The organism is Thermaerobacter composti, from assembly GCF_033582035.1.
In the GTDB taxonomy this organism is placed as follows: Bacteria; Bacillota; Sulfobacillia; order Thermaerobacterales; family Thermaerobacteraceae; genus Thermaerobacter; species Thermaerobacter composti.
The window spans coordinates 2,710,562-2,768,232 of record NZ_CP132508.1 but is presented as its reverse complement, the minus strand read 5'-3'; the positions used below and the strand labels follow the sequence as shown (position 1 = coordinate 2,768,232).

At 75.3% G+C, this 57,671-nt stretch carries 46 protein-coding genes (2 of these 46 running past the window's edge); 39 read left to right on the top strand and 7 right to left on the bottom strand.

Features of this window, described 5'->3' with window-relative positions; all coding sequences use genetic code 11:
- The 18 genes from Q5761_RS11210 to Q5761_RS11125 all read left to right on the top strand — a co-directional run.
- A protein-coding gene (locus tag Q5761_RS11210; protein ID WP_318750649.1) for a hypothetical protein crosses the window boundary here: on the top strand, nucleotides 1–651 show its 3' portion. 291 nt of this gene lie to the left of the window's left edge; only the last 651 of its 942 coding nucleotides appear in the window; the start codon falls outside the window, past its left edge; it ends in the stop codon at nucleotides 649–651.
- 87 nt (nucleotides 652–738) lie between these two features.
- Nucleotides 739–1,071 (top strand): YabP/YqfC family sporulation protein, encoded by a 333-nt coding sequence (locus Q5761_RS11205; protein WP_135224434.1) that lies wholly within the window; start codon nucleotides 739–741, stop codon nucleotides 1,069–1,071.
- On the top strand, nucleotides 1,068–2,381 hold the full coding sequence (gene yqfD / locus Q5761_RS11200) for a sporulation protein YqfD (RefSeq protein ID WP_135224433.1): 1,314 nt from the start codon (nucleotides 1,068–1,070) through the stop codon (nucleotides 2,379–2,381). The genes Q5761_RS11205 and yqfD overlap by 4 nt, the downstream gene beginning before the upstream one ends.
- Before the next feature lie 37 nt (nucleotides 2,382–2,418).
- Nucleotides 2,419–3,585, top strand: a complete 1,167-nt coding sequence (locus Q5761_RS11195) for a PhoH family protein (RefSeq protein WP_243123656.1) — start codon at nucleotides 2,419–2,421, stop codon at nucleotides 3,583–3,585.
- Nucleotides 3,586–3,729: 144 nt separating this feature from the next.
- Nucleotides 3,730–6,306, top strand: a complete 2,577-nt coding sequence (locus Q5761_RS11190; protein WP_318750648.1) for an HDIG domain-containing metalloprotein — start codon at nucleotides 3,730–3,732, stop codon at nucleotides 6,304–6,306.
- Nucleotides 6,300–6,815 carry an rRNA maturation RNase YbeY gene (gene ybeY / locus Q5761_RS11185; RefSeq protein WP_318750647.1) on the top strand — a complete coding sequence of 172 codons (516 nt, stop codon included), beginning with the start codon at nucleotides 6,300–6,302 and terminating at the stop codon, nucleotides 6,813–6,815. Before Q5761_RS11190 ends, ybeY begins: the two co-directional genes overlap by 7 nt.
- The gene (locus tag Q5761_RS11180) at nucleotides 6,812–7,450 is read left to right on the top strand and encodes a diacylglycerol kinase family protein (protein WP_318750646.1); all 639 of its coding nucleotides are present in this window, start codon (nucleotides 6,812–6,814) and stop codon (nucleotides 7,448–7,450) included. Before ybeY ends, Q5761_RS11180 begins: the two co-directional genes overlap by 4 nt.
- Nucleotides 7,451–7,764: 314 nt before the next feature.
- Nucleotides 7,765–8,754: a DUF3048 domain-containing protein gene (locus Q5761_RS11175; protein WP_305791209.1), complete on the top strand. Its 990-nt coding sequence runs from the start codon at nucleotides 7,765–7,767 to the stop codon at nucleotides 8,752–8,754.
- A 110-nt stretch (nucleotides 8,755–8,864) separates the two neighbouring features.
- Nucleotides 8,865–9,857, top strand: coding sequence for a GTPase Era (era, locus tag Q5761_RS11170; protein WP_318750645.1), 993 nt, complete (start codon nucleotides 8,865–8,867; stop codon nucleotides 9,855–9,857).
- Nucleotides 9,858–9,948: 91 nt separating this feature from the next.
- The gene (mgtE, locus tag Q5761_RS11165; protein WP_243123652.1) at nucleotides 9,949–11,430 is read left to right on the top strand and encodes a magnesium transporter; all 1,482 of its coding nucleotides are present in this window, start codon (nucleotides 9,949–9,951) and stop codon (nucleotides 11,428–11,430) included.
- A 46-nt stretch (nucleotides 11,431–11,476) separates the two neighbouring features.
- Nucleotides 11,477–12,316 carry a DNA repair protein RecO gene (gene recO, locus Q5761_RS11160; protein ID WP_318750644.1) on the top strand — a complete coding sequence of 280 codons (840 nt, stop codon included), beginning with the start codon at nucleotides 11,477–11,479 and terminating at the stop codon, nucleotides 12,314–12,316.
- 142 nt (nucleotides 12,317–12,458) lie between these two features.
- Entirely contained in the window at nucleotides 12,459–12,977 is a 519-nt protein-coding gene (locus Q5761_RS11155; RefSeq protein WP_243123650.1) for a DUF4342 domain-containing protein, read from the top strand.
- Between the two features lie 522 nt (nucleotides 12,978–13,499).
- A complete protein-coding gene (glyQ, locus tag Q5761_RS11150) occupies nucleotides 13,500–14,429 on the top strand; it encodes a glycine--tRNA ligase subunit alpha (RefSeq protein ID WP_318750643.1) in 930 nt (309 codons plus the stop codon).
- Between the two features lie 316 nt (nucleotides 14,430–14,745).
- The gene (gene glyS, locus Q5761_RS11145) at nucleotides 14,746–17,088 is read left to right on the top strand and encodes a glycine--tRNA ligase subunit beta (protein WP_318750642.1); all 2,343 of its coding nucleotides are present in this window, start codon (nucleotides 14,746–14,748) and stop codon (nucleotides 17,086–17,088) included.
- 328 nt (nucleotides 17,089–17,416) lie between these two features.
- Complete coding sequence (locus Q5761_RS11140) at nucleotides 17,417–18,247, top strand: pyruvate, water dikinase regulatory protein (RefSeq protein ID WP_135224422.1); 831 nt, start codon at nucleotides 17,417–17,419, stop codon at nucleotides 18,245–18,247.
- On the top strand, nucleotides 18,228–20,918 hold the full coding sequence (gene ppdK, locus Q5761_RS11135) for a pyruvate, phosphate dikinase (RefSeq protein ID WP_318750641.1): 2,691 nt from the start codon (nucleotides 18,228–18,230) through the stop codon (nucleotides 20,916–20,918). Before Q5761_RS11140 ends, ppdK begins: the two co-directional genes overlap by 20 nt.
- A gap of 207 nt (nucleotides 20,919–21,125) precedes the next feature.
- Entirely contained in the window at nucleotides 21,126–21,644 is a 519-nt protein-coding gene (locus Q5761_RS11130; protein WP_318750640.1) for a cation:proton antiporter regulatory subunit, read from the top strand.
- On the top strand, nucleotides 21,644–22,984 hold the full coding sequence (locus Q5761_RS11125) for a cation:proton antiporter (protein WP_318750639.1): 1,341 nt from the start codon (nucleotides 21,644–21,646) through the stop codon (nucleotides 22,982–22,984). The genes Q5761_RS11130 and Q5761_RS11125 overlap by 1 nt, the downstream gene beginning before the upstream one ends.
- A 98-nt stretch (nucleotides 22,985–23,082) precedes the next feature.
- On the opposite strand, the gene sugE is transcribed toward Q5761_RS11125, so the two are convergent.
- Together sugE and nhaA are read right to left on the bottom strand one after the other, a co-directional pair.
- Nucleotides 23,083–23,403, bottom strand: a complete 321-nt coding sequence (gene sugE / locus Q5761_RS11120) for a quaternary ammonium compound efflux SMR transporter SugE (protein WP_318750638.1) — start codon at nucleotides 23,401–23,403, stop codon at nucleotides 23,083–23,085.
- A 156-nt stretch (nucleotides 23,404–23,559) separates the two neighbouring features.
- Nucleotides 23,560–24,801: a Na+/H+ antiporter NhaA gene (gene nhaA, locus Q5761_RS11115; RefSeq protein ID WP_318750637.1), complete on the bottom strand. Its 1,242-nt coding sequence runs from the start codon at nucleotides 24,799–24,801 to the stop codon at nucleotides 23,560–23,562.
- A 380-nt stretch (nucleotides 24,802–25,181) separates the two neighbouring features.
- Between nhaA and Q5761_RS11110 the strand changes: the two genes are divergently transcribed.
- Nucleotides 25,182–25,505: a hypothetical protein gene (locus tag Q5761_RS11110; protein ID WP_318750636.1), complete on the top strand. Its 324-nt coding sequence runs from the start codon at nucleotides 25,182–25,184 to the stop codon at nucleotides 25,503–25,505.
- A 118-nt stretch (nucleotides 25,506–25,623) separates the two neighbouring features.
- Here Q5761_RS11110 and bshB1 read toward each other — a convergent pair whose 3' ends face one another.
- The gene (gene bshB1 / locus Q5761_RS11105; protein ID WP_243123646.1) at nucleotides 25,624–26,493 is read right to left on the bottom strand and encodes a bacillithiol biosynthesis deacetylase BshB1; all 870 of its coding nucleotides are present in this window, start codon (nucleotides 26,491–26,493) and stop codon (nucleotides 25,624–25,626) included.
- Nucleotides 26,494–26,783: 290 nt separating this feature from the next.
- Nucleotides 26,784–29,444 (bottom strand): glycoside hydrolase family 125 protein, encoded by a 2,661-nt coding sequence (locus Q5761_RS11100; RefSeq protein WP_318750635.1) that lies wholly within the window; start codon nucleotides 29,442–29,444, stop codon nucleotides 26,784–26,786.
- A gap of 313 nt (nucleotides 29,445–29,757) precedes the next feature.
- On the opposite strand from Q5761_RS11100, the gene Q5761_RS11095 reads away from it, so the two are divergent.
- Together Q5761_RS11095 and Q5761_RS11090 are read left to right on the top strand one after the other, a co-directional pair.
- Nucleotides 29,758–30,066 carry an EthD family reductase gene (locus tag Q5761_RS11095; RefSeq protein WP_318750634.1) on the top strand — a complete coding sequence of 103 codons (309 nt, stop codon included), beginning with the start codon at nucleotides 29,758–29,760 and terminating at the stop codon, nucleotides 30,064–30,066.
- 150 nt (nucleotides 30,067–30,216) lie between these two features.
- A complete protein-coding gene (locus Q5761_RS11090) occupies nucleotides 30,217–31,395 on the top strand; it encodes a magnesium transporter CorA family protein (RefSeq protein ID WP_135224414.1) in 1,179 nt (392 codons plus the stop codon).
- On the opposite strand, the gene ilvE is transcribed toward Q5761_RS11090, so the two are convergent.
- On the bottom strand, nucleotides 31,337–32,290 hold the full coding sequence (gene ilvE, locus Q5761_RS11085; RefSeq protein ID WP_243123643.1) for a branched-chain-amino-acid transaminase: 954 nt from the start codon (nucleotides 32,288–32,290) through the stop codon (nucleotides 31,337–31,339). The genes Q5761_RS11090 and ilvE overlap by 59 nt on opposite strands.
- A gap of 206 nt (nucleotides 32,291–32,496) precedes the next feature.
- Here ilvE and Q5761_RS11080 point away from each other — a divergent pair, with 206 nt between their 5' ends.
- From Q5761_RS11080 to rpoD, 16 genes are all read left to right on the top strand, one after another.
- Complete coding sequence (locus Q5761_RS11080) at nucleotides 32,497–33,804, top strand: histidine kinase (RefSeq protein ID WP_243123641.1); 1,308 nt, start codon at nucleotides 32,497–32,499, stop codon at nucleotides 33,802–33,804.
- Between the two features lie 47 nt (nucleotides 33,805–33,851).
- Nucleotides 33,852–34,955, top strand: a complete 1,104-nt coding sequence (locus Q5761_RS11075) for a LytR/AlgR family response regulator transcription factor (protein WP_243123640.1) — start codon at nucleotides 33,852–33,854, stop codon at nucleotides 34,953–34,955.
- Nucleotides 34,956–35,210: 255 nt separating this feature from the next.
- Entirely contained in the window at nucleotides 35,211–35,735 is a 525-nt protein-coding gene (locus Q5761_RS11070; RefSeq protein WP_167758835.1) for a DUF420 domain-containing protein, read from the top strand.
- Nucleotides 35,732–36,739: an ABC transporter ATP-binding protein gene (locus Q5761_RS11065; protein ID WP_135224412.1), complete on the top strand. Its 1,008-nt coding sequence runs from the start codon at nucleotides 35,732–35,734 to the stop codon at nucleotides 36,737–36,739. The genes Q5761_RS11070 and Q5761_RS11065 overlap by 4 nt, the downstream gene beginning before the upstream one ends.
- Nucleotides 36,740–36,790: 51 nt before the next feature.
- A complete protein-coding gene (locus tag Q5761_RS11060) occupies nucleotides 36,791–37,558 on the top strand; it encodes an ABC transporter permease (RefSeq protein ID WP_135224411.1) in 768 nt (255 codons plus the stop codon).
- Nucleotides 37,559–37,590: 32 nt separating this feature from the next.
- Nucleotides 37,591–38,712: a saccharopine dehydrogenase family protein gene (locus Q5761_RS11055; protein ID WP_135224410.1), complete on the top strand. Its 1,122-nt coding sequence runs from the start codon at nucleotides 37,591–37,593 to the stop codon at nucleotides 38,710–38,712.
- A gap of 181 nt (nucleotides 38,713–38,893) precedes the next feature.
- On the top strand, nucleotides 38,894–39,577 hold the full coding sequence (locus Q5761_RS11050) for a TetR/AcrR family transcriptional regulator (RefSeq protein WP_318750633.1): 684 nt from the start codon (nucleotides 38,894–38,896) through the stop codon (nucleotides 39,575–39,577).
- 249 nt (nucleotides 39,578–39,826) lie between these two features.
- A complete protein-coding gene (gene paaA, locus Q5761_RS11045) occupies nucleotides 39,827–40,822 on the top strand; it encodes a 1,2-phenylacetyl-CoA epoxidase subunit PaaA (RefSeq protein WP_318750632.1) in 996 nt (331 codons plus the stop codon).
- A 339-nt stretch (nucleotides 40,823–41,161) separates the two neighbouring features.
- Entirely contained in the window at nucleotides 41,162–41,713 is a 552-nt protein-coding gene (locus tag Q5761_RS11040) for a phenylacetic acid degradation protein PaaB (RefSeq protein WP_318750631.1), read from the top strand.
- Nucleotides 41,714–41,802: 89 nt separating this feature from the next.
- On the top strand, nucleotides 41,803–42,750 hold the full coding sequence (gene paaC, locus Q5761_RS11035; RefSeq protein ID WP_318750630.1) for a 1,2-phenylacetyl-CoA epoxidase subunit PaaC: 948 nt from the start codon (nucleotides 41,803–41,805) through the stop codon (nucleotides 42,748–42,750).
- Nucleotides 42,751–42,785: 35 nt separating this feature from the next.
- Nucleotides 42,786–43,412, top strand: coding sequence for a 1,2-phenylacetyl-CoA epoxidase subunit PaaD (paaD, locus tag Q5761_RS11030; protein WP_318750629.1), 627 nt, complete (start codon nucleotides 42,786–42,788; stop codon nucleotides 43,410–43,412).
- 615 nt (nucleotides 43,413–44,027) lie between these two features.
- Nucleotides 44,028–44,834 carry an enoyl-CoA hydratase/isomerase family protein gene (locus Q5761_RS11025; RefSeq protein WP_318750628.1) on the top strand — a complete coding sequence of 269 codons (807 nt, stop codon included), beginning with the start codon at nucleotides 44,028–44,030 and terminating at the stop codon, nucleotides 44,832–44,834.
- 181 nt (nucleotides 44,835–45,015) lie between these two features.
- Nucleotides 45,016–47,046 carry a 3-hydroxyacyl-CoA dehydrogenase NAD-binding domain-containing protein gene (locus tag Q5761_RS11020; protein ID WP_318750627.1) on the top strand — a complete coding sequence of 677 codons (2,031 nt, stop codon included), beginning with the start codon at nucleotides 45,016–45,018 and terminating at the stop codon, nucleotides 47,044–47,046.
- Nucleotides 47,047–47,373: 327 nt separating this feature from the next.
- Nucleotides 47,374–48,576 carry a thiolase family protein gene (locus Q5761_RS11015; RefSeq protein ID WP_135224405.1) on the top strand — a complete coding sequence of 401 codons (1,203 nt, stop codon included), beginning with the start codon at nucleotides 47,374–47,376 and terminating at the stop codon, nucleotides 48,574–48,576.
- A 147-nt stretch (nucleotides 48,577–48,723) separates the two neighbouring features.
- Nucleotides 48,724–50,706, top strand: coding sequence for a DNA primase (gene dnaG / locus Q5761_RS11010; protein ID WP_318750626.1), 1,983 nt, complete (start codon nucleotides 48,724–48,726; stop codon nucleotides 50,704–50,706).
- Nucleotides 50,707–50,837: 131 nt separating this feature from the next.
- On the top strand, nucleotides 50,838–52,139 hold the full coding sequence (gene rpoD / locus Q5761_RS11005; RefSeq protein WP_135224403.1) for an RNA polymerase sigma factor RpoD: 1,302 nt from the start codon (nucleotides 50,838–50,840) through the stop codon (nucleotides 52,137–52,139).
- A 141-nt stretch (nucleotides 52,140–52,280) separates the two neighbouring features.
- Here rpoD and Q5761_RS11000 read toward each other — a convergent pair whose 3' ends face one another.
- Nucleotides 52,281–52,745: a GNAT family N-acetyltransferase gene (locus Q5761_RS11000; protein ID WP_135224402.1), complete on the bottom strand. Its 465-nt coding sequence runs from the start codon at nucleotides 52,743–52,745 to the stop codon at nucleotides 52,281–52,283.
- A 437-nt stretch (nucleotides 52,746–53,182) separates the two neighbouring features.
- Here Q5761_RS11000 and Q5761_RS10995 point away from each other — a divergent pair, with 437 nt between their 5' ends.
- Together Q5761_RS10995 and Q5761_RS10990 are read left to right on the top strand one after the other, a co-directional pair.
- On the top strand, nucleotides 53,183–54,346 hold the full coding sequence (locus Q5761_RS10995) for a zinc-dependent alcohol dehydrogenase family protein (RefSeq protein ID WP_243123637.1): 1,164 nt from the start codon (nucleotides 53,183–53,185) through the stop codon (nucleotides 54,344–54,346).
- Nucleotides 54,347–54,531: 185 nt separating this feature from the next.
- Nucleotides 54,532–55,623 carry an MBL fold metallo-hydrolase gene (locus Q5761_RS10990; protein ID WP_167758834.1) on the top strand — a complete coding sequence of 364 codons (1,092 nt, stop codon included), beginning with the start codon at nucleotides 54,532–54,534 and terminating at the stop codon, nucleotides 55,621–55,623.
- A 163-nt stretch (nucleotides 55,624–55,786) separates the two neighbouring features.
- Here Q5761_RS10990 and Q5761_RS10985 read toward each other — a convergent pair whose 3' ends face one another.
- Nucleotides 55,787–57,671, bottom strand: the 3' portion of a protein-coding gene (locus Q5761_RS10985; RefSeq protein ID WP_135224400.1) for an aminotransferase class III-fold pyridoxal phosphate-dependent enzyme. It continues 1,028 nt past the right edge of the window; 1,885 of the gene's 2,913 nt are visible here — the last part of the coding sequence; the start codon falls outside the window, past its right edge — the gene reads right to left on this strand; the stop codon is at nucleotides 55,787–55,789.

Here is a 57,671-nt window from a genome sequence, read left to right as displayed (position 1 = left end):
GGCGGACGGGTGCCGGACGCCACGGCGCCCCCCGCTGCCCCGCGGGAGCGGCCGCCCGCCCGGCCGGGGCGGCCGCCGCGCCCCGCGCCCGAGCCCACCGCCGGTCCGTGGGGCGACCTCTGGGGCGAGCTGATGCGCCAGCTCGAGGAGCTCCTGGGGGACGGGATGGAAGGGGAGGCCGATGGCCGCGGCCGGCGTCCCCCGACGGCCCCGGGGGGCGGGCCGGAGGCACCCATGCCGAGGTCCCGGCGACAGCCCTTCGCCCCCGCCGAGGGCGCGCCGGGCGAGGAGGGCACGCCGGGCGTCGAGGGGCAACCCGGGCCCGATGAAACCGCAGGACCCCGGGGACGGCAGCGGCCGCGGCCGCCGCACCGGGCGCCGGCGGCGGGCGCGGCGTCGACGCCGGATGGCGGTCCCGCCGCCGGCTCCCCCGCCGGGGAGACGGCCGCCGTCCCCTCCCCCGCAGTTGAGGACGCCTTCCCCGGCGCCGCTGCGGCGGCGAGCCGCGTCCTCCTGCCCGTGGCGGCGCGGACCGCTCCCGACCAGCGCCGGGCGGCCCTGGTGGCCGGCTGGCTGTGGCTCGAGGTCCTGTCCCCACCCCGTGCCCTGCGCCCCTGGCATCCCGGGCCGGATCTTTTGCGGCGTCGCTGACCGCGCGGCCGCGGCGCCGCCATCATATCGCCCCGTGCGCCGCCGTAACCTTCAGCGGAGGCTTGTGCACGCAAAGGAGGCGGCGCCTTGGCGCGGGATGGGCGCAGGGGCGGCGAGGGTTGGCGTCGCTGGCTGGGCGGCGTGGAGGACGCCCTGGCCGAGGCCCTGGAACTGCCGCGGGATGCGGTGCGCAACCTGCCTCGCATCACCCTGCTGGGCCCGCTGGAAGTGGTGGTGGAGAACCATCGGGGCGTGCTGCGCTTCGACGCCGCCCACCTGCTGGTGGCGGTGCCCGGCGGCCGGCTGGAGGTCACGGGGGACCGCCTGGCCATCGGGCGCATCGACCGGGAGGAACTGCGGGTCCAGGGGCGCATCGACCAGGTCCGCTTCCTGCCCGGGCCGGCGGGTGAGGGACCTTGAACCGGGGGCTATGGCGCCTGCTGGCCGGGGCGGTGGAGATCGCCGTGGCGCCGTCGCCCCGGCGTCGCCCCGTCGCGCCCCCACAGGGGGTGCGACGGGGCCGCGGCGGCCGGGAGCCGGCGGTGGCGTCGCCCCTCCCGGAGACGGGGCCGGAGGCCCTGGTCAACCGGCTGGCCGCCGCCGGAGCGGTGCTGTGGCGGGTCCGCCGCGAGCCGGATGGCGGCCTCCGCGCCTGGATCGCCCTGGATCAGATCGGGACCCTGCGCGCCGTGGCGCGCCAGACCCGGTGCCGGGTGCGCTTCCGTCGCCGGGCGGGGTGGCCCTTCCTGTGGCGCCGAATGGCGCGCCGACGGGTCCTGCTGGCGGGCACCCTGGCGACCGCCCTGCTGGTCTACGTCCTGTCCGGGCGCATCTGGTTCATCGAGATCCGCGGGCTGGAGCACCTGTCCGAGGCCGCCGTGCGCCAGGAACTGGCGCGGGTCGGCCTGCGGCCCGGCGTGCCGAAGGCCGCCGTCGACCTGCGCCGCCTGGCCCAGCGGCTGCCCCTGGAGGTCCCCGGCATCGCGTGGGTGGGCATCACCCACTACGGCGTCAAGGTCGTGCTGGACGTGGTGGAGAAGGAGCCCGCACCCGCGGTGCCCGCCCACCGGCCGGCCCACGTGGTGGCCCGGCGGCCGGGCGTGATCGTCCAGGTCTTGGCGCTGCGCGGGGAGCCGCTGGTGCAGCCGGGGCAGGTGGTGAAGGCCGGGCAGATCCTGATCCGCGGGGAGTACGCGGCGCCACCGCCGCCGCGGGATGGGCGGTCCCCGGGGACGCCGCCACCCGCGGGCAAGCCCGTGGCCGCGCTGGGTCGCGTGTGGGCGCGCACCTGGTACAGCCAATACCGGGAGGTACCCCTGGAACGGACGCAGCCGGTGCGCACGGGCCGGGCGTGGCAGCAGGTGGTCCTGCGTATCGGGCCCTGGCGCGTGCCGGTATACTGGCAGCGGGGGCAGCCGGGCCGTTACGAGGTGGAACGGCGTCCCCTGCTGGCCTTGCCGGGGTGGAGGGATGGTCCGCCCCCCGTCGAACTGGTGAGGGAAGTCCGCCACGAGGTCGTGCTGGCGCGGCGGACGGTGACCGCAGAGCAGGCGGTCCGCAGCGTCGAACGGCAGGCGGTGGCCCAGGTGGCCGCCGCCCTCCCGCCAGGCGGCCGGGTGGTGGCGGTGGGCAGCGAAGTGGTCCAGCGGGGCGCCGGGTTCGTCGGCGTCCGCACCACAGTGGAAGCCATCGAGGACATCGGCGTGCAGCGCCCGTTCACGGTCCGGTGAGCGGTCACCGGGGACGCAAAGGAGGGCGATGGGGTCCTTGCCCGAAGCGCGGCAGCCCAACGGCACGGCGCCGCCGGCCGGCGAGGGCTATGTGGCGGTCATCGACCTGGCGGATCACGACGAGGCGCTTCAGCTGTTCGGGCGCGGCGACCAGCACCTGCGCCTGATCCAGGACAGCTTCCCGGTCCAGATCGTGTCGCGGGGCGACCACATCCGCGTCCGCGGCGAGCCGGACGAGGTGCGCCAGGTCGCCACGCTGTTCCAGGGCCTGCTGGAACAGGTGCGGCGCGGGGTGGCGCTGGGGCCGGAGGACGTCCGCTACGCGATCCAGCTGACCCGGGAGGGCCGGGCCGAGCGCATCGCCGAGGTGGCCGACGACGTCATCGTGACCACGGCGCGGGGCAAGCCGATCCGGCCCAAGACCCTGGGGCAGCGCCGCTACGTGGAGGCGATCCGCAAGAACGGCATCGTGTTCGGCATCGGGCCGGCCGGCACCGGCAAGACCTACCTGGCCATGGCGGTGGCCATCGCCAGCCTCAAGGCCCACCAGGTCGCCCGCATCATCCTCACCCGCCCAGCGGTGGAGGCCGGCGAGAAGCTGGGCTTCTTGCCCGGCGACCTGCAGGAGAAGGTCGACCCCTACCTGCGGCCCCTCTACGACGCGCTGTGGGACATGCTGGGGGTGGAGACCTTCCAGAAGTACATGAACCGGGGCCTGATCGAGGTGGCGCCGCTGGCGTACATGCGCGGCCGCACGCTGGACGACTCCTTCATCATCCTGGACGAGGCGCAGAACACCACGCCGGAGCAGATGAAGATGTTCCTGACCCGGCTCGGGTTCGGGTCGAAGGCGGTGGTGACGGGTGACGTCACCCAAGTCGACCTCCCCCGCGGTCGGCACTCGGGGCTGACCCACGTGCAGCACGTCTTGCGCGGGATCGAGGGCATCGAGTTCATCTACCTGACGGAACAGGATGTGGTGAGACACCCGCTGGTCCAGCGGATCATCCGGGCGTACGAGGCCTACGAGCGGCAGGAGCAGGGGGACGCCGTCGCCCGTGGCGACGGAGAGGTGGCGGCCGAGCCCGGGGCCGACCGGGCGGGGGATGCCCACGGGGGCGAGCCGGCCCGGCCCGGCAGCGGCGCGGAGCGGCGACCGAGGCGGGGCCTGGGATCGATCCGGGGCAACAGCCGGCGGCGGTAGCGGCGGTGCCCGCGGGCCGGTGACCGTGGCCCGGGCCCGCGGGAACTCCGCCGGGGCCGAGGGGGGGAACGGGGCATCGCCCCCGCGGCGGGGTCGGCGCGGCCCCGCCCGCCGCAACGCCGACCCGCACCGGGAGTGGACGCGATGGGTGGAGGATTTGCCGGCCTGGGCCACTGGCTCGACCGTCACCTGGGGGGACAGTGGCGTGAGCCCCAAGTGCGGCGCCTGATGTGGGGCGGCCTGTTCTTCCTGTGCTTCACCCTGCTGCTGGCCACGGCGGTGGCCCCCTCCCAGGTCCGCGTGCGACCCGGCCAGGCCGCACCCCGCGACCTGGTGGCGCCCAAGCAGCTGGTGGATCGGCCCACCACGGAACGCCTGCGCCAGGAGGCCGCGCAGGCCGTGCCCGACCAGTACCAGGAGGACGACGGCGCCGTCCGGCAGGTGCGCACCCAGGTCGAGGCGGCCTTCGCCGCGGTGGCGGAGGTCCGCCAGGCCATGGCGCGGCGCGCCCGCGAGGGGCAGGACGCCGGCGCCGAGGGGGGCACCGCGGGCGCGGCGCGATCCGCCGGGTCGGACGCCGCCGTGGGGCAGGGCGCCGGCGCAGGCGGGGGTGCCGACGGCGCGTCCCTGCCGCCCCCGGCGGCGGGCGACCGTCGCGAGCTGGAGCGCAGGCTGGGCTTCGCCCTGCCCGCCGAGGTGGCCGACGCCGTCCTCACGGTGGACGACGCCACCCTGGCCGCTATGCGGCGGGACCTGCTGGGCCTGCTGGAACGCCTGCTGGAGCAGGGCATCAAGGAGGACCAGCTGGCGGCCACGCGGCTGCGGCTGGGGGAGGAGATCGACGGCCTGGACTACCCCCGGCCGCTGCGGGACTTCCTGCGGCTGGTGGGGGGCCGGGCCCTGCGCCCGAACCTGATCTTCGACCGCGAGGGCACCGAGGAGGCCCGCCGCCGGGCGATGGAGCAGGTGGACCCGGTGATCATCGTGCCCGGCGAGGTCATCGTCGAGGCGGGCGAGAAGATCACGGAGGAGGACATGGTCCGCCTGCGGGACGCCGGCCTCCTGCAGGAGAGCCCGTGGAGCCTGGCCGGGATCTGGGCCGGGACGGCGCTGCTGGTCCTGCTCGGGATGGCGGCGGGCGGCTTCTACCTGGCCACCTTCGACCGCCGCGTCTACGAGGACGAGCCCCGCTTCGTCCTCTTCGGCCTGGTGCCGCTGATCACGCTGGTCTTCGCCCGGCTGCTGCAGCCGGTGTCACCCTACCTGATGCCCGTCGCCACCGGGCCGATGCTGCTGGCCGTGCTGCTCAACCCGCGTACGGCACTGGTGGCGGCGATGCTGCTGGCCGTGGCGGTGGGGGCGATGGCGGGAGACGGGTTGCGCTTCGGCACCGTCGCCTGGTTCGGCAGCGCGGCGGCCGCCTTCACCGTCTCGCGTCTCGGCCATCGCTCCGACTTCATCCGGGCCGGAGCCATCACCGCCGCGGTCAACGCCCTGGCGACCCTGGCCCTGGCCCTGATGTTCGGCAGCCCGCCCCTGGTCGACCTCGCGGTGTGGAAGCAGGTGGGCTGGGCCGCCTTCGGCGGGCTGCTGGCGGCCGTCCTCACCCTGGGCCTGCTGCCCTTCCTGGAGAGCTTCTTCGGCCTGGTGACGCCGGTGCGCCTGATCGAGCTGGCCAACCCCAACCAGCCCCTGCTGCGCCGGCTGCTGGTGGAGGCGCCGGGCACCTACCACCACAGCCTGATGGTGGCCAACCTGGCCGAGGCCGCCGTCGAAGAGGTGGGCGGCAACTCGCTGCTGGCCCGGGTGGGCGCCTACTACCACGACGTCGGCAAGGTGAAGCGGCCCTACTTCTTCATCGAGAACCAGTTCGGCGGCGAGAACCCCCACGACAAGCTCTCCCCGAACCTCAGCGCGTTGATCATCACCGCCCACGTCAAGGACGGCATCGAGCTAGCGCGCCAGCACGGCCTGCCGGAGGAGATCATCCGCTTCATCCGCGAGCACCACGGCACGACGCGGGTCGAGTACTTCCTGCGCCGGGCCCAGGAACGGGGCGAGCCCGAGGTCCTGGAGGGCAACTTCCGCTACGACGGGCCGCCGCCCACCACCCGGGAGACCGCCGTGGTCATGCTGGCCGACGCCGTCGAGGCGACGATCCGCTCGCTGGGGCACCTCACCCCCGGCCGCATCGAGCAGGTGGTGCGCAAGATCATCAAGGACCGCCTCAACGACGGCCAGCTCGACCGCGCCGATCTGACGCTGCGCGACCTGGACCGCATCGCCGACACCTTCGTGCGGGTGCTGACCGGCGTGTTCCACCACCGCATCGAGTACCCCGAGGCGGTGCTCAAGGAGATGGAGCGGTCCCGCCGCAAGGAGGCCGCCGCCAAGGAGGGCGCGGGCAAGGAGGGGGCCGCCAGGGAGGGCGGCGGGGCCGGCGCCGGCAAGGACGCCGGCCCGAAGGACGGCCAGGGGGAGCGCGGTGCCCGGCCGGGCCGGCCGGCCCGCGCCGGCCCGGCCGCTGAAGGCCCCGGCAGGGGCCCGGTCGACGGACGCGGCGGCGCGGGAACGGCGGCTGGGGCGGCGGAGGCGCCGCCGGCCATCCGGGCGGGCGGCGCGGGGGACGACGATCCCGGTGCCGCATCCGCCCCCGGGGAAGGAGGCGACGGACGCCCATGGCAGGGAGCCGGGAACGGCGAGGGCCGGGGCCCGTGCTGAGCATCGGGAACCGGCAGGAGCGCCTGGCGGTGCCCGGCCACTGGCAGACGCTCCTGCCCGGGCTGGTGCGGCGCCTCCTCGAGGCGGAGGGCCTCGCGCTCCCCGTGGAGGTCGGCCTGACCTTCGTCGACGACGCGGCCATCCGCCAGCTCAACCGGCGCTACCGCGGCAAGGATGCGCCGACGGACGTCCTCTCCTTTCCCCAGTTCGAACCCGCGGAGATCCAACGGCTCAAGGCCGGCGCCCGCGGGTCCGGGGGCGCCGGTGCCGGGGACGAACCGGCCCCCGAGCCCGAGCCCGTGCCCCTGGGCGACGTGGTGATCTCCCTGGAGCGGGCGGCGATCCAGGCCCAGGCGTACGGCCACTCGCTGGACCGGGAGGTGGGCTACCTGCTGGCCCACGGCGTCCTGCACCTCCTGGGCTACGACCATCCTGACGCGGAGGGCGAGCGGCTGATGCACCGGAAGGCGGAGGCGGCCCTGGCCGCGTGCGGCCTGAGCCGGCCATGAGGCGCCGGGGCCACGGATCCGCCGGCGGCACGGGCGAGGCGGCGCGCCCCGGTGCCGGCCGCACCGGCTCCCGCCCGCCCTCCCGCCCCGGACCCGGCCGCGCGGGCAGCCTGGCCGAGTCGTTCCGCTGCGCCTGGGCGGGCTTCCTCTGGATCTGGCGCACCGAGGCCAACATGCGCCTGCACCTCGCCGCCGCCACGCTGCTCTTCACGGCCGCCTGGTGGCTGGGCGCCACGCCGGAGGAGTGGGCGTTGCTGCTGCTGGCCGCGGGCCTGGTGGTGCTGCTGGAGTGGATCAACACGGCCATCGAGGGGGCGGTCGACCTGGCGACCGAGGGGTTCCGCCCCTTGGCCGGCCGGGTCAAGGACGTGGCGGCCGGCGCCGTCCTGGTGGCGGCGCTGCTGGCCACCGTCACCGGTCTGGTGGTGCTCGGCGCGGAGCTGCGCCGGCTACCGGGCCTCCTCCTGGTCCACGCCCGGGACCAGCCGTGGCGGCTCGGGCCCCTGCTGGTGGCCCTGTACCTCGTCATGAGTTCGCGCGCGGTGCGCCAGGCCGCCCGCCAGGGACCCGCCAGCGGGGACGAACCGGCCGGCGGCCGCGGTCCCCGGCCCCGCAACGAGGAGGGAGAAGGTTGACGACCCCGACCCCGGCGACCTCCCCACCCCCAGCGGTGACGCGGGGCGCTGGCCCCGGCCCCGCCCGGCGGCCCGGTCCCGCCCCGAGCTCCGGCCCGGGCGCCGGCCGGTCCCCGCGGCCTGCGGCCCTCACCCCATCCGTCGCGGACCCGACGTCCCGCCCCCGCAGCGCCCGGCGCCTGGTCGTCGCCGCGCTGCTGGCCGCGTCGGCGCTACTGGGGGCCTGCGGCCCCTTCCGCCCCGCGACGGCCCCGGCCCCAACGCCCGGGAGCGGCGCGCCCCCGGCGGAACCGCCGGCGCCCGCCCCGCCGCCGGTGAATCCGCTGACTGGCCTGCCGATGTCCCGCCCCGACCTGCTCCGACAGCGTCCCGTGCTGGTCAGCATCGACAACCATCCCGACGCGCGGCCCCAGGCGGGGCTGACCGCCGCCGACCTGGTCTACGAGGTGCCCGCCGAGGGCGGCATCACCCGGCTGCTGGCGCTGTTCGTCACCCAGCGCCCCGAGCGGGTCGGCCCCGTGCGCAGCTCGCGCCACTACTTCCTCGACCTCGCCCTGGAGTGGGACGCGATCTACGTGCACGCCGGCGGCAGTCCCCAGCACTACGCCCGCATCGTCCGCACCGGCCTCGACGACCTGGACGGGGTCCGGGCCGATCCCCGGGGCGGGGGGCGCCGGGTCTTCACCCGCGACGCGCGGCGGAAGATGCCCCATAATCTTTATGCGTCGCTGCCCGTCGCCCTGACGGCGGCGGAGGAGCGGGGCTGGGCGCTCACCGCGCCGCCCCGTCCGTCCCCCTTCGCATTCCGCAGCGCGGGCGAGGAGCCGACGGGCGAACGGGTGGACCGCTTGGTGATCCACTGGCCCGGGTGGCGCCGGGGCTGGGTTCGCTATCGTTGGACGGGCGCCGGTTACCTGCGGGAGACCGCCTTCGGCCCCCACGTGGCCGAGGAGACCGGCGACCCCCTGACGCCGGCCAACCTGCTGATCCAGCTGGTGCCCGCCCGGACCATCGCCGGCGACGCCGAGGGACGCCTGGAGGTCGAGCTCGCGGGGGAGGGCCGCCTGCTCATCGCCAGCGGCGGCCGGCTGCGGGAGGGCCGCTGGCAGAAGGCGAGCCCGACGGCGCCGACCCGGTGGCTGGAGGCCGACGGCCGGCCGGTCCGCCTGGCGTCGGGCCCAACCTGGGTGCACCTGGTGCCGGCGTCGGCCCGCATCGAGGCGTCGGGCCCGCCGTCGTCCCAGGGCTCGGGGGAGGAACCGGCGGAGGGGGCGGAGGGTCTCGAGGGGACCGGGGGGCGGTGACGGGGGCGCCGCCGGCCGGCCGGGGGACGGCAGGCCTCCGGACCGCGGGCGCGGCCGGGGCCGCGGCCTGCGGGTGCGCCGAAGGCGCGGAGGAGGGGAGGAGCGGTGCGATGACGGGGACCGGGCCGCATCCCGGCGGCGAGCCGGCACGATCCGGGGCGGAGGCCGGCGGACGGGCCGCCGGCGCCGCGGCGGGGGGCGGGGAGGGCGAGACGCCCTTCCGCTCGGGGTTCGTCGCCCTGATCGGCCGGCCCAACGTCGGCAAGTCGACGCTGCTCAACCAGCTGATCGGGCGCAAGATCGCCATCATGTCCGACAAGCCGCAGACCACCCGCACCCGCATCCTCGGGGTGCTGAACCGGCCCGGCGCCCAGCTGATCTTCGTCGACACGCCGGGCATCCACAAGCCCCAGCACCTGCTGGGCCAGCACATGGTGCGCATCGCCCGCCGCACCCTCCAGGAGGTGGAGGTGATCTGCTGGCTGGTGGAGGCGTCGGACCGGGAGCCCGGCCCCGGCGACCGCTACATCGCCGAGCAGCTGGCGGAGGTGGCGACGCCCAAGATCCTGGTGGTCAACAAGATCGACCAGGTGGCCCCGGGCGAGGTGTCGGCCATCGCGGAGCGCTTCCGCCAGCTGGGCGCCTTCGTCGCCGTCCACTGCATCTCCGCCCTCCAGGGCGTCGGCGTCCCGGAGCTGGTGGCGGCCATCGAGGGGCTGCTGCCCGAGGGGCCGCGGTTCTTCCCGGAGGACATGATCACCGACCAGCCCGAGGCCCAGATCATGGCGGAGCTGATCCGGGAGCAGATCCTCCACCTGACCCGGGAGGAGGTGCCCCACGCGGTGGCGGTGCAGATCGAGCGGGTCGAGCGCCGCCCCAACGGCGTGGTCTACGTCCCGGCGACGATCTACGTCGAGCGGGAGGGGCAGAAGCGCATCCTGATCGGGGAGCGGGGCCGCATGCTCAAGGAGATCGGGCGGCGGGCGCGGATGGAGATGGAGGCGCTGCTGGGCTCGAAGATCTACCTCGACCTGTGGGTCAAGGTCAAGCCGGACTGGCGCAACAAGCAGGGCGCGCTGAGCAACTTCGGCTGCCGGGACTGACGGGGCCGTCGCCGCGGGCAGGGCCTCGCGGTGCCGCGGCCCCGGGCCCCGGAGCGGGTCCGGGGGCCACCCGGGCCGAGGGGGTGGGACCATGGCCGGCGGGATGGAGAGGGAGCGCACCGGCGGGTCCCCGGGGCCCGTCGGCCCGGGGGCCGGTGGGGCCCGGGGGGACGAACCGGCCCCGGCCGGCTCCGGCTCCGAGGCCGCGCCCGCCCACGGCGCGGCAGCGGCCAAGGGATGGGAGGAGCAGCTAGCGCGGGCGGTGGCGGCCGGGGAAGCCGAGGCCGCGGTGCGCCTGGCCGCCGAGGTCCATCCCGCCGACCTGGCCGAGTTCGTCCTGAAGATGCCAGCCGAGGCTCGCTCCCGCCTGCTCGCGTGGCTTCCGCCCGAGCAGGCGGCCCAGGTGGTGGAGGAGCTACCCGCGGCCGTCCAGTCCGAGGTCCTGGCCGTCCTCGGTCGCCGCCGGGCGGGCGCCGTGCTGGAGGAGATGTCCAGCGACGAGGTGGCCGACCTGCTGGGCGAGCTGCCGCCGCAACGGGCCGTGGACCTGCTGGGCCTGCTGCAGGAGGACGAGGCCGCCGACGTGCGGTCGCTGCTTGCGTACCTGGACGACACCGCCGGCGGCCTCATGACCACCGAGTTCGTCGCCCTGCAGGACGACCTGACGGCCGCCGAGGCCATCGACGCCCTCCGCCGGCTGGCTCCCGACGCCGAGACCATCTACTACGTCTACGTGGTGGACCGCGAGGAGCGGCTGCAGGGGGTCCTCTCCCTGCGGGAGCTCATCGTGGCGCCGCCCGAGACGCCGATCCGCCAGATCATGCGCACCCGGGTGGTGACGGTGCCGCCCGACATGGACCAGGAAGAGGTGGCCCGGGTGGTGGCCAAGTACGACCTGCTGGCGGTGCCCGTGGTCGACGGCGCGGGCCGCATCCTCGGCATCGTCACCGTCGACGACGTGGTGGACGTCCTGGAGGAGGAGGCCAGCGAGGACATCTACCGCTTGACGGCCACCCCCCACGGCGTCGCGGCGGCGGGGAGCCCCTGGCTGCGGGCCCGGCTGCGGCTGCCCTGGCTGGTGGGCCTGCTCCTGGGCGAGCTGGTGGTGGCCAAGGTGATCCAGGGCTTCGAGGGGACGCTGGAGCGGGTGGCGCAGCTGGCCTACTTCATCCCCCTGCTGGCGGCGACCGCCGGCAACGTGGGCACCCAGTCGCTGGCCACGGCGGTGCGGGGCCTGGCCACCGGGGAGATCGCCCGCGGGCAGGCGCCGCGGGTGCTGCTGCGGGAGCTGCAGGTGGGGCTGCTGCTGGCCGTGGCCCTGGCGGCCACCAGCGCCGTGCTGGTCTACGCCGTGCTGGGCGACGGGCCGGTGGCCGTGACGGTGGGGGTGGCCATGGGCGTCAACACGCTGGTGGCGGCGGCCATCGGCGTGCTGGTGCCCCTGGCCCTCCACTGGCTCCGGGTGGACCCGGCGGTGGCGTCGGGACCCTTCGTCACCACCACCCTGGACGTGGTGGGGACGCTGGTGTACTTTCTGACCGCGACGTGGCTGCTGTTCCGGGCGGCGGGGTGAACCGGCGCCGGGCGGCAAGACCGAGGGGTGACCGGGAGGTCGGCCCGTGCCGCTGTACACCGTCGAGGGCGTCGTGCTGCGAACCCGGGAATACGGGGAGCGGGATCGCCTGGTCACGCTGCTGGACCGGGAGGGGGTGCGCCGCACCGTCCTGGCCAAGGGGGTGCGGCGTCCCAAGAGCTCCCTGGCCGCCGGGGTCCAGCCCTACACCCACAGCCGGTTCCTCCTCTGGAAGGGGCGCTCGCTGGACGGCGTCAGCCAGGTCCAGGTGCTGGAGGCGCTGACCGGGCTGCGGGCGAGCCTCGAGGCCCTGGCCGCCGCGGCCTACGTGGCCGAGCTGGCCGAGGCCTTCACCCAGGAGGGGGCCGCCAGCCCCGGCGTCTTCCCGGTGGTGCTGGCGGTCCTGCGCCGGCTGGACGCGGCGCCCGCCGACGGCCGTGTCCACGCCCTGTGGCTGCGCCACGCCGAGCTCAGGCTCCTGGACCTGGCCGGGTTGGGCATGCAGCTGGACGCCTGCCAGGGCTGCGGGCGACCGCTGGCGGCGGAAGCGGCCCCGACCGCGGCGGCGGGCGACCCGCGGCCGCTCCCCGGCGCGGGCCGCCCGGCGGCCTACAGCGCCGAGGCGGGGGGCGTCCTCTGTGAGCGATGCGCCCCGGAGCGCCCGGCGGCCCTCCCCCTGGACCCGGCCACCTGGCAGGTGCTGCGGCGGGTGCGCCGCCTGACGCCGACCCTGGCCGCCCGCCTGCGGCCGGGCGACGCGGTCCTGGCCCGGGCGGCGGAGGTGGTGCAGACCCACCTGGTCTACCACCTCGGTCGGCCCTTTCGGTCCCACGGCTTTCTGGCCATACTGGAGGAAGCACGGTGGTCGTCGGGGGCGCCGCGCTAGCTCGCTCGCCCAAGGCGGGGGACGGGCCCGGAGCGGGTGGGGCGCCCGCGGCGGCGTCCAGCGGGACGGGACGCCGGCGCCGTGGCTCCCATGGGCGGGCGTCGGCGACCCCGTGCCGGATCCGGCGGCCGGGCCGGAGGGGGTGAAGCGGGTGACGGAGCTGGAGAAGATCGACATCCTGCGGGAACGGGCGGGGGTCAGCTACCGGCGCGCCAAGGAGATCCTGGATGCGTGCGGCGGCGACGTGGTCCAGGCGCTGATCCGGCTCGAGGACGAGGCCCGTCGCAACACCTGGCAGGAGCGCATCCAGGTGCAGGGGGCCGAGCTGGTCGACCGGGTGCGGCAGCTGATCAACGAGGGCAACGTGCGGCGCATCGTGATCCGCAACCAGGACGGCCAGACCCTGGTGGAGCTGCCGGTCACCGTGGGGGCGCTCGGCGCCCTGCTGGCGCCGATGCTCGCCGTGGTCGGCGTCATCGCGGCCCTGGTCACGCGGGCGACCATCGTGGTCGAACGCCGCAGCGACAGCGACGGGCAGGGGCCGGGTCAGGGCACCGGCGCCGCCGCCGGCGGCGCCGGCCAACCGCCGTCGGGCGGCGCGGCCGGGGGCTCGGGGGCGGAGCCCGGGCGCGGTGGCGACGACGAGGGCGCCCTCGGGTAGGCCGCGCCCCACCGGTCGGCGACGGCGGCCGCAGGCGGGCGCGGGCGGCGACGGGTCGGCGGACGAGGCGGCGCGCCGGCGCACGGCACGCGTCGGCGCACGACGGCCCAGGGTGACCTTGACAACGGCAGCGGCGGGCCGGGCGCGCCCGGCCCGCCGCCCGAAGGCGGCGAGGATGGGGAGGAGTACCCCGGTGCACCCGGATCAGCGAGCCGGCGGCGGTGGGAGGCCGGCCCGGGAGCCGGGCGAAGGCGCCCCGGAGCCGGTGGGAGGAAAGGCGGGCCGGCTGCGACAGCCCCGAGCGTCCCCCACCGGGGGGCGGAGGCGGGCCATGGGGCCGCCGGGCGGTGGCCGGTCCGACCGAGTAAAGCCCACGTGGACGAGGTGGGTCCTCCCGCCACCCCGGCGGGGGACCAAGCAGGGTGGAACCGCGGGCGGCACGGGCCGCCCGTCCCTGAGGGGACGGGCGGCCCGTGCCGTTGTGGCCCGCGCAGGCGGTCCGTCACGAGGAGGGACGAGCCCGTGGACTTCCAAGCGATGATCCTCCGGCTCAACCGCTACTGGGCCGAGCAGGGCTGCGTGCTGGCCATGCCCTACGACGTGGAGACGGGCGCCGGCACCATGAACCCCCTGACCTTCTTTCGCGCCCTCGGCCCCGAGCCGTGGCGGGTGGCGTACGTGGAGCCGTCCCGCCGGCCGGCCGACGGCCGCTACGGCGAGAACCCCAACCGGCTCTACCAGCACTGGCAGTACCAGGTGATCCTCAAGCCGTCGCCGCCCGACGTGCAGGAGCTCTACCTGGGCAGCCTGGAGGCGCTGGGCATCCGGCCCGAGGAGCACGACATCCGCTTCGTCGAGGACAACTGGGAGTGGCCCAGCGGCGGCGCCTGGGGCCTGGGCTGGGAGGTGTGGCTGGACGGGATGGAGATCACCCAGTTCACCTACTTCCAGCAGGTGGCGGGCTTCGAGTGCAAGCCGGTCTCGGTCGAGCTGACCTACGGCCTGGAGCGCATCGCCACCTACCTGCAGGGCGTGGACACCGTCTTCGACATCCGTTGGGTCGACGGCGTCACGTACGGCGAGATGTTCCGCATGGCGGAGTACGAGCACTCCGCCTACAGCTTCGAGCACGCCGACGTGGACATGCTGCGCCGCTGGTTCGACGACGCGGCCCGCGAGGCGGCCCGGGCCCTGGAGCGGGGCCTGGTCCTGCCCGGCTACGACTACGTGCTCAAGTGCTCCCATCTGTTCAACGTGCTGGAGGCTCGCAACGCCGTCAGCGCCAACGAGCGCACGGCGCTGCTGGGCCGGGTGCGGGGGCTCGCCCGCAAGGCGGCGGAGGTCTACCTGGCCCAGCGGAAGCGGCTCGGCTACCCGCTGCTCGAGGTGGGCGCCTGGGCGGCCGGTTCGTGCCGGTCGGACGAACCGGCCGTGCGGGTCGCCGAGGGCTAGCCCGCGCGGCCGGCCGGCGTCCCACCCCGCGGCCGGGGTGGGACGCCGGCCGGGCGGCCCACCCACGGTGGGCCCGGCCGAGCGGGCCCGGGGCCCGGGAGGCCCCCTGCCGCCGCGGGCGGGCCCCGGGCCACCGGGCGGGATGCGGCCGACGGCCCTCCCGATGGGCTTCCCGATGGGCGCCTCCGCGCCCCGACGGGATCGGGACGGGAGGGACGGGATCGGAGGGGATGGGGTCCCGGGGCCGGGCGGCCCCGGCCCGACGGCGCCGGGGCGGGCCGCGGGTCTCGCCCCATCCCGGGAAGGAGCGGAAGCCATGGAGGAGCGGCTGGATCTGCTGGTGGAGGTCGGTTGCGAGGAGATCCCGGCGGCCGACTGCGCCGAGGCCCGCCGCCAGCTGGCGGAGCGGGCGGGCACCGTGCTGGCGGAGGCCGGCCTGCCCTACGAGCTGGTGCGGGCGCTGGGCACGCCGCGCCGGCTGACCCTGGTGGTCAAGGGGCTGGCCGCGCGCCAGGCGTCGCGGGAGTCGTGGGTCCGGGGCCCGGCCCGGGCCGTCGCCTACGGACCCGATGGGCAGCCCACCCGCGCCGCCCTGGGCTTCGCCCGGGCCCAGGGCGTGGCGGTCGACGACCTGGTCGTCCGGGAGACGCCGCAGGGCGAGTACGTGTTCGCGCGCAAGGTGGAGGAGGGGCGGCCCGCGGCGGCGGTGCTGGCGGAGACGCTGCCCGGCATCCTCGGCGGCCTGGAGTTCCGCCGCACCATGCGCTGGGGGGCGGGGGAGCACCGGTTCGTCCGGCCGGTCCACTGGCTCGTGGCCCTGCTGGGCGAGGAGGTCCTGCCCTTCGCCTTCGCCGGGGTGCAGGCGGGCCGGGTGAGCTACGGGCACCGCTTCCTCCACCCCGGGCCGGTGGAGCTGGCCTCGGCCTCGGAGGAGGAGTACCGGCGCCGCCTGGCCGACGCCTACGTGGTGGTCGACCCGGAGGAGCGTCGGGAGCGCATCGTCGAGCAGGCCCGGGCGGCGGCCGCGGCCGTGGGCGGCGAGGTGGAGGTCGACCCGGAGCTCCTGGCCGAGGTGGTCGACCTGGTGGAGTACCCGACGGCCTTCGTCGGATCCTTCGCCGAGGGGATGCTGGAGCTGCCGCGGGACGTGCTGGTGACCACCATGAAGGTCCACCAGCGCTACTTCCCCGTGCGCCGGCCTGGCGAGAGCCGGCTGCTGCCCCACTTCGTCGCCGTCCGCAACGGGGACGAGCGGCACCTGGACACCGTCCGGCGGGGCAACGAGCGGGTGATCGGCGCCCGCCTGGCTGACGCCCGGTTCTTCTTCCAGCAGGACCTGCGGCGGCGCCTGGCGGATCGGGTGCCCGACCTGGAGCGGGTCTCCTTCCTGCCCGACCTCGGCACCCTGCTCGACAAGACGCGGCGCCTTGAGCGGCTGGTCGCCTGGCTGGCGGAGCGGCTCGGCCTGCCGGCGGCGGAGCGCGAGCACGCCGTCCGGGCGGCCCGGCTGGCCAAGGCCGACCTGGTCACCGCCATGGTCTACGAGTTCCCCGAGCTGGCGGGCCGGATGGGCCGGGAGTACGCGCTCCGCGACGGCGAGCCGCCGGCGGTGGCCGAGGCCCTGGCCGAGCAGTACCTGCCGCGGGGCGGGGACGACGACGAGCTGCCGTCCACCTGGCCGGGCCTGTTGCTGGCCACCGCCGACCGGGCGGACACCCTGGCCGGCTGCTTCGCCGCGGGCCTCGAGCCCACGGGCTCCCAGGACCCCTACGGCCTGCGCCGGGCGGCCGTCGGCCTGCTCCGGCTGCTGGCCGGAGACGCCGCCCGGGGCGCGGGCGCCCGGCAGCACGCCGGCATGCAGGCCGTGGACCCGGCGGGCGGGCAGGCGCCGGCCGGCGACCCCGTGCCCGGGTCGGATCCGGTGCGGCACGCCCCGTCGCGCGACGAACCGGTGGCGTCTCGCGGTGTCCCAGGGACCGGTCGCGGTGGCCCGGACCGCACCGCTGCCATGGGGGTGGGGCGAGGGCTCGTCTTGCCGCCGGGGGCCGCCATGCCGGCGCTGGACGCCGTGCTGGACGAGGCCCTGGCCGGTTACCGGCCGCCCGTGGCGCCGCCCACGGTGGAGGTCCGGTTCGACCCGGCGGCGGTCCGGGACCGGTTGCTGGACTTCCTGGCGGCGCGGCTGCGGGTCTTGCTCGCCGAGGCGGGCTATGCCCATGACGTGATCCAAGCGGTGCTGGCGGTGGACCGCACCGACGTGGCCGGCGTCTGGGCGCGGGCCCGGGCGGTGACGGAGCTCCTGGCGTCGCCCCTGGCCGCCGACGTGCTGACCGTACACCGGCGGGCGGCCAACCTGGCCGGGCGGGCGGAGGCGGACGCCGTCGACCCGGCCCTGTTCCGGGAGCCCGAGGAGCAGGCGCTGCACGCCGCCGTCGAAGCGGCCGCCGGGGCGGTGCAGGAGGCCCTTGCGGTCCGGGATTATGGCGCCTACTTCCGGGCCATCGCCGGGCTGCGGCCCGCCGTGGACGCCTTCCTCGACCGGGTGCTGGTCATGGCGGAGGACCCGGCCCTGCGGGCCAACCGCCTGGCCCTCCTCAAGGGCGTGGCCGACCTGGCGACGCAGGTTGCGGCCCTGGGCGAGCTGGCCGCCAACCCGTGAGGGACCACCGGCCGGGCCGACCGCCGCCCGCGCCGCCGCCCGCGCCGCCGCCCGGCGGTGGGGACCGGGCGCCGGCTGACGTCGGCCGTCGCCGGCCCCCGTCCCGCACCGCCTGGAGGGCCCGGCTGCGGCCGCGGGCCGGCCCCCGGACGGCCCCCGGAGCCGGCCAGGGACAGGGATTCCACCGGGGGTGTCCAATCCTTAGAGCGGTTGCACCCGGCCGGAGCGCGGTTGGATCCGGCCGAGCAGCACCGGCACCCACCCGGGGGCACGGCCGCCTGGATCGCCGAGCCGGGCGGTCCGCCCCGGTGGGGAGGGAGGGAAGCCGGTGGGAGAGCCGGTCGTGTTCATCGTCTCCGACTCCCTGGGCGAGACCGCCGAGCTGGTGGCGCGGGCGGCGGCCAGCCAGTTCAACGGCCACCGCGCCACCTTCCACCGGTTTCCCTACGTCGACCGGATGGAGACCATCGAGACCATCGTCCGGCGGGCGCGCGAGGAGCCCCGCAGCCTGATCGTCCACACCCTGATCCTGGAGGACCTGCGCCGGGCCCTGAACGAGAAGGCCCAGGCGGCGGGGATCCCCGTGGTCGACATCATGGGGCCGATGATGGCCGCGTGGATGCGGGTGGCGGAGCGCCCGCCGCGGCTGCAGCCCGGCCTGCGCCACCGCCTGGACGAGGAGTACTTCCGGCGGGTCGAGGCCGTCGAGTTCGCGGTCAAGTACGACGACGGCAAGGACCCCCGCGGCCTGCTGCAGGCGGACATCGTCCTCCTGGGCGTCTCCCGGACCTCCAAGACGCCCGTCAGCATGTACCTGGCCCACCGCATGTACAAGGTGGCCAACGTGCCGCTGATCCCGGAGGTGGAGCCGCCCCCCGAACTGTACAAGGTGCCGCGGAACCGGTTGGTCGGCCTGATCATCCGGCCGGAGGCCCTGCAGCGCATCCGCCGCGAGCGGCTCAAGGCCATCGGCCTCGACGAAGACGCCAGCTACGGCAGCATGCAACGCATCCAGGAGGAGCTGGCCTACGCCCAGCGGATCTTCCGGGAGCTGGGCTGCCCCGTCATCGACGTGACCAACAAGGCCGTGGAGGAGACGGCCAACCAGGTGCTGGAGATCCTGGCGAGGGGGGAGCGCCGTGAGCACGGGGATCGCTGAGAGCGCGGCCCGTCCCCAGGCGGCGCCGCGGCGGTGGGTCTACTTCTTCGACGAGGGATCGGGCGCGGACCGCAACCTGCTGGGCGGCAAGGGGGCCAACCTGGCGGAGATGACCCGCATCGGCCTGCCCGTCCCGCCGGGCTTCACCATCACCACCGAGGCCTGCAAGGCCTACCTGGCCGCCGGCGGCCGGTTCCCGGCCGGGCTGATGGAGCAGGTGGAGCAGCAGCTCGAGCGGCTGGAGCGGGAGATCGGGCGCCGCTTCGGCGACCCCGGGCGGCCCCTGTTGGTCTCGGTCCGTTCGGGGGCCCCCGTCTCCATGCCGGGGATGATGGACACCATCCTCAACCTGGGCCTGAACGACGAGGCGGTTCGGGGACTGGCGCGGGAGACGGGGGACGCCCGCTTCGCCTTCGACTGCTACCGGCGGCTGATCCAGATGTTCGGCGACGTGGTCCTGCGGGTGCCCGCCGGGCGCTTCGAGCACGCCCTGGAGGCGGCCCGCCAGCGGCGGGGGGTCCGATTCGACCACGAGCTGCCGGCGGAGGAGCTGGAGCGCCTGGTGGAGACCTTCAAGGGCATCGTCCGGGAGGAGGCCGGCCGCGACTTCCCCCAGGACCCGCGGGAGCAGCTGGAGCTGGCCATCCGGGCGGTGTTCGACTCCTGGAACAACGAGCGGGCCAAGGTCTACCGCCGCATCCACAAGATCCCCGACGACCTGGGCACCGGCGTCAACGTCCAGGCCATGGTCTTCGGCAACACGGGGCCGGACTCGGGCACCGGCGTGATGTTCACCCGCAACCCCTCCACGGGCGCCCGCGAGCTCTACGGCGAGTACCTGCCCAACGCCCAGGGCGAGGACGTGGTGGCCGGCATCCGGACGCCGGAGCCCATCGCCCGGCTCAAGGAGGAGCAGCCCGAGCTCTACCGCCAGCTGGAGCAGGTGGCCCAGCGGCTGGAGCGCCAGTACCGCGACATGCAGGACATCGAGTTCACCGTCGACCGCGGCCGGCTCTTCCTCCTGCAGACCCGCAGCGGCAAGCGGACGGCGGCGGCGGCGGTGCGCATCGCCTGCGACATGGTGCGGGAGGGCCTGATCGACCGGGAGACGGCGCTCTTGCGGGTCGACCCGGACCAGGTGGCGCGCCTGCTGCACAAGCAGGTGGACCCGGCGGCCGACGTGGAGCCGCTGGCCCAGGGGCTGCCGGCGTCGCCGGGGGCCGCGGTGGGGGCGGTGGTCTTCGATCCCGACGAGGCGGAGCGGCTGGGGCGGGAGGGCCAGGCCGTGATCCTGGTCCGTCCCGAGACGACGCCCGACGACATCCACGGCATCGTCGCCGCCCAGGGCGTCCTGACCAGCCGCGGCGGCATGACCAGCCACGCCGCCGTGGTGGCCCGCGGCATGGGCAAGCCCGCCGTCTGCGGCTGCGAGGCGCTGCGCATCGACCTCGAGCGCGAGGAGTTCCAGGTCGCCGGCCGGGTCTTCCGCAAGGGCGACGTGATCACCATCGACGGGGCCACGGGCCGGGTCTTCGCCGGCGAGGTGCCCCTGGTGGAGCCGGAGCTGTCGCCCGAGTTCCGGCAGCTGCTGGAGTGGGCGGACCAGGCGCGGCGCCTCCGGGTGCTGGCCAACGCCGACACGCCGGACGACGCCCGCCGGGCCCGGGAGTTCGGCGCCGAGGGCATCGGCCTCTGCCGCACCGAGCACATGTTCATGGGACCCGAACGCCTGCCCGCCGTCCAGCGCATGATCCTGGCGGAGACCCGGGAGGAGCGGGAGGCCGCCCTGGCCGAGCTGGCGGTGATGCAGCAGCGGGACTTCGAGGGCATCCTCGAGGCCATGGCCGGGCTCCCGGTGACCATCCGGCTCTTGGACCCGCCGCTCCACGAGTTCCTGCCCTCCCTGGAGGAGCTGGTGGTGGAGGTGACGCGCCTGGAGCTCGAGGGCGGCGATCCGGCCCGGCTCGCAGAGCGTCGCGAGCTCCTGCGCAAGGTGCGGGCGCTGCGCGAGGCCAATCCGATGTTGGGCCATCGCGGCTGCCGCCTGGGCATCACCTTCCCCGAGGTGTACGCGATGCAGGCGCGGGCCATCTTCCGCGCGACGGCCAACCTGCGCCGCCGCGGCGTGGACGCGCGGCCGGAGATCATGATCCCGCTGGTGGCCCACGTGCGGGAGCTGGCCTTCCTGCGGGAGCGGATCGAGGCGGTGCGCCGGGAGGTGGAGGCCGAGACGGGCCTGGACCTCGAGGTCCGCATCGGCACCATGATCGAGGTGCCGCGGGCCGCCCTGACGGCGGGCGAGATCGCCCAGGTGGCGGAGTTCTTCTCCTTCGGCACCAACGACCTCACCCAGACCACCTTCGGGTTCAGCCGCGACGACGCCGAGGGCAAGTTCCTCCACCACTACCTGGCGGAGAAGATCCTGCCCGAGAACCCCTTCGTCTCGCTGGATGCGGCCGGCGTGGGCCGGCTCATCGAGCTGGCCGTGGCCGAGGGCCGGCGAACGCGACCCGATCTGAAGGTGGGGATCTGCGGCGAGCACGGCGGTGACCCGGCCTCCATCGCCTTCTGCCACCGGGCGGGGCTCGACTACGTCAGCTGCTCGCCCTTCCGCGTGCTCATCGCCCGGCTGGCGGCAGGACGGGCGGCGGTGGAGGAACGCGGCCGCTGAGCGGCCGGAAGACCCGTCGCGCCGAGGAAGGGATCTTTCGCTGCCCTTGGGCGCTCGGTCGACACCGGGGTTGGCGCCGACGCGCCACCGTGGTACGGTGGCGGACGGGGGTGGGGAGATGGGGCGTCCGTCGCGTCGCGACCTGCGTGGCGGTTGTCATGCCATGCCCTTTCCCACCGCCCATCCGTGGGCTCGAGGGGGTCGACCATGTCCGACATCCGGGAGTCGGACCTGCCGGGCATCGGGCGCAAGTTCCAGATCGAGACCCGGGCAGGGGACCGGCTGGCCATCATCGTCCACGACGACGGCCGACGGGAGATCTTCCACGTGGATCCCGACGATCCGGACAACTGGGTGTCCGTGGTGACCCTGGACGACGACGAGGCGCGCCAGGTGGCCGGGATCATCGGGGGCCTCGCGTACCGGCCCAAGGGCCTGGAATCCGTCGAGGTGGTGTTGAACCGCCTCGTGATCGAGTGGTACAAGGTCGAACGCGGCGCCCCCTGCGTCGGCCGCACCATCGGCGAGCTGGAGATCCGGCGCCGTTCGGGGGCGACGGTCATCGCGGTCATCGAGAAGGACCAGAGGCGGGTGATCAACCCCGGGCCGGACTACCGCATCCCCACGGAGGCCACCTTGGTGGTGATGGGTGACCGGCAGCAGATCCGCGCCTTCCGGGAGCTGGTGGAGGGTGGGACGGGCCCGGCGACCGAGGGGGGTCGGTGATGGAGCACGTGGTGTGGGAGATCGGCCTCGCCCTCGCCATCATGGCCCTGGCCGGCTACGTCGCCAACCGACTCCATGTGCCCATCGTCCCCCTCCTCATCCTGGCGGGCATGGCCGTGGGCCCGCACCTCCCGGACACCGGGTTCGTCGACCTCCGCTTCGAGGCGAGCAAGCCCCTAATCGACTTCATGGGGCGCATCGGGGTCCTCTTCCTGCTGTTCTACCTGGGCCTGGAGTTCTCGTTGAACCGCCTGATCCGGGCCGGCCGCAAGATCCTGGTGGGCGGCAGCATCTACATCGGGATCAACTTCACGCTGGGCCTTCTCTACGGGTGGCTGGCCGGCTTCCCCCCGCGGGAGGCGCTGGCCATCGCCGGCATCACCACCATCACCTCGACGGCCATCGTGGCCAAGGTGCTGGTCGACTTGAAGCGCACCGCCAACCCCGAGACCGAGATGATCCTCGGCATGATCATGTTCGACGACGTGTTCCTGGCGGTGTACCTGGCGGTGCTGTCGGGCCTGGTCCTCAGCGGCGCCACGTCCGTGGGCGGGGTGGTGCTGGCCGGCTTGACCGCCGTCGGCTTCATCGCGGCGGTGCTGGTGCTGGGTCGGCTGGTTCGGCCCTGGCTGAACCGCCTCCTGGACATCCCGTCCGCCGACGTGTTCCTACTGGTGGTGTTCACGGCGCTGTTCCTCCTGGCGGGCTTCGGCGCGACGGTGCACGTCGCCGAGGCGGTGTGTGCCCTGCTCTTGGGCCTGGTCCTGGCCGACACCGAGCACCGCCAGCGGATCGAGCACGTCGTCGTCCCCTTCCGGGACTTCTTCGGATCCGTCTTCTTCTTCAGCTTCGGGTTGGGACTCGACCCCACAGCCCTGGGCGGCGCCGTCGGGATCGTCCTGGGCGCCGTGTTGCTGACGCTGGTCGGCAACATGGTGGCCGGCCAACTGGCCGGTCGCACCGCCGGCCTCTCCCCGCGGGCCGCGACCAACATCGGCGTGACCATCACGGCCCGCGGCGAGCTGTCCATCGTCATCGCCAACGTGGCCAAGGCCGGCGGGCTCTCGCCGGCGGTGCAGTCCTTCACCGCCCTCTACGTGCTGGTCCTGGCGATCCTCGGTCCCCTGCTGACCCGAGAGTCCCGCGCGGTATACCGGGCGCTCAACGCCGTGTTCAAGTGGGAGCCGGTCCAGCCCGGCCGCTCCCGGCGGGCCCTCGCGGGCGAGGCCTCGCCGTCGCCCGCCAAGCCCGCCCGGACCGCGGAACCGGGCGGATCGCCGGTGGCGAGCCCGGCGGACGGAAGGGGCCACCGGGAGGACGGGCACGATCCGGGGACGTGACGTCCCTGGCGGATCCGTCGCCCGCCCCCAAAGGCCCTCGGCCCGGCCGCGGCGCGCCGCGGGCGCGGTGTCGCGGCCGGGCCGAGGGGCGCGGTGGCTCAGGAGGGCGAGGTCACCTTCAGGCCCACGATCCCCGCCACGATCAACAGGATGCACCCGAGGCGAATCGCGTCGCGGGATTCCCCGAACAGCACCATGCCCAGCACCGCCGTTCCCACGGCGCCGATCCCCGTCCACACGGCATAGGCCGTTCCCACGGGGAGCTCCCGGAGGGCCAAGGCGAGGCACAGGAAGCTGGCGATCATGAAAGCCACGGTGGTGACGCTGGGCCAGAGGCGCGTGAAGCCCTCCGACAGCTTCATGCTGACGGCCCAGACCACCTCCAGCAAGCCCGCGAGGACGAGCAACGTCCAGGCCACCCGGGATCCCCCTCCCTCCTGGGTTATCGTCCAAGGCGGTTTGGACCCCGCTTTTCGCCAAGGTCCGTCAGGGCCGGAGGAGGTCCGATCCCCCCTCGTCGGTCGCCGCCGGGACGGTCACCGCCGGGGCGGTCACGGCCGGCCCCGCCGTCGCCCTCAGCGGCCGGGGACGCCGGCGGGGCCGGCCGTGGTTGCGGCGGTCGCCCGGCGTAACACCGCGAGACCGCTGAGCCCCGCCAGGGTCGAGGCGGAGAGCACGCCGATCTTGGCCTGGTCCAGGTACGGCGTCCCTTCGAAGGCCAGACCGGCGATGAACAGCGACATGGTGAAACCGATCCCCGCCAGCAGGCCGACGCCAGCCATGGCGGCCCAGTTCACCCCCGCGGGCAGCGAGGCCCAGCCCAGGCGTACGGCCAGCGCGCTGGCCGCCAACAAGCCCGTCGGCTTCCCCAACAGGAGACCCAAGCCAACCCCGGCGGTCACCCGGTTGGGGACGGCGGCGTCCAAGGACACGCCCGCCGTGAGGAGGGCGAACAACGGCAGGATGGCGTAGGTCACCCAGGGCTGGAGCAGGTGCTCCAGCCGATGGAGCGGGCTGTCGGACCGCTCCGTCCCGGCGGAGGGGCCGTGGTGGGGGCCGCCGGCCCGAGGGGTCATGGGCACGGTGAAGGCCAGCAACACGGCGGCCACCGACGGGCTGATGCCGCCCTCGAGGGACCCGTACCAGGCGACCAGGCCGAGGACGGCATAGACGAGCAGGTGGCGGCCGCCCCCCAGGGTCCCGTAGGCCAGCGCGGCAGCCAAGGCGATGCCCATCAGGAGCAACGGCCCGGCCTGCAGGCCGCCGCTGTAGAACAGGGCGATGACCAGGACCGCCCCGAGATCGTCGACGATGGCCACGGCGGTGAGGAACACCTTCAGCCCGACGGGGACCCGGCGGCCCAGCAGGCTCAGGACGCCCAGGGCGAAGGCGATGTCGGTGGCCATGGGGATGCCCCAGCCGGGCGCGCCGGGCCCGCCGGCGTTGAGCAGGGCGTAGATGGCCGCCGGGGCCACCATTCCCCCGACGGCGGCGAAGATCGCCAGGGCGGCGCGCCGGGGATCCACCAGTTCGCCTGCCCGCAGCTCCCGCTTGATCTCGAGCCCAACCAAGAGGAAGAACACGGACATCAGGCCGTGCTTGACCCAGTCGGCCAGCGGCATGGCGAGCGCCACGGGGCCGACGGTCACGGCCAGCGGCAGCTTCTTGAGCGTCTCGTAGCCGTGCCGGGCGGGGGAGTTGGCCCATGCCATGGCTAGGACCGCACAGGCGATGAGCAGGGTCCCGGCTCCCGCCTCGCTGGCCAGGAACGCTCGCCACGGCCGGCGGGACGCGGTCTCGCGGCTGCTGGTCGGCATCGAGGCCCTCACCTCCGGGCGGGTTTGCGCTGGGGACCGAGGGGCTGGCGGACGCGGTCGCGCTGGAAGCCCCCGTTGCCGGCTGGCAGGGCGGACGACCTCCCCGGAAGCGCCACGACCGGCCTCAACCGGCGCGGCAGGGGTCGCCCCCCGCAGGATACCACAGGCGGCATCCCCGCGGCAGGCGCGTCACAGGGTGACGGACGTCCCGGCCCGCGGGAGACCCGGGCCGGCCCTGCCCCCACCACGCGGACCGACCGTCCTCCACCCCGCGGGCCGCCACGCCCGCCCGTCACGCCGCCGTGCCGGCGGGGACGCCGGGACATCCGTCCAGCACCTCCGGCGCGGCCATGGCATGGATGGGAGGGGAGGGACCACCCGTGTTCGTGGACCTGGGGAGCTTCGCCAGTCTTCGGGACGTGGAGGGGGTGCAGCGGGGGTTGGCTCTGCTTCCCCCGGAAGACGCGCGTCTCTTGGCGCGCCGCTGGGGGCTGGCGGGTCGCCCGCCCCAATCCATCGCCGAGCTGGCGCGCCAGGAGGGGATTCCACCCATCGCCATGGCGCGGCGGCTGCAGGAGGCCGAACGCCGCCTGCTCCGCATGCTGGGGGCGGCCCAGCGGCCCCGGTCCGCCACCGGCTCGCCTGCTCCCCGGCGGGCGAATCCGGGCCGCGGGACAGCGGGATCCTCAGCCGGGTCCGCGTAGTCGTAGTGGAGCCGCCGATCGGGGTTCGCCACAGGCGCCCGGCTCCCGGGTCGCGCCCGGCTCCCGGGTCGCCCCGATCCGCGCCGCGGCGCCTCCGTAGCCTGCGGGGCCCCCCGCCTCACCCGCGGCGGAAGGCGGCCACCGGGTCGGCCACCGGGACCGCATCGGCCAGGAAGGCCTCGCCGTAGCGGACGCCGATGCGCAGGCCGTAGTGCCGCGCCCGGACCACCGTGGCCTCGAGGTAGTCCTCGACGCCGAAGTACTTGTGGTCGATGGGGGCGGTGGGCTCGACGAACTGGCTGGCGAAGGCGCGCATCGCCTCGAGCTTGGCGTCGAAGGTCGCGGTGACGTCCACCACGAAGCTGGGTTCGACCCACTCGTTGACGGGGAAGAACAGCAGGGCGTCCACCACGTGGTGCGGTTCGCCCAGGTCCAGGTTGCGCAGGGCGGCCTGGAACACCGCGCGGCGGACCAGCGCCGAGGCGCCCCGATGATCGGGGTGGCGGTCGTCGCCGTGGTGGGTGAACACGACCCGCGGCCGACAGCGGCGGATCAGGGCGGCCACCTTGCGCCCCAGGGCAGGCGAGTCCTCGACGCGGTTGTCGCCCAGGTTGAGGTTGAACCGGAACCGCGCACCGTACACCCGGGCGGCGAGGGCTGCCTCCTGGGCCCGCCGCTCCGGGGTCCCCTTGCTGCCCAGCTCGCCGCGGGTGAGGTCGATCACCCCGATGCGGTACCCCAACCGGTGCAGCTTGACCAGGGTGCCGCCCATGCCGATCTCGGCGTCGTCGGGGTGGGCGCCGATGACCAGCACGTCGACGGGTTCCAGCTCCCCTTCGGCCGTGGGGACGGCAGCCGGGGTTGCCGCCGGCCGGCCCCCGGTCGCTCCGGGACGCCCGGGCAGGGGGGACCCCGTCGGGCCGGTGCCAGGGTGAGGCCGTCCGCCTTCGCGCTCGCCATCGCCTCGGGTCGGCTCGATCTCCTTCACGTCCTCCAGCCTCCTCCGTCCTCCAAGGCCTTGCGACGGACTCCCGCGGCCGTCCCCCGGTGCGGCGGTCCATGGGCCGCCCGCCGCCTGGGCGGCCGCGCCCGGCCGACCCGCGCCGCCACCGGCGCACCCTGCCCGGCCGGGGCGGGCGGCCCGACGGGCCGCGGCACCGGATCCTGTGCAGGCGCCCGCCTCGACGGGGCGGGCCGGACGGAGCCGGTTCGTCCGCCAGGGGCCGAGGCGAGACCCGCGTGGCCCGCAGGGCCGGGGCGCCCCGGCCGGGCAAGCCGTCAGGGTCCGGGGGTGCCGGTGTCCTGCCCGCGGCCGTGCGGCGATCCCTCGCCGCGGTCGGGCTCCCGGCCCAGGGACTCCAGCGCCACCAGCGCCGCCCAGCTGACGAACCCGGCGCAGGTGGCGAAGGCCGGCCCCGTCCGGACTTCGCCCGTCGCGGCGTCCACGGTTTCGCACGCCCAGCCGCCGTCCATGGGCGCCCGGGCAAGCCAGGCCAGGTACTCGGGTCGGCCCGCCAGCAACCCTGCGGCGACGCTGAGCAACCAGGGGTGGCGGGCGTGGGGGCAGGTGGGTGTCGCAAAGGGCCCGGGCGGCGGCCCGAAGGGATTGTGCTGCGAGTAGATCCACCGCACCGTGTTGGCGTACACCGCCTCCACGTCCACCGGGTCGTCGGGCTGGCGGCGGGCGAAGCCGTAGGGCCCGAGGAGCTCCAGGGTGCCCGGCGGCTCGTCGTACAGGACCGCGTCCGCCCCCTCGGGCCCCGCCACCGCCCAGGCGAACTGCGGCCCCCAGGGACCCGGGACCACGCAATGGCGCAGGACGGCATGCCGGGTCAGCCGGGCCCGCGCCTCGAGCCACGCGGCCCAGGAGGGGTCGCACCGGACCGCGGCCGGGGCGGGGTGGGGGGTGGCCTCGGCAGCCGCAGGGCGCTGGGCCGTCGACGTCGACAGGACCCGGGCAAGTTCGGCCAGGGCCTGGGCGTACAGGGCGTTGGCGTAGGTGACGAAGGGCCGCGGGGCCGGGTCGTCGGACGGCATGAGGAACGTGGCGACGAGCCCCGTGGCCGGATCCCGCCGCGCCTCGGCGGCCTGGAGGGCGGCGGCGACCCCGCGGGCCACGGCCGGTTCGTCCAGGACGGAGACGTCACCGGTGGCCCGCACGTAGCGGGCCAGGCTCAAGGGCCACGCGGCCGCCTGGTCGAGCTCCCAGCCCGGGTAGAGCACCGTGCCGTCCAGGTACTGGCTGTGCTCGCCGGGGTAGAGGGTATAGCGGTCGAAGGCGGCCACCAGGAGCTGGCGGGCCAGCCGGCGATCCGCCGCCAGCACGGCGGGGAACGCCCAGAGCAGGCTGTCGCGGGTCCAGTGGGCGCCGCTGACGTAGTACCGGGGACTGCGAGAGGTCAGGTGGACCCAGCCCTCCCGGTCCACGGTGCGGGCGTGGGCGAAGAAGACGGCGAACCACAGGTTGCGGCGCACGCGCTCGGCCAGCTCGTCGGCCTCCCCCTCGTCCAGCAGGCCTGCCGCCACGGCCCGCGCCAGGCCGGACCGTCGGCGGGCGGCCCGCTCGGTGGCGTCGCCGGCGGGCGGCGCATCCGCGGCCGGGGTCGCGCCGGGGACGGCCGGGGCGTAGGGCGTGGTCGGGGGCACCGCCGCGGGACGGGCAAGGGATGGAAGGGGTGCTCCCGGCGGTCGATGGCGCGGGGACGGTGTGGCCGGGGGCGCCCCCGGCCAATGGGCGAGGGGGGCGTGCGGCCCGCTGCCGGCCTCGGGGACGGCCTGGGACCGGAACGGGTCCCGGGCCGCCAGCCATCCCACGGTCTGGCCGAAGAGCACGTCCCACCCCACCCGGGCGAGGTGGACGGCCGTGGCCGCGGCGCCGTCGCCCTCGGGCGCGACGCCGCCATACACCACCAGCTCGCCGTCGCCCGGCCGCGCCCAGAAGACCCATGTCCCCGCGGCGCCGCCGGCCGCCGGTTCGTCCCCCGGCCCCGACCGCAACGCCAGGGCGCCCAGGGGGGCCGCTCCGGGTGCCTCCCAGACCAGGGTGCGGGTCCACCGGTGCGGACGGGGTCCCTGCGATCCGGGCAGGGGCCGCCGATGGTAGACCGTCCGGAACACCGCACCCGGACGAACCAGCAGGCCCAGTCGCAGCGCCGGCGGCACGGGTTCTGCCGCCGCAGGTCGCAGGCCGATGAGAGCCGGCGCCGGGGGGCGGTCGCCGGCCCCCGGCGGTGCCGGTGGCGCCTCGGGCCCGCGCTGCGCGCCGCGGGATGCCTGCGACGCGCCGGGCGGCGACGCGGGATGGAGGATCAGCCGCGCACGGACGGCAAACCCCCGGTGGTCCACCGGGGCCAGCCAGGTCAGTTCGAGAAGCAACCCGGGCATGACGGGCAAGGGGATGAACCAGCGCGGGATCCAGCCGGCCATGTAGTGGGGAGCCCGTCGCGGTGGGCGGACTCCCGGCACCTCGGCCTCCGCCGGGGGGCGCGTCGGCGTCTCCGGCGAGAGGGCGGGCTCGGGCGGCCAGATCCGCCGGCCCTCCCACGTGACCACGGGGACCAGCAACGGTCCCGTCGGCCCGTCGGGCTCGCCGACGGGTGGGCCGCTGGGGCGGTCGCCGCGCGGTCGGGCATGGGGTCCCTCCCCATCGGTGGCGCGGTCGGTCGTCGGCTGCGGTTCGGGGGCGCCGGTGAACTCGATCAGTCCCCGGGCCGTCTCGCTGACGATCCCCACGGAGCGGGCCGCGCCGGTGGCGGGATCGAGGTCGGGCAGCGAGACCCAGAAGTTGCCCGTGAGGGCCACGGGCTCGACGTCGGCCAGCTCGTCCGGCACGGTGAGGATGGGCGCGTGGCGTCGCGCCGGCGCCACGCGCCCATGGGGACCCTGGGGTCCCGGGGATCCACGGGTCGGGACGGATGCCTCCGCGATGTCGCGCTCCACCGCTTCTGCCTCCCGCTGGCGGGACCCGGCGCCGGAGCCGGCCCGGCGTCCTGCCCGGTCCCGCCCGCTTCTGCCCCGTCCCCGCGGCCTCCCGCCGCATCCGCGACGGGGGCGGGAACGCGCCGCCGCCAGGTCCGGGTCGAGCCCGTCGTGACCCAAGTTCGCCTCGCCCGGGGCGCGTCCTCCCCACCGCGGGGGCGGGCCGGCCGGGGGCCCGGGACGGCGGGGGTTCGCGGCACAGGAGGTCGGCCGGTCCGCGGCGAACCGAGAGGCAGCCCGATGGGCGGGCCAGTCCGCGAGAGGGGGATGGGGCGTGGTCAAGTTGGTCGCCCTCTATCGGCAGCCCCAGGACCGGGAGGCCTTCGACCGCCACTACCGCGAGGTCCACCTGCCCCTGGCCCGGCGCATGCCCGGTCTGCGCCGGGTCGAGGTGGCGCGCATCACCGGCGCCCCCGGCGGCTCGTCGCCCTACTACCTGATGGCGGAGATGTACTTCGATGACGCCGCCAGCCTCGAGGCGGCCCTGCAGTCGCCGGAGGGACGGGCCGCCGGCAAGGACCTCATGGGTTTCGCCGGCGAGATCGTGAGCCTGCATATCGCCGAGGTGGTCCAAGAAAGCTAATCCGGTGCATCGGTTGGGGGCCTGGAATCCGAAGGCCAGCAACGGGCGCCCCGCCGCTGGGAGGCCGTCGCACGGCCGCGCGGCCGCGGGCGCGGCGGTCCCCGCCGCCCGCCGGGCGGGCGGCGGCGGACACGGAGGTGGGGGGCAGGGTTGATCCGGGCGTGGCGATGGTCCGAGCGCGGTCTGGTGGCGGTGCCCTTGCCCGACGGCGCCGCGGGCCAGGCCGCGCCGGGATCGCAGGGCAAGGGGGCGGCCGGGGACGCCCCGGTTCCGGACCCGGGCGAGGAGCCGCCGTCCGAAGCCGGGCCGGATCCGGCGGCTGTCGCGGCCCCTCCGTCGGAGGGGACCGCCTCGGCGTCCGCCGTCTTGTGGCTCGACGTGCGAGCCCCCACCGACGACGACTGGGCCGTGCTCCGTCGGCGGCGGGCGCTGGCCCCCTTCCTGTGGAGTCGCCTCCAGGCTGGCGCCGCACCCTACGGCGTCGAGGCCGCCGGCGGCACCCTGGTCTTCCAGGCGCTGCTGCCCAGCGGGCGACCCTGCCTGGTGATGCTGGCCCCCGGCGAGGTGACCACCGTCTGCGACGGCGAGGCGGACGAGTGGCAGCGGCTGCGGGAGCGGCTGGCGACCGGGCCCGCCACCGTGCCGCGCACGGCGCCGTGGTTGCTCTACTTCCTGCTGGAGGACGTCCTCCATGCCTATGGCGATCACGTGCAGCGCCTGGAGCACCGCCTGGAGCCCGTGGAGGCGCGCTTCCTGCGGGACGAACCCGGCCCGCGCGAGGGCGCCTTCGGGCCGGGCCGCGCCCGGCCCGAAGGCGCCCCGCGGGCGGGCGAGGGCCCCGACGGCCGCGGCCGGCGCCGCAGCCGCGACCCCGACGGGGTGGCGCTCCTCAGCATGCTCCACCGGCGGGCGGGACAGCTCCAGCGGCGGCTCAACGGCCTGAGCGAGGTCCTCGACCGCCTGCTGGAGAGCGGCTACGAGGGATCGGGCGAGGGGCTGGGGGGGCGACCGCTGCGCCCGTACCTGCGGGTCCTCCGCGACCACGCCGGCCGCCTCAGCAGCCGCCTGGAGAACGTCCGGGAGCTGGTGGCCACCCTGATGAACCTGCGCCTCGCCCTGGCGGCGGAGCGGACGAACCGGCTGATCCTGCGCCTGACGGTGCTCTCCACCATCTTCCTGCCGCTGACGTTCCTGACCGGCATCTACGGCATGAACTTCGAGCACATGCCCGAGCTGAAGCTGCCCTGGGCGTACCCCGCGCTGCTGGTCTTCATGCTGGTGCTCGGCGTGGGGCTGTGGTGGTTCCTCCGGCGCGAGTACGAGGGGTGAGGTCCGCCGCCTGCTGGGCCGGTTCGTCCCAGATCGGCGTGCCGTGGGTGCGGGCGTACTCGCGGAAGTCGGCCATCAGCTGGCGGGTGATGGGCCCGGGCCGGCCGTCCCCCACCTTGCGGCCGTCCACCTCCACCACCGGGCACACCTCGGCGGCCGTGCCGGTGATGAAGCACTCCTCCGCCACGTAGAGGTCGTGGCGGGTGAAGACGGCCTCCTCCACCGGGATGCCCCGGCGCCGGGCCAGCTCCATCACCGTGTCGCGGGTGATGCCCTGGAGGATGCCGAGGTGCGGCGGCGGGGTGAGCAGCCGCCCGTGGCGGACGATGAAGATGTTGTCGCCGGTGCACTCCGCCACGTAGCCCTCGTCGTTGAGCAAGACCACCTCGGCGAAGCCGGCCAGGTTGGCCTCCAGCCGCGCCAGGATGTTGTTCAGGTAGTTCAGGGACTTGACCCGCGGGTTGAGGGCGGCCGGCGAGGTGCGGCGGGTGGCCACGGTCATCACCCGCATGCCCTGCTCGTAGAGCTCGGCGGGGTACAGGGCCAGGCGGTCCGCGATGATCACCACCGTGGGCCGGGGGCACTTGCGCGGGTCGATGCCCAGGTCGCCGGGACCGCGGGAGACCACCACGCGGATGTAGGCCTCCGACAGCTGGTTGCGCCGGCAGGTCTCGACCACGGCGGCGGCCATCTCCTCGGGGGACAGGGGGATCTGGAGCAGGATCGCGTGGGCGGACTCGTAGAGGCGCGTGATGTGCTCGTCCAACTTGAAGACCCGGCCGTTGTAGGCGCGGATGCCCTCGAACACGCCGTCGCCGTAGAGGTAGCCGTGGTCGAAGACGGACACGGTCGCCTCCTCCTTGGGGACGAAGCGACCGTTCACGTACACCAGCATACCGTTCGGACCCCCTCCGTACCGCGGGCGCCTCGAATATGTTAGCGTCGAAATTACCACGCATCGCCACCGCGGTCAAGCAAGAAGGGGCACCCCTTGTGACGAACTTCACATGAAAAGCAGGAAAAGGGCGAACAGAAAGGGGAAGCGGGGACGGGCGAGGCGGGTGGGGGTGCCCATCGGCGGGCGTCGGAGGGGGTGTCGCCGTGACGGCCGAGTGGACCTTCCTCGACCACACCTTCCGCATCGGCGAGGAGACCCTGCCCTACGTGCGGCAGGGGCTGAACGAGGAGACGGCCCAGAAGATCTGCGAGATCATCCGCGACATCGCCGAGGTCGACGCCGTGGCCGTCACGGACCGGCAGACCATCCTGGGCTACGCGGGGCTGGGTTGCCCCTTCATGGTGCGCCACCAGCCCATCCTCACCCAGGCCACGCGCAACGTGCTGGCCACCGGGCAGCTGCGGCTGGTGACCTCCAAGGCCGACTTCGAGTGCCCCATCGCCAGCTGTCCGTGCCCGCTGCAGGCGGCGGTCATCGCGCCGCTGAAGGTGCGGGACCAGGTGGTGGGGACGCTGAAGCTCTACCGCACGGATCGCAACGACATCCCCGGGCTGATCCACCGGCTGGGGGCGGGGATCGCCCAGCTGCTCAGCCTGCAGATGGAGCTGGCCGAGGCCGAGCGGCTGCGGGAGCTGGCGGCGAGGGCGCGGCTGGAGGCGCTGCAGGCCCAGATCCGGCCCCACTTCCTCTTCAACACCCTGAACACGGTGCTGATGTTCAGCCGCACCGACCCCGACCGGGCCCGCGGCCTGCTGGTCAAGCTGGCCGAGTTCCTCCGGCGGGCGCTGACGGTGCGGGACGAGTTCATCCGGCTGGAGGACGAGCTGGAGTACGTGCAGATGTACCTGGAGATCGAGCAGGCCCGCTTCGGGGAGAACCTGCGCTTCCGCGTGCGCATCGACCCGCGGGCCTTCGGCTGTCTGGTGCCCGTGCTGACCATCCAGCCCCTGGTGGAGAACGCCGTGGTGCACGGGCTGGCCCCGCGGGAGGGCGGCGGCCGCCTGACCGTCGCCGCCCGGGTCCGGGGCGGGCACCTGCACGTGGTGGTGGCGGACTCGGGGGTGGGGATCCCGCCCGAGGTCCGCCAGGAGATCTTCCGGCCGGGGGTCGGCAAGGGCATGGGGCTGGGGCTCTCCAACGTCAACCAGCGCCTGGTGGGGCTGTACGGGGAGGCGTACGGGCTGCGGGTGCGGAGCCGGCCGGGGCGGGGGACGCTGGTGCGGCTGGTGGTGCCGGTGCAGCGCCAGGCGGCCGGGGCCACCGGCACGCCCACCCCGGCGGCCGAGGGAACCGGCGGGGCTCCCGCTCGCCCGGTCGCCGGGGAGGCGGGGGATGGGACGGCCGCCGGGCACGGGCGGGGCCGGGGCGATCCGCCGGCGGGCGGCGCCTCCCCGGCGGGATGGGGGAGCGACGGCGCCTCCCCAGCGGCGCGGGGCGTCGGGGCGGGTTGACGGTCGACCGGGGCGCGACGAGGGGGCGTGAAGGAGGAGCCGGTGTCATGACGGGATCCCTCAGGGAAAGGGAACGAGAGGGCCACGGGGGCGACCCCGGCACCCCGGCGGGCCCGGGCGGTTCGCCAAGCCGACGCGGGGCCGGGGCGGAGCCGACGTCCGGTTCCCCGGGGGCGGTCGACGCGGGTCCCGAGACCCGGGCCGGGGGCGGTGGTGGCGGGGAGCCCTCCTGGGATGGAGAGGGCGACCCTGCCCTGGGTCGACCGATCCGGGTGCTCATCGTCGACGACGAGTACCCGGCGCGCGCCGAGTTGCGCTACCGCCTGAGTCGCGAGCCGGGGGTGGAGATCACCGGCGAGGCGGCCACCGCCCGGGAGGCCCTGCGGCTGATCGAGGCCCTGGAGTACGACGTGGTGTTCCTCGACATCGCCATGCCGGGGCTGTCGGGCCTGGAGTTGGCCGAGCGACTCAAGCAGCGGCCCAGCGCCCCCTACGTGGTCTTCACCACCGCATACGACGAGTACGCGGTCAAAGCCTTCGAGGCGCGGGCCCTGGACTACCTGCTCAAGCCCTACAGCGACGAGCGCCTGCGGGAAGCCCTGAGCCGGGTGCGAGAGCGCCTGGCTATGGCGGGGGGCGGTGGCGCCGCACCCGGGACGAACGCGGCCGCGGCAGGGTCCGGGAACGCGGCCCCAGCAGCCTCTGGAGGGGTGGCTGCCCCGCCCGCGGCGACATCGGCGGCCGGCCCCGCGGGCGGCGACCGCGCGGGAACAGGCATTGCGGGAGGCGGCCGGACCCGACCCCGGCCCCGGTGGGTCATGGGCGTGCGCGACGAGGCGGCGGTCCCCATCCCGGTGGAAGAGGTGGTGTACGCCGAGGCGGACGACGATCAGGTCTTCGTCTACACCGCCAGCCAGCGGTACCCCACCCGCCACACGCTGCGGGAGCTGGAGGAGCTGCTGCCGCCGGACCGCTTCTTCCGCTGCCACCGCGGCTACATCGTGAACCTGCGCAAGGTGCGGGAGATCAGCCCGTTCTTCAACGGGACCTACAACCTCACCGTGATCCACGCGGGGCAGCCGGTGACCATCCCCGTCGCCCGCAGCCGGGTGCCGGAGCTCAAGCGCCACTTCTGGCCGGACGCCGGCTGAGGGCCCGGCGGCGGTCCGCAGTCCCTTTAGTCCCTTGCGCCGCCGGCCTGCAGCCCCTTGCGCCGGCGGCGGCCTGCGATCCCCTCCGCTCCCCGCGGCCCCGTCCCGGGCGGCGGGGCGGCGCTCCCGGCGGGCCGGGGCGGCCGCGAGTGCCGGCCCGCCGGGGCCTTGTCGCGTTGGGATGGGTGCAATACCATCGCATCGGATCGGTGATCGGTGGGCGCGGGCCGCGCCCCGCTGCCCGGACGGGAAGGCGTGAGGACCATCGACCCCGTCTTCGTCATCGCCGCCGTCAACGCCGCCATCAACGCGACGAGCGCCGTGGTGATCGCCCGGGCCTACCGGCGCATCCGCCGCGGCGACGTGGCCGGCCACCGCCGCGGCATGCTGCTGGCCACGGGCCTGCAGGCCGCGTTCCTCGTGCTGTACCTGACCAAGGCCACGCTCTACGGCACCACGCCCTTCGTCGGGGACCCGGTGATCCGGGCGACGTACCTGGTGCTGCTGGGGGCCCACAGCCTGGCGGCCACCCTGACGGCCCCCCTGGTCCTGGTGGCCCTGGTGTGGGGGCTGCGCGGGCGCTACGACCGGCATCGGCGGGTGGCCCGCTGGGCCTATCCCATCTGGTTCTTCACCTCGGTCACCGGCCCGCTGACCTTCTTGATGCTATACGGCTTCGGCCGTCCGGGCTACGGCATCCAGGCCTTCGGCGCCTGGGGCGGAGGGGCGGCGGCGGTCCAGCTGGCGGCGCAGGCGGGTGCCCTGGGGATGGTCGGATGAACGCGGCGAGCCCGCCGGCCATCGAGGTCGAGCACCTCTCCCGCCGCTTCGGGGCGGTGGAGGCCGTGCGCGACGTCAGCTTCCGCGTGGAGCGGGGGGAGATCTTCGGGCTGCTGGGCCCCAACGGGGCGGGCAAGACCACGACCATCAAGGTGCTGCTGTCGCTGCTCAAGCCGTCGGCCGGCCGGGTCCGCATCCTGGGCGTCGACGTGGCGCGGGATCCCGACCGGGCGCGCCGCCACATCGGGTGGGTGCCCCAGGAGACGGCCGTCGACCCGCTGTTGACGGGGCGGGAGAACCTGCTGCTGGTCGCCGGGATGTACCACCTGCCGCCAGCCGCGGCGGCCCGCCGGGCGCAGGAGCTGCTGGAGCGGGTCGAACTGGCCGGTGCCGCGGACCGGGTGGTGCGGGAGTACTCCGGCGGCATGCGCAAGCGGCTGGACCTGGCCATGGGCCTGGTCCACCGGCCGGCGGTGCTGTTCCTGGACGAGCCCACCCTGGGCCTGGACATCCACACGCGCCGGCGGCTGTGGGAGTACATCCGCGCCTTTCGCGAACAGGGCACGACGATCCTGCTCACCACCCACTACCTGGAGGAGGCCGATCGCCTCTGCGACCGGGTGGCGATCATCGACGCCGGCCGGATCCGGGCGCTGGACACGCCCGCGCGGCTCAAGGCCCGGTACGGCCGGGAGCGGCTGGAGCTGCGGCTTGCCCCGGGCCTGGCCCCCCAGGCGGTGGCGCGGCTCGTGCGGCGCCTCGAGGCGTTGCCCCAGGTGGTCGCGGTCGAAGGGGCCGGCGCCGGTGGGGCGGGCGGCCCGGATCCGCAGCTCTGGCTGACGGTGCGCGACCCGGTGGCGGCCCTCGAGCCGGTGCTGGCGGCATGCCGCGCCGAGGCGGTCGCCGTGGAGTCCCTGGAGGCCCGCCGCGCCACCCTGGACGACGTGTTCATCCAGTTGACGGGCCGGGCGCTGCGGGACGCGCCGGAGGCGGCGATGGCATGACGAACGGCAGGCGTGGGCGGCCGCCGGCGGCGGGGAAGGGGGTGGGTGAGGGTGGGCGCGTTCTGGCTGGAGAACCGGATCCTCCTGCTGCGGTGGTGGTTCCGCCTGCGGCGCGAGCCCCTGACCCTGCTCTCCACCTTGGCGCAGCCGGTGCTCTGGCTCCTGCTCTTCGGCCACCTGCTGGCGCGCATGGCCGCGGGGGAGGTGCCCGGGGGCGACTACCTCCGGTTCATGACGGCCGGCGCCATGGTGATGACGGTCTTCAACGGCGCCGTCAACGGCGGCGTCGAGCTGCTCTTCGACCGGGAGACCGGCTTCCTGCAGCGCCTGCTGGCGGCGCCGATCCGGCGGCTGTCCATCGTCACCAGCCGGTTCGCCTACATCGTGGCGGTGACGGCGGTCCAGAACCTGCTGATCACCCTGACCGCGTTCCTGATGGGCGTTCGCTTCGCCACGGGCCTGGGCGGGGTGGTGGCGGCCCTGGCCATCGGCGCCCTGTTCGGCGCCGGGGTGGCCACCCTGTCCATCGCCCTGGCCTTCGCGGTCCCGCGCCACCCGGAGTTCTTCACCATCACCGGCTTCTTGAGCCTGCCCCTGCTGTTCTTGAGCTCCGCCCTGGCGCCGCTGGAGTTGATGCCGGGCTGGATGCAGGTCCTCGCCCGGGTCAACCCCATGACCTACGCCATCGAGGCGACGCGGGTCCTGGTGCTGCGGGGGTGGGATCCGGCGGGGGTGACGTCGATGCTGGCCGCCCTGCTGGCCTTCGACCTGCTGGCCCTGGCGGTGGCCGCCCGGGTGTTGCGGCGGGGCTTGGCGTAGCGCCGCCGCGGCGCGGCATGGGGGGATGGGGGATGCGCTTCGTGGTCTTCGGCGGGGGCGGCGACATGGGTCGCCGCGCGGTGGAGGAACTGGCGCGCACGCCCGGGGTGACCCGGGTCACCGTCGCCGATCGGGACCTCGAGGCCGCGCGGGGGGCGGCCAACAGGGCGGGCGCCGTCGCCGTCCCCGGCTGCCGGGTCGAGGCGGTGGCGGTGGACGTGCTGCGGCCCGGTGCCGCGGCGGCGCAGATGGCGCAGCACGACGTGGCCGTCGGCGCGGCGGGCCCCTTCTACCTGCTGGAAGAGCCGCTGGTGCGGGCGGCCATCGAGGCGCGCCGGCCCTACGTCAGCCTGTGCGACGACCACGACGCCGCCCGCCGCGTCCTCGACCTGGACGAACGGGCCCGGGCCGCGGGGGTCACCGTCCTCACCGGCCTCGGCTGGACGCCGGGCCTGACGAACCTGTGCGTCCGGCACGCCGCCGACCGCATGGAACGGGTGGAGGCCGCCCACATCGCCTGGGCGGGCAGCTCCGCCGACGCCCGCGGGTGGGCGGTGGTCCTGCACACCATGCACATCTTCAGCGGCAAGGTGACCAGCTTCGCCGCGGGCCGGTGGGAGGAGGTCCCCGCCGGCAGCGGCGCGGAGCCGGTGCGCTTCCCCCCGCCGTTGGGCCTGGTCACGGTGTTCCACGTCGGCCACCCCGAGCCCGTGACCCTGCCGCGGTTCCTCCCCGATCTCCAGGAGGTGCGGCTCAAGGGCGGGCTGACGGAGCCGGTCCTGAACCGCCTGGCGGTGGCGTTCGGCCGCTGGGGACTCATGGCCACCCATCGCCGGCGGAGGCTGGTGGGCGCGGTGCTCAGACCGCTGCTTCCGCTGCTGGAGCGGGTCGGGGCGCCGTCCCAGCCGGCCTCGGGCCTCGTGGTCCGGGTGCGGGGGCGGCGGGAGGGGCGGCCGGTGGAGCGGGTCTACCGGGCGGCGGCGCCCATGGCCCGCCTGACGGCGGTGCCCCTGGCCGTCGGCGCGCTGTGGATGGCCCAGGGGAAGATCCAGGGCCCGGGCGTCCTGGCTCCCGAGGCGCCCGGCGGACCGGAGCCGGAGGCCTTCTTCCGGGAGCTGGAGTCGCGGGGGGTCCGGATCGAGCGGACCCCATGAGGCGGCGTCGCCCAGCTGGGGCCCGACCTCCCGCCCGCCCTCCGGACTCGACGCCCCCAGGTCGACGCCTCGAGGCGCGTTCCCGACCCCCAGGTCGACGTCTCGAGGCGCGTTGACGGCGCCGCGGGGCCCCTGCTATGCTGAAACCAAACGACCGTTTGTTGGTTTACCAGGAGGAACCATGCCCCGCTCCACCGCCCGCCGCGAAGAGATCCTGACCGTGGCCGGCGAGCTCTTCCGCCAGAAGGGCTACCACGCCACCTCCATGCAGGACATCGCCGACCGGCTGCAGCTCCAGCGGGGGAGCCTCTACGCCCACATCGACAGCAAGGAGGAGCTGCTGTTCGAGATCGTCGACCGGGCGGCGGACCGGTTCCTGGAGGGCATCGAGCGGGCGTGGCGGGAGGGGCGGACGGCGCGGGAGCGGCTGCGGCGGGCGCTGGCGGCCCACATGTCCGTCATCGCGGACCACCGGGACACCGCCAGCGTCTTCTTCCACGAGTGGCGGTTCCTGCGGGACGACCTGCGCCGGCGGATCCAGGTCAAGCGGGACCGCTACGAAGCCCGCTGGCGCGAGCTCGTCGCCGACGGCGTGCGGCGGGGCGAGTTCCGCGCCGTCGATCCCCGGTTCGCGGCGCTGCTGGCCCTTTCCGCCGTCAACTGGGCGTACCAGTGGTACTCGCCCGAGGGGCCGCTGAGCCCCGCCGAGGTCGCGGAGGCCTTCGCCGACCTGATCCTGCAGGGGCTTGAGGGGCGCGGGGCCCCGGCGACGGCGGAGCTGGCGGCGAGGGCCGGGGCTGCGGCGAGTCCGGGATCCGCGCCCCCCGGCGCCGCGGGGGCCGACGACGGCGCCGGCAGCCGGTAGCCGGCCGGTTCGTCCGCCGAAGCGGCGCGGAGGGCGTCCGGACCCCGTCCGCTTCCGACCCCGGCCAGGGGTCCAGGGTTCGATCGGCGCCGCGACGGCATCGACGGCATGCAGGGTTGGACCAGGGTTTCGAAGGTTCTTCAGGTCGGTTTTGGCGGGTTTGCGCTCTTGGGGACGCGTCACCCGGGGGAGCGAATCGGGCGTCGGCCGCCAGCGGGTGCGGTGCCGGCCGCCCAGGGAGGGGAGATCATGGCCGATGGCGGGCTGCGCGGCGCGGGGATGGCGTCGGCGCGAGCCGATGGCCCCCGCGACTGGCGCGAGGAGGAGCGCCTGGCCGAGTTCACCGCCCGCATCGAGCGGGGGGAGAAGGTCGAGGCCGACGACTGGATGCCCGACGCATACCGGCGCCAGTGCCTGCGGCTCATCCAGACCCACGCCAACAGCGAGATCATGGGCGCCCTGCCCGAGCGGGAGTGGATCCCGCGGGCGCCCACCCTGCGTCGCAAGCTGGCGCTGATGGCCAAGGTCCAGGACGAGGTGGGCCACGCCCAGCTGATCTACCGCGTGGCGGAAGACCTGGCCGCGCCCCTGGGCGTCACCCGCGAGGACATGATGGACGCCCTGGTGGCGGGCAAGGCCAAGTTCCACAACGTCTTCAGCTATCCGGCGCCCACGTGGGCCGACGCGGGGATCATCGCCTGGCTGGTCGACGGGGCGGCGCTGATCACCCAGGCGGCCCTGCTGCAGACCAGCTACGCCCCCTACGCCCGCATCCTGCGCCGCATCTGCGCGGAAGAGGCCATCCACCTCAAGCATGGCGAGGACATCATCCTGACGCTGATGAGCGGCACCCGGGCCCAGCAGCGGATGGTCCAGGACGCCCTGAACCGCTGGTGGCGCCCGCTGCTGCACTTCTTCGGCCCGCCCGACGAGATGTCGCCCAACCTGGAGCAGGCCATGCGGTGGCGCATCAAGGTGCGCACCAACGAGGAGCTGCGCCAGGAGTTCCTCAGCAAGTACGTGCCCCAGATCCGCGCCCTGGGTCTCGAGATCCCCGATCCCGAGCTGCGCTACGACGAGGAGCAGGGCCGCTGGGTCTACGGCGACCCCGACTGGGACGAGTTCTGGCGCGTGGTCAAGGGCAAGGGACCGAAGACCGCGGCCCGCCTGGCGATCCGCCGGCTGTCCCACGAGGAGGGCCGCTGGGTGCGGGAGGCCCTGGCCCGGGCGGCCGTGGCGGCATGACCGGTCCCGCGGACCCGCCGGCGCACGCACCGCGGGGAGCCGCCGGTGGCGCGCCGTCCGAGGCGGGCGGCCGGTGGCGCGGTCCGCCCGCGGCCGGGGAATCGCGGGGGCCGGCGGCCTGCGGCCGGGAACCGCGGGGGCCGGCTACCCCCGGCACCCCGGGCGCCGGGGAGGCACCGCGCGGGGGCCGCGGGCGGGGTCCGGCGGGGGCGCGTTGCCACGGGGTACCATGGACGACGCCTCCCAGCCCGGTCGGGGCTGCGGGCCGGGGGCGGTCCGGGGTGCGCGGCGGGCCCGTGGGCGACGGGTCCGGGACGGGGTGACGGGGAGGAACCGGCCATGGAGGGCACGATGCGGGTCTACGAGGTCTTCGGCCAGCCGCGGCGCGGCGAGCCCTACCTGCACTGCGGCAGCCTGCTGGCGGGGGATCGCCGCAGCGCCCGGCTCCTGGCCCTGCAGCTCTTCTGCCGGCGGCAGGAGTACGTGAGCCTGTGGGTCGTCCCGCGGGCGTGCATCGAGGTCGTGGGCGAGGGCGACGACGACTGGTGGCAGCCCGCCACCGACAAGACCTACCGCCTGGGGGAGGGGTTCGCCCGCACGCGGGAGCTGTGGCGGCGCTTCGGCCGCGGGGCCGGCGGCGGGGGTCCGACGCCGCGGCCGGCTTCCGCCACGGCGCCGGGCGGGCGGGCCGGTTCCTCCGGCCCGGAGACCATCCCGGGCCCCACGGCGGCCGCCGCGGCGGACGAACCCGGCGCGGCGCCCGCTGCCGGCGGGCTCGGCGCCAGCCTCAACCGCCGGGGCCCCGTGCGGGTGCGCCGGGGGCCGCGGCGGCAGGATCGGCGAGCGGGCATGGAAGGCACGGGAGGCACGGAAGGGAAGGATGGCCGATGAGGGGGCCGGGCGACGCCAAGGCGTCTCCGCCATCGCCGCCGGCCGAGGCCGAGCCCTCCAGGGCGACCGTCGCCGCCGGGGGTGGGCCGGTGCCGCAACCACCCGCGACCGATGCCGCCCTCCACGCCCTACTCCTGGCCCTGGCCGACGACGAGCTCATCGCGGGCCATCGGGCGTCGGAGTGGACGGGGGTCGCGCCCTTCCTCGAAGAGGACGTGGCCTTCTCGTCCATCGCCCAGGACGAGGTGGGCCACGCCGCGCTGCTGTACCGGCTGCTGGCCGATCTCGGCCACGGCGGCGGCGACCCCGACGCCCTGGCCTTCGGCCGCGGGCCCGAGGCCTTCCGCAACGCGGTCCTGCTGGAGGCTCCCAACGGCGACTGGGCGGCGGAGATCGCCCGCCACTTCCTGTACAGCGAGTACGAGGCCGTGATCTGGCCCGCCCTGGCGAACTCCCCCTATGCGCCGTTGGCGGCGGCCGCGGCCCGCATCGCCCGCGAGGAGGCGTACCACCGCGCCCACTTCCGGCAGTGGGTGGTGGCGCTGGGGCGGGCGGGGGGTGAGGCGCGGGACCGGCTCCGCAGGGCGCTGGCCCGGGCCCTGCCCCTGGCGGCCGGCTTCTTCGAGCCGCTGGAAGACGAGGACCGGGCGGCCTACTGGCGGGGCATCACCCTGGCCGAGCTGGAGGCGCGATGGCGGGCGGAGGTCGACCAGGTACTGAAGCAGGCCGGCCTCGCGGAGGACGGCTCCGACGGGTCCGATCGGCGCCGCGGCCCGGGGACCGAACCGGGGGATGCCGGACCGGGGTCCGCGGGTGGTTTCGCGGGTCCTGGGGCCGCAACATCGGAGGGGGCGCCCGTCCCGCAGGCTACCGACGGGAAGGTGGCCGGTCCGCCAGCCGGCGCGGCGGAGGGGGGCGGACCGGGGGCGGGTCGGCCAGGGTTCGGCGGCCGCCGGGGTCAGCATTCGCCGGCCCTGGCGCAGCTGCTGGAGGAGATGACTTCCGTCTACCGGTCGGAGCCGGGCGCGGCATGGTAGGCGACGGGACGCGGCGTCGGGAGGAGGTGGACGGGATGGCGACGGCGGCGCCCCCGCCGGCGAAGGACGGGGGACTCGTCGAGGCGCTCTGGGCGGCGCTGGCCGAGGTGCCGGACCCCGAGATCCCCGTGGTCAGCGTGGTCGACCTGGGCATGGTGGAGCGGCTCGAGGCCGATGGGGACGGCACGGTGCGCGTGACGCTGCTTCCGACCTTCGTCGGGTGTCCGGCGCTCGAGCTGATCCGCCAGGACGTGGCGCGGCGGCTGGCGGCGGTCACGGGCGTGCGCCGGGTGGAGGTGCGCGTCGCGTACAGCCCGCCCTGGTCGACGGATCGGATCACCCCTGCAGGCCGGCGCAAGCTGGCCGCCTTCGGCATCGCGCCGCCGGCGGCCGCACCCGCGGCCGCCGGCGGCGCGTGCCGGGCGGCGCAGCGGCTCGCAGTCCCGGTCCCGCCGCCCGCGCCCGGCGGCAGCCTTGCCACGCTCGGTGGCGGGCGTGCCGCGCCCGGCGGTGAGCCGCGGACCGGGGTCGACGGCGTGCCCTGTCCCCTCTGCGGCTCCCGCCGCACCCGCATGGAGAACGCCTTCGGCCCGACGCCGTGTCGCAGCCTGTGGTACTGCCTGGATTGCCGGAATCCCTTCGAGCAGATGAAGGCCCTCTGAGCAAGGCTCGGGGAAGGCGGCCGCGCGGGATCGCGGAGCCCCTCCGGGTAGCGGCCCCGGCCACGCCGACGAGCTCGGCGACCAGGCGGTTGGGCCAGGGGCCTTCCAGCACGGGTTCGTCCCACCAACGACGTCGATCCCGACCCCACCCCTCACGGCCGTCCATGGCGCGCCACCCCCGGCAGCCCAGGCCGGCAGAACGGGGCGCCCCCGCCGCAGCCTGCGACGCCCTGCGCCCGGCGGAAGCGAAACGTCGGCCGATGCGCGTCATCCCCAGCTTGAGCCATCCCGGGAGGGGCTGGAAGCCGGGCTCCCGCCCCTTCCACCAGCTGGTGCCATCGGGCCCCGTGCCGCGGATGCACCGCCGAAGCGGGCTGCCCGGGCCGCCCGGCCACCCCGGGGCGGACGGGCTGGCCGGGCGGCCCGGGATCGCCAGTGGCCGCGGGACTGCGGGCGTGCCCGGGGCGTCGCGGAGGCCCCCCGGTGCCGCGGAAGCCCGGAGGGACCGGGACGGCCGGGACCAGGGTGCAAGGAATCGGGGCCCCCGCCGGCCAATGCCTTACAGCGCGGCCGCGCTTGCAGCGCAGCGGCCGGTGCGGGACCCATCGGGAGGGGATGGCCGACATGGCCAGCGGCGACGGGCGCTACACCACCATTCTGGCCGCGCGGGAGGGGGGCGTCCTCACCCTCACCCTGAACCGGCCCGAGGTGCTCAACGCCTTCAACCGGACGATGACGTCGGAGCTTTTGGATGCCCTGCGCCAGGCGGAGCGGGATCCCGAGGTCCGCTGCGTGGTGATCACCGGCGCCGGGCGGGCCTTCTCCGCCGGGGAAGACCTCAAGAGCCGTCAGGAGGGCGGCGAGCGGTCGTTCATCGCATCGCTGCGGGAACGGTACAACCCCCTGATCTTGCGCCTGCGGACCATGGAGAAGCCCGTCATCGCGGCCGTCAACGGGGTGGCGGCGGGGGCCGGCCTCGGCCTGGCCCTGGCCTGCGACCTGCGCATCGCCTCCGAGCAGGCCCGCTTCGGGCAGGTGTTCGTCAAGGTGGGCCTGGCCCCCGACTCGGGGACGAGCCTCTTCCTCCTGCAGCTCGTCGGCCTTGGCAAAGCCCTGGAGATGGCCTTCTTCGGCGACCTGGTCCCCGCCGACGAGGCCCTGCGCCTCGGCCTGGTCAACCGGGTGGTGCCCCACGAGGAGCTGGCGGCCGCCACCCGCGAGTGGGCCCAGCGGCTGGCGGCGGGCGCCACCCGGGCCATGGGCCTGGCCAAGCGGGCCTTCAACTTCGCCGCCGGGGCCGCCCTCGCCCAGGTGCTGGAGTACGAGGCCTACCTGCAGGAGATCGCCGGCCACACCGAGGATCACCGCGAGGGCGTCCGGGCCTTCTTGGAGAAGCGGGAGCCCCGCTTCCAGGGGCGATAGCATGGCACGGCGCCACCCGCCAGGCGCACGGCACCGCCCCCCTGGCCGGGCGGCGGGCACCGGACGCCCCGGCTCGCTCGCGCAAGGCCCCCAGGGCGTGGGGCGGGCAGAGCGGTCCGGTCGCGGCAGGGCGGGAAGCCGGTCGGGATCGGGGCAGGGGATCGAGGAGGACTGGCTCGCGATGCTGCGTTCCTTCGCCGACGAACCGGCGGCGCGCCGCCGCACGCCCAACGACGGCGGCGATGGGGAGCCGCCCCCGGGCCCGCGGCCCGCCGGGGGCGACGGTCCCGGTGGCTCCGGCTCCGACCGCGCGCCCGGCAGGGCGGCAGCACCTCCGGCGGGACGGACCGGCCCCGCCGCGGTCCTCGCCGTCCTCGGCGCCGGCACCATGGGCAGCGGCATCGCCCGGGTGGCGGTCGAAGCCGGCTACGAAGTGGTCCTCTACGACGTCGCTCCGGCCGCCCTGGAGCGGACGCGCGAGCGCCTGGCCGCCGCCTGGGAGCGGCACGAGCGGGAGGGCCGGGTTCCTCCCGGCACGGCGGCCGCGCGCCTCGGGCGGCTGCGTCCCGTCACGGACCTGGACGCCCTGGCCCCGGCCGCCGTGGTGATCGAGGCGGTGCCGGAGGACCTCGGGCTCAAGCGGGAGCTGCTGGCCGCCGTGGGCCGCCGGGTGGCGAGCGATGCCCTCATCGCCAGCAACACCTCGTCCCTGTCCATCACCGCCCTCGCCCAGCCGGTGCCGGAGCCGGCGCGGGTCATCGGCCTGCACTTCTTCAACCCGGTGCCCGCCATGCGGCTGGTGGAGGTGGTGGCCGGCGCCCTCAGCGCCCCCGCGGCCGTCGCCCGCGGCATCGAGGTGGCACGGCGGCTGGGCAAGGAGCCCGTGCTCTGCGCCGACACGCCGGGGTTCGTGGTCAATCGGGTGGCCCGCCCCTTCTATGGCGAGGCCCTGCGCCTCCTGGGCGAGGGGCTGGCCGACGTGGCGACCATCGACGCCCTGGTGCGGGCGGCCGGGTTCCCCATGGGGCCGTTCCAGCTGATGGACCTCGTCGGCATCGACGTCAACCTGGCCGTGACCCGCTCGGTGTTCGAGGGATTCGGCGGCGAGCCCCGCTACCGCCCCCATCCGATCCAGCAGCAGCTGGTGGCGGCGGGCTGGCTGGGGCGCAAGACCGGCCGCGGCTTCTACCACTACGACGAGGCGGGGCGGCCTCGCGGCGTGGCCTGGCGGGGCTGGCGGCAGGCGGTAGCCCTGGCGGACGAACCGGCAGGCGGGGGCACCGCCCCGGCGGAGCCGGTCCCGACCGCCCCCAACCGCGCCGCGGCCCCGGCCGGGACGGGCGGCGCGGGCGATGGCGGGCCGGCTGCGGCGGCTCCGGCGACCGCCGAGGCCCCTGGGCGGGAGCGCGACCCCCGGCCCCTCTGGGTGGTCGGTGACGGCCCGCTGGCCTCGGAGCTGGCGCGCCGCTGGACGGAGGCGGGGATCGGCGTCATTCAGCTGGCCAGCACCGCCGTGGCCGCCGCCATGGCAGAGGGCGCGGACGGTGCCGTGGCTGCGGCGCCGGCCCCCGCACCCGCCCGAGGATGCGCCCCCGGACCCGCCGCGACGCGCGCCGCAGCCGACGTGCGGACGCCCGCCGCCGTCGCGGTCACCTGGGAGGAGCTCGATCCCCTGGATCCCGGCCACTGGTCCGCGGCCCTCTCCCGGTTGGGCCGGCTGGCGCGTGCGCTGCCCGCCGAGGTGCCGATCCTCGTGAGCATCCTGCCCGGCTCCGCAGCGGAGCAGGCCCGGGCCGTGGCGAACCCGCAGCGGCTGGTGGGATGGGCTGCGGTGCCGCCGCTGGGATCGGCGGTGGAACTGGCCGGGGGCCCGGCGACCGCCGAGGCGACGCGGCAGGCGGCCCGGCGCTGGCTGGGGGCGGCCGGCCTCCAGGTCTTCGCGGTCGGCGACGCGCCCGCCGGCGTCGCGGCGCGGGTGGTCGCCATGCTGGCGCAGGAGGCGGCCGTGGCCGAGGCCGAGGGCATCGCCGCCGGCCCGGCCGTCGACCGGGCGATGCGCCTGGGAACGGGGTATCCGCGGGGTCCCCTGGAGTGGGGGGCCCTGTGGGGCTGGCGGCGGGTGGTGGCGGTGCTGGAGGGGTTGTGGCGCCACTATCGCGAGGAGCGCTACCGGCCGGCGCCCGCCGTTCGCCGCCGGGCGGGGGATGCGTGACCCGCACGCCGCCCGCAGCGGGCCGGCGCAGGCGCCGGGTTGCGGTGCGACCTCGGCCCCACGGCGGCGCAACCCTGGCCCGCCCGGGAGCCGGTGGTGCCGAGGCATCCCTCTCGGCGCCCGGGAGCGCCGCGGACGGGAGGGGTTTCCGCACCCCGCGCTCCACCAGGGGGTCCCGGCGCCGTCGGGCCACGGGCGCGCGGGCTTGCCGGGATGGACGATCGGGCTTGCCCGGTTGTACGGGCTGACGGTCGCCGGGGCCGGGGTGGCCTGGCGGACGGCGCGGTCCGGTCCAGCGAGCAGCCTTGGGCGAGGGAGGGGACGGCGGTGGCAGAGCCGGTGATCGTCGCGGCGGTGCGCACGCCCATCGGTCGGCACGGCGGCGCCCTGGCGCCGGTTCGTCCCGATGACCTGGCGGCGCTGGTGATCCGCGCCGCGGTGGAGCGGGCGGGCATCGACCCGGATGCCGTGGAGGACGTGATCCTCGGTTGCGCCAACCAGGCCGGCGAGGACAATCGCAACGTGGCGCGCATGGCCGCCTTGCTGGCCGGGCTGCCCCAGCACGTGGCCGGGGTGACGGTCAACCGCCTGTGCGGATCCGGACTCGAGGCGGTGCTGCAGGCGGCGCGGGCGATCCGGAGCGGCGAGGGCGAGGTCTTCGTCGCCGGCGGCGTGGAGAGCATGAGCCGGGCGCCCTGGGTCATGCCCAAGCCCGAGCACGGCTACCCCCGCGGCAACGTCCAGGTGTACGACACCACCCTGGGCTGGCGCTTCGTCAACCCGCGGCTGGCCGCCATGTTCCCCCCGGAGTCCATGGGCGAGACGGCGGAGAACGTGGCCGAGCGCTACGGCATCGCCCGCGAGGACCAGGATCGCTTCGCCCTGGAGAGCCAGCGCAAGTGGGCCGCCGCCCAGGAGGCGGGCAAGTGGCGGGACGAGGTGGTCCCCGTGGAGGTGACCGACCGCCGCGGCCGACGCACGGTGGTGGCGGTGGACGAGCACCCGCGCCCCGACACCACCCTGGAGAAGCTGGCCAGCCTGCCCCCGGCCTTCCGCCCTGGCGGGACGGTCACCGCGGGCAACTCGTCGGGGATCAACGACGGCGCCGCGGCGCTGGTGATCATGGCCGAGGGGCGGGCCCGGGCCCTCGGCCTCCGGCCCCTGGCGCGGGTGGTGGCCGGCGCCGTGGTCGGCGTCGACCCGCGGTACATGGGGATCGGACCGGTGCCCGCCACCCGCAAGGTGCTGGGTCGGGCCGGCTGGCACATCGCCGACCTGGATCTGATCGAGCTCAACGAGGCCTTCGCCTCCCAGTGCCTGGCGTGCATCCGCGAGCTGGGCCTGCCCGAGGAGCGGGTCAACGTCAACGGCGGGGCCATCGCCCTCGGCCACCCCTTGGGGTGCAGCGGTGCCCGCATCCTCACCACCCTGGTGCACGAGATGCGGCGGCGCGGGGCGCGGCGTGGCCTGGCCACCATGTGCATCGGCGTGGGCCAGGGGATCGCCGCCCTGGTCGAGGCCGTGGACTGACGGCGCCTGCCGCGGTCCGGCGGGGTCGCGGCTTCCGCCACGTCTTACAGGCCCTGCCGCCCTTATTAAGATTTGTTATTAAAATAGATCGTGGGCAGGAAGCCGGCGATCCGGCGCGAAGGGGAACGGGACGGGGAGGGTCGCGGCTTGTACCGCCTGGACGAGCGGATCGTCGACGAGATCCGCCAGCGCCTCGACATCGTCGAGGTGATCGGCGAGTACGTGCCCTTGCGCCGGGCGGGCCGCGAGTACGTGGCCCTCTGCCCGTTCCACCAGGAGCGCACGCCCTCCTTCACCGTGTCGCCCGCCAAGCAGATGTTCTACTGCTTCGGTTGCCAGGTGGGCGGCGACGTCTTCACCTTCGTGATGAAGAAGGAGGGCTGGACCTTCCCCGAAGCGGTGGCCGAACTGGCGCGCCGCGCCGGCGTGCCCCTGCCCGAGCGGCCGCTGTCGCCCACCCAGCGTAGGCTGCGGGACCGCCAGGAGCAGCTGCTGCGGGTGCTGCGCCTGGCGGATGCGTTCTTCCGTCAGGCGCTGCGGTCGCCCGGCGGCGAGGCCGCCCGGCGCCATCTGGAGGAACGCGGCCTGCCGCCGGCCCTGTGGGACCGTTACGGCCTGGGGTACGCGCCCGCCGGCTGGGACGGGCTGGTGCGGGCCCTGCAGGAGCGCGGGGTGCCGCCCGCCCTGCTGGTCGAGGCGGGTCTCGCCCAGGCGCGGCCGGGCGGCGGGTACTACGACCGCTTTCGCCATCGGCTGATGTTCCCCATCAGCGATCCGCGGGGCCGGGTGGTCGGGTTCGGCGGGCGTTCCCTGGATGGGCAGGAGCCCAAGTACCTGAACTCGCCGGAGACGCCGGTCTTCAACAAGCGCCGCCTGTGGTACGGGCTCGACTGGGCGCGGCCGCGGCTGCGGGAGACGGGGACGGCGGTGGTGGTCGAGGGCTACCTGGACGCCATCGCCGTCGACCGGGCCGGCGTGGGCTACGCGGCGGTGGCCTCCCTGGGTACCTCGCTGAGCGCGGAACAGGTGGAGCTGCTGGCGCGGTACGTCGAGCAGGTGATCATCGCCTACGACGCCGACGCCGCGGGCCAGCGGGCCACCCTGCGCGGCCTCGAGCTCTTCGCCGACGCCGGGGTGGACGTCCGCGTCGCCCAACTGCCGCCCGGTCGCGATCCGGACGAGGTGGTGCGGCGCGAGGGACCGGATGCGCTCCGGCGGCTGCTGGACGCCGCCGTGCCGGTGGTGGAGTACCGGTTCCGGCAGATCATGGCGGAGTTCGACACCGCCACGCCGCGGGGACGCGCCGAGGCGGCCTCCGCCCTGGCGCCCTGGCTGGCGCGGGTGCGGCACCCCGTGGAACGCGCCGAGTACGTGCGGCGCTACGCCGTCGCCCTGGGCCTCGAGGAGGGGGTCCTGTGGCAGGAGGTGCGACGGTCGGTCCGCATCCGGCGCCGTGCGTCCCCCTGGGCGGGCGGACGCACCGGTGGGAATAACGTCCAGGCGGGCCGGCATACTAACCGTCGGGTCCCGGCGGAGGGGATCCCTGCCGGCGTGGTCCGGGCCGAGCGGGGCTTGCTGTCCGTCAGCCTCTTCCACCCCGAGTGGCGGGAGTTCGTCGCCTCGCGTCTCGAACCGGGGGATTGGGTGACACCGGCCCACCGGTTGCTCTTCGAGCTGGCGGGGCAAGCGCAGGCGTCCGATCCGGGTCGCCTCTTGTCGAGGCTGCACGCCTTGGCCGCGGCGGCCCGGGAGCGGCCGGCGGATGCGGCCGGCGTGGCCCCGACGGCGAGGGAAGAAGGAAAACCCGATGCCGGTGATGAATCAAGGAAAGATCGGGTCGCTGCGGTCACGCCCGGCGATGCGCCGGTTCCTCCACCCGACAGGCGGGTGGTCGAGCAGGCCATCGCCGTGCTGGCCAGCCTGATGCAACGGCCCGCACCCGGGCCGGACGAGCCCGGTGGGATGGAGAGGATTTTAGAAGATTATATCAAAACCTTGAAGCGACATAGCCTATGGAGAATCCAGCGCCGCATCGCCCAGCTGGAGGCGAGCGGCCAGGCCGTACCTGTCGAGCTGGTGGCACGGTTTCAGCTGCTCTCGGCGCAGCTGAAGGGTCGGGCGGGGGGATGAACCCGCCGCCATCGCCCTCGCCGGTCCAGTACCGGAAGGGACGGGGACCGGCGAATCCTTTTCTGACCCGAGTCATGCGGCCAACGCCCCACGGTGTCGGATGGGGCCACGGCGGAAAGGGGGGAAGTCCGATGGACGCCAGCGAGGTCAAGAACCCGCTGCTGGAGATCGATGAGGTCAAGCGGCTGGTCGACCGGGGGCGCGAGCAGGGCGGCGTGCTGTCCGAGGACGAGGTCAGCGACGCCCTGCAGGCCGTGGAGCTCGATCCGGACCAGGTGGACGAGGTCTACCAGCTCCTGGAGGACATGGGCATCGAGGTGGAGACGGCGTCCCGGCGGTCGCGGGGCGGCGCTCGCAACAACCGGGCCAACCGTCATCACCGGGCGCGGAGCTCGAGCCGTGCGGCGAAAGACGTCGAAGGCGTCGTCGACGAGGTCTCCCTGGACGGCGTGGGCGACCTCGACCGGTCCGGGGATCTGGACGGCGACGCGGTGGAGGGAGCCGCCGAGGGCCGCGACCGGGAGGCCGGCGACGGCACCGACGTCGACCAGCTCGGCGAGCCGGTCGACGATGATGACGATGACCTGTCCATGCCCGACGGCGTCGCCCTGGACGACCCGGTGCGCATGTACCTCAAGGAGATCGGGCGCATCCCCCTCTTGACGCCGGAGCAGGAGATCGAGCTGGCCAAGCGGATCGAGCAGGGCGACGAGGAGGCCAAGCGCAAGCTGATCCAGGCCAACCTGCGCCTGGTGGTCAGCATCGCCAAGCGTTACGTGGGGCGCGGCATGCTGTTCCTGGACCTGATCCAGGAGGGCAACCTGGGCCTGATCAAGGCGGCGGAGAAGTTCGACTACCGCAAGGGCTTCAAGTTCAGCACTTATGCCACGTGGTGGATCCGCCAGGCCATCACGCGCGCCATCGCGGATCAGGCCAGGACCATCCGCATCCCCGTGCACATGGTGGAGACCATCAACAAGCTCATCCGCGTCCAGCGCCAGCTGGTGCAGGAGCTCGGGCGGGAGCCGACGCCGGAGGAGATCGCCAAGGAGATGGGCATCGAGCCCGAGAAGGTCCGGGAGATCATGAAGATCGCCCAGGAGCCGGTGTCCCTGGAGACGCCCATCGGCGAGGAGGAGGACAGCCACCTGGGCGACTTCATCGAGGACGAGGACGCCCTGGCGCCGGCGGAGGCGGCCTCCCAGCTCCTGCTGCGCGAGCAGCTGGAGGACGTGCTCCACACCCTGACGGATCGCGAGCAGAAGGTGCTGCGGCTGCGCTTCGGCCTGGATGACGGGCGCCAGCGGACGCTGGAAGAGGTGGGCCAGGTCTTCGGCGTGACCCGCGAGCGGATCCGCCAGATCGAGGCCAAGGCGCTGCGCAAGCTGCGGCACCCGTCGCGGAGCAAGAAGCTCAAGGACTTCCTGGAGTGAGGCGGCGCGATGCCCACCCCGGCCCCCTGCGCCGGGAGGCGTCGCCGCCGCATCGCCGCACCGGCAGCCGGGTAGGGGGAGCGCACACGCAGCCAGTCGGGGGGCGCCCTGTGGGCGCCCCCCGAATGGCTTCCCGGCCCTTCAACGGGGCAGCCGCTTCTCCAGGATCAGCTTGGGCTCGCCCTGCTGGTCCACGTAGACGCCGATGATGTCGAATCCGTGGCGCAGGTTGAGGATCAGCATGTCGCGCCACTTGTTCTTCGTGGCGGTGCGGATGGTACCGTAGCCCTGCTCGCGACACCACGCGTGCTGGCGGCGCATGAGCTCGCTGGCGATTCCCCGCCGGCGAAAGCCGGGCGCCACCGCCCCCACCCAGCTGTAGAAGTGACCGGGTTTCCGCTCGTAGCCGATCTTGTAGCCCACCACCTGCTGTCCCGCCAGCGCCACCAGCGTCAGAAGGCGGTGCCGGTTGCGCGCTTCGCGGAGCATGCGATCCGCTTCGCCAGCGCCGAAGACGAGCTCGTGCAGCCGCAGAAGATCGGCGAGGACCTTGCCGTCGGGGAGGCCCTCGAACTGCCGGTATTCGACGCCGGGTCCTGGTTCCACCGCCGAAACCCTCCCGCTCCCCCAATCCCGCGATGCGACGCCAGTATCCCACGGCTGCGGGGAGGTGGCAACGCTGCCGAGCCGCGCCGATCCGCCTGTGGGTCGGCGAGCGGCACCCACCGGGGCCCCGGGCCCGCGTGCGACGGGCGGGACCGACGGGTCCCAGCGATGGGGCCGGGTGGGCTGCTGGGGTGGGGCGTTGGGGGGCGGGGATGTCCTGGAAGGGGCCGTTCGACGAAGAGGGGAAAACAGGACGGAGGGGTTGCGCTGCCGGACCGCAGCACGCTGCGGGAGCCGCAGCACGCTGTCGGACTCCCGGCGCGCTGTCGGACCCGTAGAGAGATGCTCTGGTGCCTGCCCCCGCCGCGGCCCGCGGGCCTGGCCGCGGGCCGCGGCGGGAGGAGACATCGGCAAGGGGCGAGGAGGGGTGGGACGCGATGGCGATGAAGGCCTGGCAGCTGATGCGGCCCGCCGATGCCCGCACGGCTCCCCTGCGCCTCTCGGAGGTGGACGAGCCCGAACCGGGACCGGGGGAGATCCGCCTGCGGGTGCGGGCCTGCGGCGTGTGCCTGACGGACGTCCACATCGCCGAAGGCGATCTGGTTCCGCCGGAATACCCGGTGACCCCCGGCCACCAGGTGGTGGGGGTCGTCGATGCCGTGGGTCCCGGTGTCGAGGGCATCCGGCCCGGGGAGCGGCGCGGCGCCTACTGGCTGCACCAGGCGTGCGGGCGCTGCGAGGCGTGCCGGCGGGGCGAGGAGAACCTGTGCCCCCACGCCCGCTTCACCGGGCTGCACGTCCCGGGCGGTTACGCCGAGGCGATGGTGGTGCCGGCCGCGTACACCGTGCCCGTCCCGCCCGCCTTCGACGACGCCACCGCGGCGCCGCTGCTGTGCGCCGGCGTCATCGGTTACCGTGCCTTGCGGCTGAGCGGCTTGCGGGCCGGGGAGCGGCTGGCCCTGTTCGGCTTCGGCTCCTCGGCGCACCTCGTCCTCCAGGTGGCCCGGCACCAGGGTTGCCAGGTGGTGGTCTTCACCCGCAGCCCGGCCCACCGGGAGTTGGCCCGCCGGCTGGGCGCCGCCTGGGCGGGCGGCGCGGAGGTGCTACGCCGGGACGAACCGGCCGTCCCGGGCACGCCGGCCGCCGCGGGGGACGGGCCATCCGAACCCGGGCTCGGGGGCGCCGCCGCCAACGGCAGGACCCATCCGACCCCGGCCCGAGCCGAGATCCCCCTCCCCTGCGATCGGGCCATCGTGTTCGCCCCTGCCGGGGAGCTGGTCCCCCTGGCGCTGCGCGCCGTGCGGCCCGGCGGGACGGTGGTGATCAACGCCGTCCACATGTCGGACATCCCGTCCTTCCCGTACCGGTTGCTCCACGGCGAGCGGGTGCTGCGATCCGTGGCCCACGTCACCCGGCGCGACGCCGAGGAGTTCATGGCGCTGGCGGCTGCGCTCCCGCTGCAGGTGGCGGTGCAGCGGTATCCGTTCGACCAGGCGAACCGTGCCTTGGCCGACGTCAAGGAGAGCCGGGTGAACGGCGCGGCGGTGCTGGTGGTGGGCGAGGCGCCGCGCAGGCGGCCGCATGCGGGGAGGCAGCCGTGATCCGTCGTCGAACATCCGCCCAGGCGCTGGCGGGCCGGCCGCGGCGCGCCGGGTTCGCGATGTCGGCCGGCGGCCCGTCGCGCTACGCGGGATCCATGGGTCCCTGCGGATTCAGGCGTCGTGGGCTGCCCGAGCGCGTCGGGGCGGCCCCGCCGGTCCGCGGTCCACGAAGGGAGTCGGTCGCGATGCCCGCGCCGTCGGATGTACCCATCGCCGTCGAGGAGGTCGTGCCGGGGGTCTACCGGATCGCCATCCCCATCCCCGCCCCGCTTCGGGACGTCAACGCCTACGCCCTGCGCGGCCCCGGCGGTTGGACGCTGGTCGACGCCGGCTTCCACACGCCCGAGGCGGAGGCCGCCTGGCACCAGGCGTTCCGACAGTTGGGGATCGCCCCCCGGGACGTGGAGGCCATCGTGGTCACCCACTTCCATCCCGACCACCTCGGCGCGGCGGGATGGCTCCAGACGCTGACGGGCGCACCGGTCTACATGCACGAACGGGAGATCGACGTGGCCCGGCGGGTCTGGCAACCGGCGGCCCTGGACGGCTACGCCGCCTTCGCGGACCGCCACGGTGTCCCGGACGAACTCGGCCCCACGCTGACGGCGCGACGTCGCAAGGTGCTGGACTGGGTCGCCCCGCCGCCGCGGCCGACGCCGATCCGGCCGGGCGAGGCGTTGCCGCTGGGAGGACGGCGGTGGGAGGTGGTCTGGGCGCCGGGCCACACCGACGGCTTGGTGGTCCTCTGGCAACCCGAGGAAGGCTGGCTGCTGGCGGACGACATGGTCCTCCCCGGCATCTCTCCCAACATCTCCGCGGGGCCCCAGGCGGCGCCCGACCCGCTGGGGCGCTACCTGGAGTCGCTCCGGCGCGTGGCGCGGCTCCCGGCACGGCTGGTCCTTCCCGGGCACCGGGCGCCCTTCACGGATCTGGCCGCCCGCTGCGCCGAGCTGGAGGAGCACCATCGGCGCCGGTTGGAGGCGATCGAGGCCATCGTGGACCGGGGCGGCGAGGTGACTGCCTGGCAGGTGGCGACGGAGCTGTTCGGGCGCGTCATGGACACGCCGGCCAACGTGGAGTTCGCGTTGGGGGAGACCGTCGCCCACCTGGACTACATGGTGCGGCGGGGGCGACTGCAGGCGACGTGGAGGGAACGGACCCGGACCCCCGGGACGGACGCGATCCCCCCGGCGGTCGCGGCGGCCGACCCGGGGCAGGCGCCGGGGCTCAGCCGGTCCGCCCCGCAACGGGCGGTCATCGTCTATCGCCGGGCCTGAGGTCGATCCATCGCCGAGCCCGGACGCTTTCACCCAGGCCGCGCACCCAGGCCGCGTTCCCTCAGGCTGCTCAGGGCGGCCGTGCGGGTGCTGGCCCGACCCGGGGCCGTCGGCCCCGGCTCGGGCCAGCACCGTCCCCGGCGACGGCGACCGCGGGTGACGGCTACCGCGCCGCCAGGCCCAGTTCGGAACGGGCTGCCAGGACGCGCTTCCACGCCTCGGCCCGCAGCGGCCGGTCGAAGCTGCGCAGCTCCGCCAGCCGGAAGCCGTGCTTGCGCGCCAGCTCCTGCAGCCAGAGGATGGTCTGCAGGTTGAGGTCGGCCCCCAGGCTGGTGTGCTCGTAGTGGTGCTCGAGGGCCAGCATCATCGTCTCGGCCATGCAGGCGTAGACCAATCCTCGCTCGAAGCCGAAGTTCCATCCCATGGACGGCCGGCCGGGCACCTCGACCACGCCGCCGTCGATGACCAGCACGTCGGGCCGGGCGTCCCGCACCTCGCGGCTGACGTTGGGCGGCCGGCTGAGGTCGCACACCACGGCGCCGAGCTTCACGTTGGCCGGCGTCACCAGATGGGCGGTGCTGCTGGTGGCCGTCACCACCACGTCGGCCTGGGGGAGCGCCGCGTCCAGGTCCGTCGTGATCACCAGCGGGCAACGCCCGGTCGCCAGCCAGTCCTGGAGGCGGGGGAGGAAGGCATCGGGACCCTCCTCCGGCGCGGGCCAACCGCCGAAGTCCAGCAAGGCGCGGCCCAGGGGGCCTAGGCCGGCGAGGAGCTGCTCCCCGCGGGACCGCCCGGCGCCGTGCGCCAGGGCCGGGGTCGGAGGGGCGCCACCCGCGGGGCCCGGGGATGCGCGGCGGGCCTGCGAACCGCCGCCGGGCCGCTCGCCTGCCGCCAGGCTCACCACGTGGCGGCAGAGGTCGGCGGCCACCCGCAGCAGCCGGCGCCGGCTCTGCTCCGGCCGGGCCGGGTTGCCGACCAGCACCAGGCGCCGCACCTCGGGGCCTAGCAGGAGGGCGATGGCGCGGCCGATGGCCCCCGTGGCGCCGACCACCGCGACGGTGCCCTGCGCCAGCGGGAACCCCAGGCGCCGGGTGGCCTCGGCGATGGCCTCCACCGCCGCCACGACGGTGAAGCTGTTGCCCGTGGTCAGCGCCACGCCGGCGTCGCGCAGGTGCAGGCCCCCCCGCGTCACCACCGAGGTGTACGCGCCGAGGCCGACGATCTTCGCCCCGCCGTCCCGCGCCAGCGCCAGGGCCGCCTCCACCGCGGCGACCGCCTCCGCCTGGGGCATGGCCAGGAGCTCGTCCGCCGTCCGCGGCACCACGTAGAACTCACCGTAGGCCGTGGCCCCGGTGGCGGAGACCACCCGCGTCTGACCGATGCGGAAGGGCTCCAGCAGGTGGTTCCACCGCCCCGCCAGCTCCGCCAGCTCCTCCCGGGTGAAGGCGGCCAGGCTGGGGTCGAACTCGGCATAGTTCTCCAGGTCCAGGGGATGGACCAGGAAGGCGAAGCGGCCCTCCCGGGGATCGCCGCTGGGGGCGGCCGGTTCGTCCGCGCGGCATGGGCCGGAGCGGAGCGGTTCCCCCGTGCGGATCCAGCGATCCGATGCCCCCGGCGCCGGCGGGGTCTCCGGACCGCGAGCCGGGTGGCCGTTGCGGCTCGAAGCCGCCGCGGGCGCGGCCCAGGCCGAGCGACCCGTCACCACCCGCCCGACGGCCGGAGCCGTCCCGGCTGCCGGTCCGGTTCCCCCTCTCGGCGGGGTACCCCGCCGACCGACCAGGTGGCGCAGCAGGGCGGCGGTGTCGTCCCGGTCGATGATGGCCACCGCCCGCTCGATGGCTTCGAGGGCGTAGTCGCACTCCTCGCGGGTGGCGATCAGGGGCGGCTCGATGCGGATCACGTCGGCGCCGTTGAGGGTCGGCGCCACGCGCAGCCCCTCGACGTTGAGCAGATACGACGCGATGACGGGCGTGAGCAGCTCTTGCTCGCCCAGGACCCCCAGCAGGTTGCCGGGGAAGGTCTCGCGGGTGACGCCGAACCGGATGCCC

Excerpts from the sequence above, each read along its gene's own strand:
- Q5761_RS11040 (WP_318750631.1), top strand. The coding sequence starts at position 41,162 with ATGGAGGGCACGATGCGGGTCTACGAGGTCTTCGGCCAGCCGCGGCGC.
- Q5761_RS11125 (WP_318750639.1), top strand. The coding sequence starts at position 21,644 with ATGGAGCACGTGGTGTGGGAGATCGGCCTCGCCCTCGCCATCATGGCC.
- glyS (WP_318750642.1), top strand. The coding sequence starts at position 14,746 with ATGGAGGAGCGGCTGGATCTGCTGGTGGAGGTCGGTTGCGAGGAGATC.
- rpoD (WP_135224403.1), top strand. The coding sequence starts at position 50,838 with ATGGACGCCAGCGAGGTCAAGAACCCGCTGCTGGAGATCGATGAGGTC.
- Q5761_RS11025 (WP_318750628.1), top strand. The coding sequence starts at position 44,028 with ATGGCCGACATGGCCAGCGGCGACGGGCGCTACACCACCATTCTGGCC.
- mgtE (WP_243123652.1), top strand. The coding sequence starts at position 9,949 with ATGGCCGGCGGGATGGAGAGGGAGCGCACCGGCGGGTCCCCGGGGCCC.
- Q5761_RS10995 (WP_243123637.1), top strand. The coding sequence starts at position 53,183 with ATGGCGATGAAGGCCTGGCAGCTGATGCGGCCCGCCGATGCCCGCACG.
- Q5761_RS11055 (WP_135224410.1), top strand. The coding sequence starts at position 37,591 with ATGCGCTTCGTGGTCTTCGGCGGGGGCGGCGACATGGGTCGCCGCGCG.
- Q5761_RS11180 (WP_318750646.1), top strand. The coding sequence starts at position 6,812 with ATGAGGCGCCGGGGCCACGGATCCGCCGGCGGCACGGGCGAGGCGGCG.
- paaD (WP_318750629.1), top strand. The coding sequence starts at position 42,786 with ATGGCGACGGCGGCGCCCCCGCCGGCGAAGGACGGGGGACTCGTCGAG.
- Q5761_RS11020 (WP_318750627.1), top strand. The coding sequence starts at position 45,016 with ATGCTGCGTTCCTTCGCCGACGAACCGGCGGCGCGCCGCCGCACGCCC.
- Q5761_RS11050 (WP_318750633.1), top strand. The coding sequence starts at position 38,894 with ATGCCCCGCTCCACCGCCCGCCGCGAAGAGATCCTGACCGTGGCCGGC.
- Q5761_RS11130 (WP_318750640.1), top strand. The coding sequence starts at position 21,126 with ATGTCCGACATCCGGGAGTCGGACCTGCCGGGCATCGGGCGCAAGTTC.
- era (WP_318750645.1), top strand. The coding sequence starts at position 8,865 with ATGACGGGGACCGGGCCGCATCCCGGCGGCGAGCCGGCACGATCCGGG.
- paaA (WP_318750632.1), top strand. The coding sequence starts at position 39,827 with ATGGCCGATGGCGGGCTGCGCGGCGCGGGGATGGCGTCGGCGCGAGCC.
- ilvE (WP_243123643.1), bottom strand. The coding sequence starts at position 32,290 with ATGCTGGTGTACGTGAACGGTCGCTTCGTCCCCAAGGAGGAGGCGACC.
- nhaA (WP_318750637.1), bottom strand. The coding sequence starts at position 24,801 with ATGCCGACCAGCAGCCGCGAGACCGCGTCCCGCCGGCCGTGGCGAGCG.
- Q5761_RS11190 (WP_318750648.1), top strand. The coding sequence starts at position 3,730 with ATGGGTGGAGGATTTGCCGGCCTGGGCCACTGGCTCGACCGTCACCTG.
- Q5761_RS11065 (WP_135224412.1), top strand. The coding sequence starts at position 35,732 with ATGAACGCGGCGAGCCCGCCGGCCATCGAGGTCGAGCACCTCTCCCGC.
- Q5761_RS11075 (WP_243123640.1), top strand. The coding sequence starts at position 33,852 with ATGACGGGATCCCTCAGGGAAAGGGAACGAGAGGGCCACGGGGGCGAC.
- Q5761_RS10990 (WP_167758834.1), top strand. The coding sequence starts at position 54,532 with ATGCCCGCGCCGTCGGATGTACCCATCGCCGTCGAGGAGGTCGTGCCG.